This is a genomic window from Acidovorax sp. 56 (genome assembly GCF_002749705.1).
GTDB lineage: Bacteria > Pseudomonadota > Gammaproteobacteria > Burkholderiales > Burkholderiaceae_C > Acidovorax.
This window is the reverse complement of the sequence record NZ_PEEV01000001.1, coordinates 4,931,669-4,987,300: the sequence shown is the minus strand read 5'-3', so window position 1 is coordinate 4,987,300 and position 55,632 is coordinate 4,931,669. Positions and strand designations below refer to the sequence as shown.

Here is a 55,632-nt window from a genome sequence, read left to right as displayed (position 1 = left end):
GGCGGCGGTTGCGCAAACCTTGGCTCAGGGCACCGTGCAGGGCCACGGCCGAGAAGCCGTCTTGCTGCAGGTCGTTGGCCAAGCCGTCACATTCCACCTGGGTGCTCGCAAAAACGATGGCCTGGTTGATCGATGTGTCGCGCAGCCAGTGATCCAGCAGCTTGCGCTTGTGCTGTGCGTTGTCAGCCCAGTACAGCATCTGCTTGATGTTGGTGTGCTTCTCTTGCGGCGAATCAATGGTCACCTTTTGCACCGACGAACCACCGTCGTGCATCACGCGCATGGCCAGTTGCTGAATGCGCGGCGCGAAGGTGGCGCTGAACATCATGGTCTGCTTGCGCTGGGCTGTGAGCTGGTTCAACTCGGCCAGATCGTCCGAGAAGCCCAGGTCCAACATGCGGTCAGCCTCATCCACCACCAGAAACTGCACCTTGTCGAGCTTGATTTGCATCGAGCGCTGCAGGTCCAGCAGACGGCCAGGGGTGGCGACCACGAGGTCGGCGTTCTGCAGCTTGGCGATCTGCAACTGGTAGGGCATGCCACCCACCACGTTGGCCACGCGCAGGCCACGGCAGTGCTTGACCAAGTCGATGGCATCGTGTGCCACCTGCTGGGCCAGTTCACGCGTGGGGCACAGGATCAGGGCGCCAGGGGTGGCGGCCTTGAAATTGCGCGAGCTGGTGGGGTCCTTGCGCTTGGCGCGCTTAGGAGCAGGCTCGCCGCGCTCAGCAGCTTCGGCCACGGCGCGCTCGAAAGCAGCGCGCTCTTCGGCTTCGGCAGCGGCTTGCTGGTTGATCAGCGTGTGCAGCACAGGCAGCAGGAAAGCTGCGGTCTTGCCGCTACCGGTCTGGCTGGAGACCATCAGGTCGATGAACTTGGAGGCATCGCTGCCCATGGCCAGAGGGATGGCCTTGCGCTGCACGCTGGTGGGCTGGGTGTAGCCCAGGTCAGCCACGGCTTGCACGAGCTCAGGCGCCAGGCCCAGTTCGACGAAGCCATTGGGCTCGGCAGTGACGGCATCCACAGACGCATCGGCCACGGCAGCAACAGCCGAAATTTCAGCGGCAAAAGAAGATTCAGCAGGCGCGAATTCGCCCTGCACTTGCAAAGTGTCGGTCATATTTTTCTCACACGAAGCCTGCCGCTGGCAGGCGCCAGCGGTGGTTCCGTCAATGGTTAAAAAACATCAACCATCAAACGAAACCTGCCTTGGCTATACCCGAGGCGGGTGGGCAAAGATCGCAAAGCTCGCGTTGCAATTTGCAACGGGCTTGCAAGCCCAGTGTGTGAGGGGAGATGCACAATCTGCGTCAGAAAACTGCGCAGCCGTCGATTATTGCATGGTTGAGGGTTTTCCCGCAATAGGGGAAAGGCAAATTACCTGCAATCGCCCCAGGAGTCCAAGCGAATCGCGGGGCCTCGCCATTCGCCCGGCAGGCTTGCCATCACACCGAAAGCAAATGGGTGCGGTAGTGGGCCAGCTCTTCGATCGATTCATGCACGTCCGCCAGTGCCGTATGCTTTTGCGCTTTCTTGAAGCTGCTGTAGGCCTCGGGCTTCCAGCGCTTGGCCAGTTCCTTGAGGGTGCTCACATCCACATTGCGGTAGTGAAAAAATCGCTCCAGCTTGGGCATGTAGCGAACGAGAAAACGGCGGTCTTGCCCAATGCTGTTGCCACACATCGGGGCCACGCCCTTGGGCACGTATTTGCTCAAAAACGCAAGAATCTCCTGCTCCGCCTGGGCCTCCGTCACCTGGGACGCCTTGACTTTGTCGGTCAGGCCACTGCGGCCATGCGTGCCACGGTTCCAAGCATCCATCTTGCCCAGTTGCTCATCAGACTGGTGAATCACAATCACCGGGCCTTCAATGCGCGGCTCCAAATTGGGACCAGTGACCACCACGGCAATTTCCAGCAATCGGTCGTTTTCAGGGTCCAGGCCGGTCATCTCACAGTCCAGCCAGACCAGATTTTGGTCTGATTTGGAGAGCGCGGCGGGGATAGGGGTGTTAGCTTCTGACATAGGGCGCATTGTCGCCGATGGCCTAAACTCGCCGCACATGGCAGCCCTTGACACCCCCTCCCCCTCCCTGCTTCTGACCCTGCTGTTTGCCCTGGCCATCAGTGCCGGCATGCTCCTCAAGCTGTGGCTTGCGTCCAGGCAAATCCGCCACGTGGCACGACACCGCAGCGCCGTGCCACAGGCCTTCGCCGCACGCATTGGCCTGGCGGCCCACCAGAAAGCCGCTGACTACACGTTGTCCAAAACACGCCTGGAGTTGCTGGAGCTGGCCTTGGGCACGGCCGTGCTGTTGGGATGGACCTTGCTGGGCGGACTGAGCCTGCTCAACCAAGCCCTGCTGCAGTGGCTGGGGAGCGGCATGTTGCAACAACTGGCGCTGCTGGCGGCCTTTGTGCTCATCAGCGGGCTCATCGATCTGCCGCTATCGCTGTACAAAACCTTCGTGCAAGAAAAGCGGTTTGGGTTCAACCACATGACCCCCAAACTTTGGCTGATCGACCTGTGCAAATCCACACTGCTGGGCGCCGCCATTGGCCTGCCGATTGCCGCAGCCATTTTGTGGCTGATGGGCCAGGCAGGCGCCTACTGGTGGGCTTGGGCCTGGGGGGTGTGGATAGGTTTCAATCTGCTGCTCATGGTGATTTTCCCCACCTTCATTGCGCCGCTGTTCAACCAGTTCAAGCCCCTGGAAGACGACGCCCTGAAGCAGCGCGTATCTGAGCTGATGCGGCGCTGCGGCTTTGCAGCCAAGGGCCTTTTTGTCATGGATGGCAGCCGCCGCAGTGCCCACGCCAATGCGTACTTCACGGGCTTTGGCGCGGCCAAGCGGGTGGTGTTTTACGACACCCTGCTGCGACAGCTCACCCCCGGTGAAGTGGAGGCCGTACTCGCGCACGAGCTGGGCCACTTCAAGCACCGCCACATCGTGCAGCGCATCGTGAGCCTGTTCGCCTTCAGCCTGGTGGGTTTTGCGCTGTTGGGCTGGCTGTCCACCCAAGCCTGGTTCTACACCGGGCTGGGGGTGCTGCCATCCATGGGGCTGCAGGCCGATGGCACAGCGGCGCCCAACGACGCGTTGGCACTGCTGTTGTTCATGCTGGCAACACCGGTGTTCACCCAGTTCATCTCTCCCCTGTTTTCACAGCTCTCGCGCAAGCACGAGTTCCAGGCCGATGCCTATGCCGCATCGCAAACACAGGCGGCAGACCTGTCATCGGCTTTGCTCAAGCTGTATGAGGACAATGCGTCCACACTGACGCCCGACCCCATCTACGTGAAGTTCTACTACTCCCACCCACCCGCTTCCGAGCGGCTGGCCCGACTCCCTCTCACCACCACACCATGACCTCCATGCTGAAGAAAAAAGACTGGTCAACGCAGACCCGTCGGGCGCTGAAAGCTCCTGAAGTTGTAGCAAAACTGGCCCAACTCGAAGGCTGGAGCCTGAGTGGCGATGGCGCCGATGTGGCCATCGAAAAGACCTACCGCTTTGCCAACTATTACGAAACCATCGCGTTCGTGAACGCGGTTGCCTTTATCGCCAACGCGCAAGACCACCACCCCGACCTGTCGGTGCACTACAACCGCTGCGTGGTGCGTCTCAACACCCATGATGTGCAGGGCATTTCGATCACCGATATCGAATGCGCAGCGCAGTTTGACGGCCTGCTGGTGCTGGCATGACCCGCACCGGCTTGAACCATGGCTGAGCGCAGCGCCCTGATGCAAGGCACCGTGGTAGCCAGCCATGGTCGCCACTGTGTGGTGGAAACACCCGACGGCCAGCGCCGCATTTGCCACCCTCGGGGCAAGAAAAGCCAAGCAGTGGTGGGCGACCACGTGCTGTGGCAGGCCGCCCCAGCCGGGCAGGGAGACGAAGGGACCATCGAGAAAGTACAGGAGCGGCGCAACCTGTTCTATCGCCAAGATGAGATCCGCACCAAGTCTTTCGCCGCCAACATCGACCAGGTGCTGATCCTGATCGCTGCAGAGCCCGTGTTTTCAGAAAGCCAGTTGGCCCGCGCACTGATCACCGCAGAAGCCACCCACATCACACCGCTGATTGCACTGAACAAAAGCGATCTGGTGGAGCCCTTTGCACGCGCCTGGGCGCGGCTGCAGCCCTATCGCCACATGGGTGCAGAGGGCAAGCACTACGGGGTGCTCCCTCTGTCGCTGACGCAATCCAGCGACGTGGACCGCAATGCCCTCATGGAACACCTGAAGGGCAAGACCACCTTGGTGCTCGGCCCCTCTGGCTCCGGCAAAAGCACCTTGATCAACCTGCTGGTGCCCGGCGCCACGGTGCTGACGGGGGAAATCTCCCAGGCGCTGAACTCTGGCAAGCACACCACCACCAGCACCCACTGGTACTGGGTGGATGCAGAGCGCACCACCGCACTGATCGATTCACCAGGGTTTCAAGAGTTTGGGTTGCACCACATCGCACCCATGCAACTCGCCAGTTGCATGCCCGATATTGCAGCCCATGCCACAGACTGCCGGTTCTACAACTGCACCCATTTGCACGAACCGGGTTGCGGTGTTTTGGACGCGTTGAAAAAGCCCACTGAGCAAGGCGGAATCAGCGCAACACGCTACAAAATATATAGCGATTTATTTGCAGAGCTGAGCCAGCCACGGTACTGATACCCAGAGCACAACGCCCGCCCTGGTCTGGGCAAGCGCTGGCAGCGACCTTCAGCCCAGCAGGCGGGCCAAGGTCAACAGGGCCAGCAGCAGCATCCACACCACCACCGAGCGCCACACCAAGCCCACGACGCTGCGCAGATGGCCCACTTCGGGCGCAACGCCCGGGGTGGAGTCGCTGTCGCCCAGGTCGGCATCCATCTCCAGCCCCTGCTGTGCAGCCATCGCATCCACGCGGGCCTTCAAAGCCTCGCCGCCCAGGCGGACATTGATGGCCCCCGCCGTGGCAGCCAGCACCACCCCATCGTTGTCGTTGGGGAAGCGCTGGGCATGGAAGCGCCAGCCCTCAATCGCCTCCTCAAAACTGCCGACCACCGCGAAGCTCAGCGCCGTCAGCCGCGATGGCAACCAGTCCATGGCCCACCAGGCTTTGGCCGAAGCCTGTTGCAGCGCCTCGCTGGCCGACTGGCCGGCCGCATGGTGGCGCGGGTGCCAGTACCGAGAGACAAACTCCGCCATGCGGTACAACACCGCGCCAGTAGGGCCAAGCCCCACAGCCGCCAGAATCGAGAACCAGGCCAGAACGCCAAACACGTGCCGGTGGGCCGCAATGACCGAATACTCGATCACATGGCGCACGATCTCGCTGCGCGGCAGCATGCCGACATCCACCTGCTGCCAATGCGCCAAACGCTCCCGAGCAGCGTCTTCCTGCCCTTCCTCCAAGGCATCACGAATGCCCGTGAAGTGGTGGCTGAACTGGCGAAACCCCAGCGTGATGTAGAGCACCGCCACGCTCCAGAGCACGGCGAAAGGCCAGCCCAGCCCCCACAGCAGCGCCCAATGGATGGCCAGGGTAATCAGCGCAGGTAAAACCACGGCCAGGCTCCAGGCCACCCAGCCGTGGTGGGTCTTGCCCGCATCGAAGTTGCGACTCACAGACAGTGCCCACGCGCGCAGCCCGGCGTGGATGGGATTGCTTCTGGACAGGGGGCGTGCCTGCTCGATCAGCAGAGCGAACAGGATGGCAAAGAAACTCATGGGACCAATGATAACGGGCCGCCAGCCACGCCATCCACCATGGTCAGGCACTCAAGAATCGGTACAGATTGCGCAGCATGCCCGCTGTCGCGCCCCAGATGAAGCGGTGCTGCTCCCCATCGTCATACGGCATGGAGAACCACTGCCGATGAATACCGCCAGCCTCAAAGACATGGTGGCGGTGGTGGGCCGGGTTCATCAAAAACGCCAAGGGCACCTCAAACACATCGGCCACTTCGTGGGGATTGGGCTGCAACTCAAAATCTGGCGCCACCAGCGCCACCACCGGCGAGATGATGAAAGAGGAGCCCGTGACGTAGGTGGGCAGCACGCCAAGCACTTCGGCATAGGCAGCGGCCAACCCAACCTCCTCATGCGCCTCCCTCAGGGCCGTGTGAGAGGGGCTGGCGTCTTCAGGATCGGTCCGCCCTCCCGGAAATGCCACCTGCCCGGAATGCGTGGACAGGTGCGCTGTGCGCTCCGTCAGCAACACCATGGGCTGCTCACGCTGCACGATGCCCACCAACACAGCCGCCTGCGCTGGCGCGCGATTGGCATAGGGCTTCTCCAGCACCACTTCGGGCGCCCAAACGGGCGGGTTTGCAAAGCGCTGGCGCAAGGCGGTTGCCGTCAACGCGGCCGCTTTGACAGAGGGCAAATGGGCATCCACCTGGGTGACAGGCACTTTGCGCGGATCAAAGCCAGGGATCGCACTCAGCGCAACAGCAGCAGGGGGTTCAGAGCGATGGGGTGGGTTCACAGCAAGCAAAAGCCAAGACAGAGAGGGCGCAGGAAAGCGGATGCGGCGCAACCCCAGTCGGCGCGAAAAAATCCGGGGGCCGCGCCGCCGCACATTGATTCGGAGTCAGAAATGAAAAAACCGCTACAGGCCAAGGCACTGTAGCGGTTTGCAGCATCCGAGAATGCCTGGCGCCTTATGCGGCGACAGCTGCAGCCTTGCGCGAAGGCAGCTTTTCCTTGATACGTGCCGACTTACCGCTGCGGTCACGCAGGTAGTACAGCTTGGCACGGCGCACGTCACCACGGCGCTTGACTTCGATGCTGGCGATCAGCGGGCTGTAGGTTTGGAACGTACGTTCCACGCCTTCGCCGCTGGAGATCTTGCGCACGGTGAAGCCGCTGTTCAGGCCGCGATTGCGCTTGGCAATCACCACGCCTTCGTAAGCCTGCACGCGCTTGCGGGTACCTTCCACCACGTTCACGCTCACGATGACGGTGTCACCAGGTGCGAATTCGGGGATGGTCTTGTTCAAGCGGGCGATTTCTTCCGCTTCCAGGGTCTGGATCAGGTTCATGTTGATATCCAACGATCTTGTCCGCGCCAAAAATGGCTGCGTCGGGATTGACGTTCAGGGTTTTGCCAAGGTTTGCATCTTGCACAAAACGGCCGGCCAGAGGATCGAAAAGCCCTCCATTATAGCCAGTCAGCGCAATTTGGCCAATACCGCTTCGTCTGCAGGCTTGAGCGAGCCCGCGGCGCGTGCCGCGTCAATCAGGTCCGGGCGATGCTGGGCGGTGGTCAGCAGCCGCTGGTCACGACGCCAGCGCTCGATCTGGACGTGGTGGCCTGACATCAAAGGCGCCGGCACCGCCCTGCCCGCCCACTCCTCGGGGCGGGTGTAGTGCGGGCAATCCAGCAAACCATCCAACGCAGGATTGAAGCTGTCGAGCTGGTGGCTGCCTTCGTCATTGAGCACACCGGGCTGCAGTCGGGTGACGGCATCCAGCAGGGCCAGGGCAGCAATCTCCCCCCCAGACAACACGAAATCGCCCAGGCTCAGCTGCACCCCCACATGGGCATCGATGAAGCGCTGGTCAATGCCTTCATAGCGACCGCACAGCAAAACAGCCCCGGCGCTGGCAGACCAGCCCTCTACTTCGGCATGGTTGAGCCTGCGCCCAATGGGAGAAAACAGCACCAAGGGCACCTGGGCTTCTGGCGCCTCGTTGCGCTGTACGCGAATGTCTGCCAGGCAGCGCTCCAAGGGCTCGGCCATCATCACCATGCCGGGGCCACCGCCAAAGGGGCGGTCGTCCACCCGGCGGTAATTGCCCTGCGCGTAGTCACGCGGGTTCCACAAGCGCACATCCACTTGGCCAGTGCTGTAGGCACGGCGCGTCACACCAGCCGCAAGGAAAGGCGCAAACAGCTCCGGGAACAGGGTGATGACATCAAAGCGCATGAAAGACCACCTCAGAGAGACAAGGCAAAGCGGTCGCTTCAGTAGTCCGGCTGCCAGTCCACGGTGATGCGCTTCTCGGGCAGCTCCACCTTGTCCACAAAGGCCGATACAAAGGGAATCATGCGCTCCTGCGCCTTGCCGTCTTGCTCATAAGCCAGCACCAGCACGGTTTGCGGGCCCGTGGAGAGTAGCTCACGCACTTCACCCAGGGCAATACCCTCGCGGTTGATGACCTGCAGGCCAATCAAATCCACCCAGTAATACTCATCACTGCCGGTAGACGGAAAACTGGAACGCGGCACAAACACGCGCGCGCCGCGCAATGCCTCTGCGGCGTCGCGGTCATCCACACCTTCCGCCCAGGCCACCACCGTGTCGGAATGGTCCTTGGCCTGGCGGATTTTGAGCAGTAACGTGCCAGAGAATGTTTTGGCTCCGCGCTCAGAGGGCTGCAGAAACCAGCGTTTGGCCGAAAACAGGGCCTCAGGGCTGGTGCTGTGGGGCAAAACCTTGAACCAGCCCTTGACCCCCCAGGCGTCGGCAATGCGCGCAACCTCGACGGCATCTTCGGGCAGGTCAATCGGTTCGAGCGTGAGGGAGGTGGCCATGTTGGGATCAGACAAAAAGAAAAGGGCGGGATCCGCCGGGAAAACCCACGGAGCCCGCCCTCTTCAGGGGACTTTAAGCAGCCTTCTTGGCGGCTTGCTTGATCAGACGGTCCACGGTAGGCGAGGACTGGGCGCCCACGCTCTGCCAGTACGTCAGGCGGTCTTGCACGATGCGCAGGCCTTCTTCGGTTTCCTTGGCTGTAGGGTTGTAGAAGCCAATGCGCTCGATGAAGCGACCATCGCGACGAACGCGCTTGTCAGCCACAACGATGTTGAAGAAAGGACGGCCCTTGGAGCCGCCGCGGGAGAGTCGAATGACGACCATGATTTATCCTTCGGGTGGTGAGCCAGCGTCAAAATGCGCAGGCCACGGAAATTTCGCAACGTTTGAGACACGCGACATGACCACCCGGCCAGCGACACGCTGCAAAGCCTGCAATTATATCCACAACCCTCTCCGTATGCCCACCATCCGCCCCAGCACTGACGCCGATATCGCCGCCATCACCGCCATTTACACCCACCACGTCCTGCACGGGACAGGCACCTTCGAGATCGATCCCCCCTCCGAATCCGACATGGCGACGCGCCGAGCCGACGTGCTGGCGCGCCAACTGCCCTGGATCGTGGCGGAAAAGAACGGCGAAGTTCTGGGCTTTGCCTACGCCAACTGGTTCAAGCCCCGCCCGGCGTACCGCTTTTCGGCCGAAGACTCGATTTACGTGGCCGAAACCGCTCGCGGCATGGGCGTAGGCCGCAAATTGCTGGCAGAGCTGGCCGTGCAGGCAGAGGCGGCCGGTGTGCGCAAACTGCTGGCAGTGATTGGCGACTCGGCCAACGCGGGCTCCATCGGCGTGCACCGCTCACTGGGTTTCACGGACGTGGGCATCATGCGATCGGTGGGCTGGAAGTTTGGCGCCTGGCGCGACATCGTGCTCATGGAAAAGGTGCTGGGCGCTGGCGACACGACTTCACCCGAGTGAAGTCCGCATGAAAAACAAAACCCTGGCCGCCTGGCTGGCCTTCCTGGGTGGGCCGCTGGGCCTGCACCGTTTTTACTTGCGCGGTCTGTCGGATACGCTGGGCTGGATGCTGCCCATCCCCACGGCGCTGGGGCTGTACGGTATTCAGCGGGTGCAGCAGTTTGGCCAGGACGACCAGTACAGCTGGGTGCTGATCCCGCTGCTCGGATTCACCATTGCGGGCTGCGCGCTGCAGGCCATTTGGTATGGCTTGCAAACACCCGAGAAGTGGAACGCCCGCTACAACCCCGCCGCCCCCGCAGAGGCCGCCCCCGGCCAAACCCGCTGGCTCACCATTGGCGCCATTGTGGTTTCGCTGCTGGTGGGCACCACAGTGCTGATGGCCAGTTTGGCATTCAGCTTTCAGCGCTACTTTGAATACCAGATCGAGGAAGCGCGAAAGATATCGCAGTAACCCCAGCGGCGGCCCAGACGCTGGAGCCCCAAACAAAACGCCCTGTTTGGCCATCAGCCAAACAGGGCGCTAGCGCTTTATTTATAAGCGCAAGAAGCTATTATTTCAATAGCAATCAGAACAACTGCAAGCTAATCCAGTACGCAATGGCCGCCACGAACGCGCTGGCCGGTATCGTCAAAATCCAGGCCCAGATGATGTTGCCCGCCACGCCCCAGCGCACAGCACTGGCACGCTGGGTGGAGCCAACACCCACGATGGCACCGGTGATGGTGTGCGTGGTGGACACTGGGATGCCAAGCGTGGTGGCCAGGAACAGCGTGAGCGCCCCGCCCGTCTCGGCGCAAAAGCCGCCCACCGGCTTGAGCTTGGTGATCTTCTGGCCCATGGTTTTGACGATGCGCCAGCCGCCAAACATCGTGCCCAGGCCAATGGCCACGTAGCAGCTCACGATGGTCCAGGTCGGTGGCGCCGCATCGGTGGCCGAAGCGTAGCCGGTAGAGATGAGCAGCAGCCAGATGATGCCGATGGTCTTTTGCGCGTCGTTACCCCCATGCCCCAGGCTGTAGGCGCCAGCAGACACGAGCTGCAGACGGCGGAACCATTTGTCCACCTTGCTCGGGCGCACCCGGCGGAATATCCAGGCCACTGCCACCATCATCAGCGAGCCCAGCAAGAAGCCCAGCAATGGCGAGATGAAGATGAACGCCACCGCCTTCAGAATGCCCGCTGCCACCAGCGCACCGGCCCCCGCCTTGGCAATCACCGAGCCCACAATGCCCCCGATGAGCGCATGCGAAGAGCTGCTGGGAATGCCGTAGTACCAGGTGATCACATTCCAGGTGATGGCACCCACCAGGGCACCAAACACCACGTGCACATCCACGATGCCAGGCTGCACGATGCCCTTGCCCACCGTGGCCGCCACGGTCAGGTTGTGGAAGACAAAAATCGCCACGCAATTGAAAAAGGCGGCAAAAAGCACTGCCTGCGCAGGCTTGAGCACCCCGGTAGACACCACGGTCGCAATCGAGTTGGCCGCATCATGAAACCCGTTCATGAAGTCGAACAAAATCGCCAGCGCGACGAGCAGCATCACAACCCACAGGGCTGTTTGTACGGTTTCCATGTTGGTCCGCCCGGTGGATCAGGAGTTCTCGAGGACGATGCCCTCGATGCAGTTGGCGACGTCCTCACACTTGTCGGTGATGGTTTCCAGCAGCTCGTAGATGGCCTTGAGCTTGATGACTTCACGCACATCGGGCTCCTCGCGGAACAGCTTGCTCATGGCGCTGCGCATCACGCGGTCGGCGTCGGATTCGAGCCGGTCGATCTCTTCGCAGGTCTTGAGAGCGGCCTCGGCCACAGCGGGGTCGGCAATCTTGTCGAGCAGCTTCACGGCATCGCGCAGGCGCTCGCAGCACTTGAGGCTCAGGTCCGTGAGGCGGGTGATTTCTTCGGTCATGTGGCGCACGTCGTACAGCGCCATGGTTTCTGCCGAGTCCTGGATCAGGTCGGCCACGTCGTCCATCGTGTTGATCAGCGTGTGGATCTGCTCGCGGTCAATGGGGGTGATAAAGGTCTTGTGGATGGCCTTGTTCACGTCGTGCGTAACACGGTCGGCCGCGCGCTCGGCGTTGTCCACATCCTGGTTGTATTTGTCCCGCAGATGGGGGTCGTTGTAGTTGGCCACCAGTTGCGAAAAGGCGCGAGCCGCTTCCACGATGCGATCAGCATGCTGGTTGAACATTTCAAAAAAATTGCCTTCGCGTGGCAACAGCTTGGCAAACAGCATGGAAGCTCCTGGTGGGAATTCAAAGATACAAAAGAACGAACGCCACGGGGTACCGTGACGGTTTTGTGACGGCGGATTTTAACCGTGCGTGTCTGCCCATCGGTGGCGGCAACCACTCACTTCCAAGCGATGGCAGGCGAAAACACACCCCGCGCCGGCCGCACGACAAGCACCAACCCCAACCAGGCAGGCCTTTGAGCGACGTTAGAGCGTGTTATGAACTTTGCTGCGTGAGCACGGAGCCAAGGGTAGAGTTTGCAGATGCCCCGCAAGCCTTACCCGACAGACGTTAGCGATGAAGAATGGAGCTTCGCTGCGCCCTACCTGACCTTGATGAATCAGCACGCGCCCCAGCGCGAGCATGATCTGCGCGAAGTCTTCAACTCGCTGCGCTGGCTGGTGCGCGCAGGAGCGCCCTGGCGGATGCTGCCCAACGATCTGCCGCCGTGGGAGGCGGTCTACCAGCAAAGCAGGCGTTGGCTTGACGCGGGCTGCTTCGAGGCGATGGTGTCGGATCTGCGCTCCATCATCCGCGTGGCACAGGGTCGCCAGGGCCAGCCCAGCGCAGTAGTGATGGATGGGCGCACGCTGCAATCGAGTTGCGAGAGCGGTCCACGTGCAGGCTACGACGGCTACAAACGCAAGCGCGGCAGCAAGGTGCACATGGCCGTGGACACGCTGGGCCACTTGCTGGCAGTGCATGTCACGCCTGCACACGAACAGGAACGTGCGCAGGTGCAGCGCCTGTGCGAAGACGTACAGCAGGCCACGGGCCACACGGTACAACTGGCCTGGGCAGACCAAGGCTACACGGGTGAAGCGGCATCCAAAGCGGCGCAGGACAACGGCATCGACCTGCACATCGTGAAGCTGCCCGAGGCAAAGAAAGGCTTTGTACTGTTGCCGCGTCGCTGGGTGGTGGAGAGAAGCTTCGGCTGGCTGGCGAGGTTCCGCAGGCTCTCCCGGGACTACGAGCGACTACCGGAAGTACTCGGCGGACTGCATTTCCTGGTGTTTGCGGTGCTCATGCTGCCCGCTGCCGCACGGGTGCTGGCTGCAGCGGGAAGTTCATAACACGCTCTAAGCGCCTTTGTGCGCCGTTGCAGCCTGCAGCTCAGGCACTGCGAAAGATGAAATACACCGCCCCCACCAGGCACAGGCCAGCCCACAGGTAGTCCAGCTTGAGGGGCTGATCGAGGTAGAACACCGCAAACGGCACAAACACCGCCAAGGTGATGACCTCTTGCATGATCTTGAGCTGCCCCACATTGAACTGGGTGAAGCCAATGCGGTTGGCTGGCACCTGCAGCAGGTACTCAAACAGCGCAATGCCCCAGCTGACCAGTGCGGCGATGTACCACGGCGACGTGGCCAGATTCTTGAGGTGCCCGTACCAGGCAAAGGTCATGAAGACATTGCTGGCCAGCAGCAGCAAGACGGTCTGTAGCGAAATCGGCAGAGATTGCAGGGCAGTCATGGCGAAGGCGCACAGGCTAGCCCGGCGCAAAGGTGAATGCAGATCCGTAAATTATGAACAAAATTCTACCCTCGCGCTTGACGGATAAGCGCAAGCAGCTATCAAAAACATAGCAAACCAGAACACAGCGCCAAGAATGGAGCAGGCAACAAAAAAGGCACGGTGTTGCCACCGTGCCTTCCATCTGTCTCGGCCACCCCGCGCACAGCGCCAGGGGCCATGGCTTCACTCGCCCAGGTAGGCTGCGCGCACCTTGGGGTCGTTCAGCAGTTCCTGGCCAGGGCCGGTCATGGTGATCAAGCCCGACTCCATCACGTAGCCACGGTCAGCCAAGGCCAGCGCACGGCTGGCGTTTTGCTCGACCAGCACGATGGTCACGCCCAGGGCGTACACATCGCGCACCACTTCAAAGATCTTGTCGACCATGATGGGCGACAGGCCCATGGAGGGCTCGTCCAGCAGCAACACCTTGGGCTGGCTCATCAGCGCACGGCCCATGGCCAGCATTTGCTGCTCGCCGCCCGACATGGTGCCGGCCAGCTGGTCCTTGCGCTCGCGCAGGCGCGGGAAGATGGTGAACATCTTCTCGATGTCGGCCAGGATGCCCGCTTTGTCGCGGCGGATGTAGGCACCCATCTGCAGGTTTTCGGTGATGGTCATGCGCGCAAACACGCCACGGCCTTCCGGCACCATCACCAGGCCCTTTTTCACCAGGTCCCACGCGCCCTTGCCCTTGATGCTTTCGCCCAGGTACTCGATGTCGCCATCGTTGATCGGCAGCGTGCCGGTGATGGCCTTCATGGTGGTGGTCTTGCCCGCACCGTTGGAGCCGATCAGCGACACCAGCTCGCCTTCACGCACTTCAAAGTCCACGCCCTTGACGGCCTGGATACCGCCGTAGGCCACTTTCAGGCCCTTGACCTGCAGCAGTACCTTGTTGGATTTTTCGGCCATTCTCAATGTCCTCCGGTGCCCAGATAGGCCTCAATCACTTTTTCGTTCTTCTGCACGGTGGCAGGCGTGCCTTCGGCGATCTGCTTGCCGTAGTCCAGCACCGTCACGCGGTCGCACAGGCCCATCACCAGCTTCACATCGTGCTCGATGAGCAAGATGGTGCGGTTGTCCTTGCGGATCTGATCGATCAGCTCGCGCAGTTGCACCTTCTCGGTGGCGTTCATGCCAGCGGCGGGTTCGTCCAGTGCGATCAGCTGGGGGTCGGTCGCCAGGGCGCGGGCGATCTCCAGGCGGCGCTGGTCACCGTAGCTCAGGGTGCGGGCCTTGTAGTCGGCAAACTTGCCGATGCCCACATAGTCCAGCAGCTCTTGCGCGCGCTTGGCAATCGCGGCTTCCTCGTCCTTGAAGGCCTTGGTCCGCAGCACGGCGCCCAGCAGGCCCGATTTGGTACGGATGTGGCGGCCCACCATCACATTTTCCAGCGCCGTCATTTCCGCAAACAGGCGGATGTTCTGGAACGTGCGGGCAATGCCTGCCTTGGCCACTTCGTGTACGGCGGTGGGCTCATAGGGCTTGCCTGCCAGCTCAAAGGTGCCGCTGTCGGGGGTGTAGAGACCGGTGATCACGTTGAAAAACGTGGTCTTGCCAGCGCCGTTGGGGCCGATCAGGCCGTAGACCTGACCGCGTTCAATCGTGATGCCCACATCAGAGAGGGCTTGCAGGCCGCCGAAGCGCTTGGAAATGCCTGCAACCTTGAGCACCACATCGTTGGATTTTTCTGCCATGTTCTAACTTTCTGCGATGGGTTCAAGTCTTCTGGGTCAGGCTCTTGCCGTGCTCGGGCGCAGGCCACAAACCGCGGGGGCGCAGCAGCATGATGATGATCATGGCCAAGGCAATCAGCAGTTGGCGCAGGATGGCCGAGTCCAGGCGGCCGTCGGTCATGGCCTGCAGCGGGCCGGCCACATAGCGCAGCACTTCAGGCAATGCGGCCAGCAAGATGGCGCCCAGAATGACGCCAGGAATGTGGCCAATGCCGCCCAGCACCACCATGGCGATGATCATCACGGATTCCATCAGGCTGAACGACTCGGGCGAGACGAAGCCCTGGAACGCACCGAACATGGCGCCCGACACGCCGCCAAACGAGGCGCCCATGCCAAAGGCCAGCAGCTTGAGGTTGCGGGTGTTGATGCCCATGGCCTTGGCGGCAATTTCGTCTTCGCGGATGGCCATCCAGGCGCGGCCCACGCGCGAGTCCTGCAAGCGATAGCAAATCACCACGCTGATGACCACGAGGATCATGAACAGGTAGTAATACAGCGTGACGGAGTTGATATCAAAGCCGAACAACTCCAGGCGCTTGCCCAGGTCCAGGCCAAAGATCTTGACCGAGTCGATCTGGCCAATGCCCTTGGGGCCGTTGGTCAGGTTGACGGGGTGGTCCAGGTTGTTCAGGAAGATGCGGATGATTTCGCCAAAGCCCAGCGTCACGATGGCCAGGTAGTCACCGCGCAGCTTGAGCGTAGGCGCACCCAGCAAAGCCCCAAACAGGGCCGCCAGCAAAGCCGCCAGCGGAATCACCAGCCACAGCGAGGTGTGCAAGCCGTTGGGGAACATCGCGGCAAAGGCCGCAAAGTTGTCCGCCAGATGCGGCGAGGCCATCAGGCCAAACAGGTAGGCACCCACGGCGTAAAACGCCACGTAGCCCAAGTCGAGCAGGCCTGCGTAGCCCACCACGATGTTCAGGCCCAGGGCCAGCATCACGTACAGCAAGGCCAGATCGGCGATACGCACCCAGGCGTTGCCAAAGAATTGCAGGATCAGCGGCAGGACGAGCAGCGCAATGCCGCCCAGGATCCAGTTGATTTTGGTGTTCTTCATGGTGTGAGGCTCCTCAGGCGCGATCCGCCACACGCTCACCCAGCAGGCCCGAGGGGCGCAGCGTCAGGATGATGATGAGCACAATGAACGCAAAGATGTCTGTGTAGTGGCTGCCCAGCACGCCGCCCGTCAAGGTGCCGATGTAGCCCGAGCCGATGGCTTCGATCAAGCCCAGCAAAATACCGCCCACCACCGCACCGGCCAAATTGCCGATACCGCCAAACACCGCAGCCGTGAAAGCCTTCAAACCGGGCAAAAAGCCCATGGTGTGCTGCGCAGTGCCGTAGTTGGAGGCATACATGATGCCGGCGATGGCCGCCAAGATGGCGCCAATGATGAAGGTGGCAGAAATCACCATGTCAGGCTTCACACCCATCAAAGAGGCCACGCGGGGGTTCTCCGCCGTGGCGCGCATGGCGCGGCCCAGGTTGGTGTGGTTGACCAGATAGACCAGCGAAGCCAGTGCCACGGCCGTCACGCCCAGAATCAGAATCTGCGTGGGGGTGATGAAAGCACCGCCCACTTCGAAAGGAGTGCTGGACAGCAGGGTGGGATAGGGCTTGTAGTTGGGCTTCCAGATGATCATTGCCAGCGTTTGCAGCAAGATGGACATCCCGATCGCCGTGATCAGCGGAGCCAGCCGGGGGCTGCTGCGCAGGGGGCGGTAGGCCACTTTTTCAATGACGAAATTGAGGCTGGCGGCAACGATACAGGCGATCAGCGTGGCCAAAAGCAAAACGAGCCACCCAGGCGCGCCGGGCATGGCCTCTTGCATCAGGCCGATACAGCTCCAACTGGTGAGTGCACCGATCATCAATACCTCGCCGTGGGCGAAATTGATCAGTTGAATAATGCCGTACACCATCGTGTAGCCCAAGGCTATCAAGGCGTACATGCTGCCCAATACCAGACCGTTGATGATCTGCTGCAGCAAAATGTCCATAAAAAAAGTCCTTCGTTTGTGACGTGCCCATCTTGCAGGCACCGAAATCGGTGCAGCCTTTTGGGCCCGACTGCCATCTAGCAAAAAACCCGCCAGAAATGCTGCTGCGCGGGTTTGTGGTCGGGATTGTAGCCAGTAGTCGATTCGCTCCCACGCCAGTATTGGCGGGGTTTTCCCGTGGATTTGCGCTCCATCAGGTGCAAACGCCACGCATAAGGAATTTTGATAGACCTACTGCAAATGATGTGCAAACTTATTACCGACCTCATGCAAGGTCGGCATAAAGAGGCAAATTGTTGACCCCGGTCAGAGTTTTCAGCCGTTTTCGGCACTGCCCGGCGCATCCGAAGCAGTGGCCGAGGCCGTCGCATTGCGCTCGCGCAAATCGCGCAGTTTTTGCGCAATTTTGATCTCCAGCCCCCGCTCCACGGGCTCATAAAAGCCAGGCTCAGGCATGTCGTCGGGCAAATACCGCTCGCCCGCAGCAAAGCCGTCCACCTCGTCATGGGCGTAGCGGTAGCCCTTGCCGTAGTCCAGCTGCTTCATCAGCTGCGTGGGCGCATTGCGCAAGTGCATGGGCACAGGCCGGGTGCCGTCCTGCTTCACCCAGGCTTTGGCGGCGTTGTAGGCCTTGTAGACCGCGTTGGACTTGGGGGCCACGGCCAGATAGACCACACACTCTGCCAGGGCCAGCTCGCCCTCGGGCGAGCCCAGGCGCTCGTACACCTCGGCGGCATCCAGCGCCAGCCGCAGGGCACGCGGGTCGGCCAGGCCGATGTCCTCACTGGCCATGCGCACCAGGCGGCGGGCCATGTAGCGCGGGTCGGCACCGCCGTCGAGCATGCGCACCAGCCAGTACAGCGCCGCATCGGGGTCAGAGCCGCGCACCGATTTGTGCAGCGCGCTGATGGTGTCGTAGAACTGCTCGCCGCCCTTGTCGTAGCGGCGCATGCGCTCGCCCAGCACCTTGAGCAGCCAGACATCGGTGATCTCTGGCAGCTTCTCCTGCGTGGCCGCCATGGCCAGGGTTTCGAGCGTGTTGAGCAGCTTGCGGGCATCGCCGTCGGCATAGGCCACCAGGCGGTCTATTGCTATGCTTTCCATAGCTGGTACCGCTTGATGGGATTGCGCCAGGGCCACAATTTGCTTTAAGTCGTCAGCCGACAACGGCTGCAGCACATACACCGCCGCCCGCGACAGCAGCGCGGAGTTCACCTCGAACGAGGGGTTCTCGGTGGTCGCACCGATGAAGGTGAACAGGCCGCTTTCCACATGCGGCAAAAAGGCGTCCTGCTGGCTCTTGTTGAAGCGGTGCACCTCGTCCACAAACACCAGGGTGCGCTGCTGCATCAGCCCGTCGCGGGCCGCCTGGGCGCGCTCCACCGCCTCGCGAATGTCCTTCACCCCCCCCAACACTGCGCTGATGCTGATGAACTGCGCGTCAAACGCATCGGCCATCAGCCGGGCAATGGTGGTTTTGCCCACGCCCGGCGGGCCCCACAGAATGCAGCTGTGCGGGCGGCCCGACTCGAACGCCAGCCGCAGCGGCATGCCCGGCCCCAGCACATGCTGCTGGCCCACCACCTCGGCCAGGGTGCGCGGGCGCAAAATTTCGGCCAGAGGCTGGTGCAAGCCCAACGGGCTTGGGGTGGAGTCAGAGGGTTTTCGGCTCATGGGGTATGGCACCTAGTGCCCTGAGTTGGAAGTTCGTTGATGAATTAAAGAGGTCGAAATCGTCGTCAGGCAAGGCGCAAACCGCAGCGATAGCCGTAGCTATCGCGAGGATTTGCAACGCAGCATGGCGGCGATTCTCGGCATCTTTATGAAACGAATCTCCAACTCAGGACACTAGGCACAACGCGGTTTGGTCAGGAGGCTTTGCCACAGGCACACGGCATCAAGGGTAAAAATGGCCTGCAGCGCTTTATCAATAAGCGCCAGCAGCTATGCAAACCATAGCATTTTCAGCCTCCCCTCAGCTGACCGCCGTGGCTTGGTGCCTTGCGGGGGCTTATTGCTTGACCACGTCCGCACCTGCAGGCGGCTTGAACTGGAAGGTGCCCGCTGGCAGCGCGGGGTTGACCTGCATGCCCTTGAACCGAATGGCCGAGCGCTGACCAAAGCTGTCCACAATATCGAGCGCCGTCAGTTGCTCGCCCGCAAAACCCACGCGCACGCTTTGCAGCTGCCCGTCCTTGGCTTTGGGCGTGGCCTGCACCCATTGCAGGCCGTCCTGGTCAGGGGCCGACTCCAGGGTGAAATCAGCGCGCAAGGCCGACAAGTCTGCCGCCGAGGCAATCAGCGCGGCGGGCGTGGAGCCCAGAGCCTGCGCCTGCGAGCGCTGGGTGACCTGGTTCAGGTCCACATCCAGCAGCCACAGGGTTTGCCCATCGGCCACGATGGTTTGCTCAAACGGCTTTTGGTACACAAACTTGAAACGCCCCGGGCGCTGGAACTCAAACGTGCCGCTGGAGGTTTTGCTGCGGGCGGCCTGCCCGTCCTTGGGCGGCGCGGTGACCACCTGCGTGAAGTCCGCACGCCCGGTGTGCGTGCCCTTCATGAAGCCTTCCAGGCTTTTAAGCCCGTCAGCGCTTGCCAGACCAGCGCTGGCAGCTATCAAAATAGTAGTGACGATTTTTTTCAAAACGAATTCCTCAAACGCGACAGCGGCAGACACCTTAGGCCCCAAACCGGTTTACCCAAGTCAGCCAACACCGCAAAAATGCCGCACAGCGGCCCGCATAGATGTCTAAGACTCGCGCGCGGGCACCAGCACTTCGCGCTGGCCGCTGGTGGTCAGGCCACTGACCAGCCCAGCTTTCTCCATGTCTTCCAGCAAGCGCGCCGACCGGTTGTAGCCAATGCGCAGCTTGCGCTGGACGTAAGAGATGCTGGCCTTGCGGTCCTTGAGCACCACTTCCACGGCTTGGTCGTACATGGGGTCTTTTTCACCGCCTTCACCCCCACCGTCAGCAGACAGATCGCCGTCACCTTCGACAGTTCCGCCCTCCAGCACGCCTTCGATGTAGTCGGGCTCGCCCTGGGTCTTGAGGTAGCTGACCACGCGGTGCACCTCTTCATCGCTGACAAAAGCGCCATGCACCCGAATCGGCAGGCCCGTGCCGCTGGCCATGTAGAGCATGTCGCCCATGCCCAGCAGCGCCTCCGCGCCCATCTGGTCCAAAATGGTGCGGCTGTCGATTTTGGAGCCCACCGAGAACGCGATGCGGGTCGGAATATTGGCCTTGATCAGGCCCGTGATCACATCCACGCTGGGGCGCTGGGTGGCCAAGATCAGGTGAATCCCCGCAGCCCGCGCCTTTTGAGCGAGGCGGGCAATCAACTCTTCGATCTTCTTGCCCACCACCATCATCAAATCGGCCAGCTCATCGATGATGACCACGATGTGCGGCAGGCGCTGCAGCGGCTCGGGCTCTTCAGGCGTGAGGCTGAAGGGGTTGTAGATGAACTCCTCGCGAGCCTTGGCTTCGTCGATCTTGGCGTTGTAGCCCGACAGGTTGCGCACACCCAGCTTGCTCATGAGCTTGTAACGGCGCTCCATCTCAGCCACGCACCAGTTCAGGCCGTGCGCGGCCTGCTTCATGTCCGTCACGACCGGCGCCAGCAGGTGCGGGATGCCTTCGTAGACCGACATTTCCAGCATCTTGGGGTCGATCATCAACAGGCGCACGTCGCGCGCCTCGGCCTTGTAGAGCAGCGAAAGGATCATGGCGTTGATCCCCACCGACTTGCCCGAGCCCGTGGTACCGGCCACCAGCACGTGGGGCATCTTGGCCAGGTCGGCCACCACCGGGTTGCCCACGATGTCCTTGCCCAGGCCCATGGTGAGCATGCTCTTGGCCTCATGGTAAATCTGCGAGCCCAAAATCTCGGACAGGCGGATGGACTGGCGCTTGGCGTTGGGCAGCTCCAGCGCCATGAAATTCTTGCCCGGGATGGTCTCCACCACGCGGATCGATACGAGGCTGAGCGAGCGAGCCAAGTCCTTGGCCAGGCCCACGATCTGCGAGCCCTTCACGCCCGTGGCGGGCTCGATCTCGTAGCGGGTGATCACCGGGCCGGGCATGGCTGCCACCACGCGCACTTCCACGCCAAAGTCCTTGAGCTTTTTCTCGATGAGGCGGCTGGTCATCTCCAGCGTCTCGGGCGCCACGGTTTCCTGGCGCTGCAGCGGGCCGTCGAGCAAGTCCACCAGCGGCAGCTTGCTGTCGGGCATCTCGGTGAACAGGGGCTTTTGCCGTTCTTTGACGACACGTGCGCTCTGCGGGGCATCCACCAGCACAGGCTCGATGATCTGCACAGGCTCGGGGTGGTGCTCCTCGCTCTCGGTGCGCTCTTCGCGTACCACCACCGCACGCTCACGGGCGGCCTTGCGGCCCACGGCCACGTCCTTGGCCACTTCGCGGCTCGCCAGGCTCGACTGCACCAGCGCGTCCATGCGCGCACCCAGCCACTCGGCCACATGCCCCCAGGAGAACCGGAACACCATGGAGGCCCCCAGCACCAGCAGGACGATGCAAGCCAGCCCAGAGCCCATGAAACCCAGCCACTTCATGCCCCCAAGCCCCACGGTGTAGCCCAGCACACCGCCCCCGTGCCCCCCAGGCAGGTAGGGCTCAAACCGGTACAGACGCGACCACTCCAAGGCCGCGCTGGCACTGACGAGCAGCACCAGCCCTACCCAGAACACCACGCGGCGCACGGCTGGCGAAGGCGAGCCCTCGGGCATTTCGCCCCCCCGCATCCAGCGGGCGAGTGATGAAAACCAGGCACAAACGGCCGCCGCCACGCACCACCACACCGAAAAACCAAACGCGAAGTAGCTGCCATCGGCCAGCCACGCCCCCAGGCGCCCCGCCCAGTTGGACACCATGCGCGACGCCCCCACGCCCGAGGAGGACCAGGACGGGTCTTGTGAAGAGTAGCTGACCAGCGCCAGCAACCAGAAAATCAGGGCCAGCAGGCCCACCAGCAAACTGACCTCATGACCGAACCGGGCGGCGCCCGTTCGGGGGGGCGACTTGGCCGCCGCAGATGCATTCAGGGTATTGAGGGAATAAGTCATAAACGTGCCGGGCAAGCTTACCCCATGGGCAGCTGGGGTCGAGGCCCGCGCCAGCGGGCCCGGCCCCTCAACTCAGGGCGTTGAGACGCTCCTTGAGCAAGGTCGACCCGTTGGGTTGGGTCTGGATGAAGGCGCGCTCTTCCAGGTCCTTCATCACACGGCTCACCATCTCGCGCGAAGCCCCCACCATCTTGGCCAAATCCTGGCGAGAGATCTTCTCGCGGATCACCCACTGCCCCTGCGCATCCTCCACCGCAAAATCCAGCAGCGCATGGGCCACGCGGCCATACACATCCAGTAACGCTAGTGACTCAATTTTTCGATCGGCATGGCGCAAGCGCTTGACCAGACCGCGCATCACGACCAAAGACATGGACGCGTTCTCTGACAGGCAGCGGGCAAAGTCTGCGCGGCCCAGCAGCAGCACGTCGGTTTGCACCTCGGCGCGCACCGTGGCCGAGTGGGGTTCGTTGTCGATGATGCTCATCTCGCCGATGTAGTCCCCCGGGCCCAGCGTGGCCAGAATCACCTCGCGGCCCCGGCTGTCTGCCGACACCACGCGCGCGCGCCCTGTGAGCAAGATGGACAGGGCATTGGACTTTTGCCCCTGCTCCACCAGCGCCTCGCCTCGCTTGAATCGGCGCTTGGTCACAGCTCCGCTGATGACCTCGGCTTGGGCCACCGTCAACAGCGAAAACAAAGGTACCCGGCGCAGCAGGTCCAGATTGGACAACATCGTCGACATGGAAAGACTTCTCCTCAACAAAGGACGCGGCTCCACTGGCGCCGCAACAGGTCATGGCTTACACAAAACAACGCGGCCCAGGCCCACAGGCACTGCAGGGGGCTACCGCCAGATTTGCGTAAGTTCTACAGGTTTTTGATGGGTTCTTACAATCGCCGTGATTGAAAACGGGCTGCCCTTGAAAGCCTCCGCCCAGCGGATACTTGGCAACCCTACCCCATTCTCCAACAGCGCCACTCTACCGGTCGGCGCGCAAAACACAGGCTTGTACCATGTCCACCACCCAACACGCGAAAGTTCTGATCCTTGGCTCTGGCCCTGCAGGCTACACCGCTGCCGTCTATGCGGCACGTGCCAACCTGAACCCCGTGCTCATCACCGGCATGGCCCAAGGCGGGCAGCTGATGACGACCACCGAAGTGGACAACTGGCCCGCCGATGTGCACGGCGTGCAAGGCCCCGACCTGATGCAGCGCTTTCTGGAGCACGCGGAGCGCTTCAAGACCCAGATCATTTTCGACCACATCAACAAGGTCGATTTCAGCAAGCGCCCCTTCACACTGACAGGCGACAGCGGCACCTACACCTGTGACGCGCTGATCCTGGCCACCGGTGCATCGGCCAAGTACCTGGGCCTGCCGTCTGAAGAAGCCTTCATGGGCCGGGGCGTCTCGGGCTGTGCCACCTGCGACGGTTTCTTCTACCGCGAGCAAGACGTTTGCGTGGTGGGTGGCGGCAACACGGCCGTGGAAGAGGCGCTGTACCTGTCGAACATCGCCCGCAAGGTCACCCTGGTGCACCGCCGCGACAAATTCAAGGCCGAGCCCATCCTGGTGGACAAGCTCAATGAGAAAGTGGCGGCCGGCAAGATCGAGCTGAAGGTGTTCCACACCTTGGACGAAGTGCTCGGCGACAACACCGGCGTGACCGGCATCCGCATCAAGAGCACGCAAGACGGCAGCACCCAGGACATCGAACTCAAGGGCTGCTTCATCGCCATTGGCCATGCCCCCAACACAGAAATCTTCCAGGGCCAGCTGGAAATGGACAACGGCTACATCGTCACGCAAGGCGGCCTCAAGGGCTTTGCCACGCAGACCAGCGTGCCCGGCGTGTTTGCCGCAGGCGACGTGCAAGACCACGTGTATCGCCAGGCCATCACCAGCGCTGGCACGGGTTGCATGGCCGCACTGGACGCGCAGCGCTTCCTGGAACAAGGGGCTTGATCAAAAAGAAGGCCGCAGGCTATAATCTGCGGCTTTGCTGAATCCTGCCCGCCAACTCGGTGGATCTTCAGATTCTGCAATCGGGTTACCGCCACCCTTTCTGGCGAGGTGAGGCCGCTAGCGAGCCCCGCGCACTGTGCCGGGGCGCCCGCAAATGGCCGTTAATAAGTTATCGGAGTGTCCTCATGGCACGCGTCTGCGACGTAACGGGCAAGAAGCCCATGGTCGGGAACAACGTTTCCCACGCCAACAACAAAACCAAGCGCCGGTTCCTGCCGAACCTGCAATACCGCCGTTTCTGGGTTGAGAGCGAAAACCGCTGGGTTCGCCTGCGCGTTTCGAGCGCTGCCCTGCGTTTGATCGACAAGAACGGTATCGACTCGGTGCTCGCAGACCTGCGTGCACGTGGTCAGGCTTAAGGAGAAGCACCATGGCAAGCAAAGGCGGACGCGACAAGATCAAGCTGGAATCCACTGCGGGTACTGGCCACTTCTACACCACGACCAAGAACAAGAAGACCATGCCCGAGAAAATGCTGATTATGAAATTTGATCCCAAAGCTCGCAAGCATGTGGAATACAAGGAAATGAAGCTGAAGTAATTCAGCGGCATTTCGCCAAATTCCCAAAAACCGCCCAACAGCAATGTTCGGCGGTTTTTTTACGTCGATGGCTTGTGGGCCCGTGATAACCCACAGCCCAACCGCTCACCCACACATTCAGGCAGCTCTGGGCACAGGCAGCGCGTCTACGCCCCTGCCCTGCCCCAGTTGCTGTGCCATCAACTCGCCCAGCGTGCGGTAGCCCTCTTCCACCTGTGGTGTGAAAGGCATGCCGCAGCTCAATCGCAAAAAATGCTCATACCGCCCGGTATTGGAGAACATGGGCCCCGGCGCAATGCGGATGCCGCACTGCAGAGCCTGGTCGTACAGGCGCGTAGACGAAATGCCGACGGGCAGCTCCAGCCACAGGCTGAGCCCGCCCGGCGGCAAACTCAGCCGCGTGCCCTGCGGAAAATAGCGCGCCACGGCCCGTGCGGACTGCTCACGCTGCAAGCGCAGCTGCGCACGCAGGCGGCGCAAATGGCGCTCGTAGCCGGGCGAATTCACGCTGCGCGCCGCCAGCAGTTGCGACCAAGTCTGCATGTTGCGCGTGCTGGCAAACTTGAGCATTTGTACCCGGGCCTGCCACCGGCCCGCACTCATCCAGCCCTGGCGCAGCCCGGGGGCAAAGCTCTTGCTGAGCGACGCGCAGTAAATCACCTGGCCCGCATCCCCAGGCCGGTCCCACGCCTTGACGGGACGCAGTGGGTGCGAGGTTTCAACAAACTCCCGGTAGATGTCGTCCTCCACCAACGCCAGCCCATACTCCACGCACAGCGCCACCAGGCGCTGCTTGTGGGCATCGGGCATCACGCTGCCTTGGGGCATTTGCAGGTGCGGCACCACCACCACCCCCTTGAGGCGCGGCTCGTTGCGCGCGGCCAGTTCCAGCGCCTCCAGCGACATGCCGGTGTGCGGGCTGCTGGGAATCTCCAGCGCCCGCAGCCCGCGCACCTCAATGGCCTGCAAGATGCCAAAGAAGGTAGGCGACTCGACTGCGATCACATCGCCGGGCTCAGCCACGGCATCCAAGGCCAGGTTCACCCCCTCTGAATTGCCCAGGGTCGCACTGATGTCACTGGGCGCCACGCTCAGCCCAAACCCCAGGGCGTGGCGGGCCATGGCCTGTTGAAACTCCGGGTGGGTGGTCGGCGCGGAAGGGCCATAGACCAGGATGTCAGGCTGCTCGCGCAGCAGGCTGTGCGCCAACCGGTTCAGCGCCGAAGCGTCAAACAAACTCGGGGCCGGCATGGCGCTGCCCAGGTCCAGGGGCAACGGCCCGGCCAACCGGGCTTTTTCCAAAAACAGGGAGATGCGCTCATTGATGCCCGCAAACACGCGGGGGTCGCTGGGCAACGGCTCGCACACCTCAGGCTCACGCGCACGGGGCAGGCTGGCGCTGCCCGGCGCTCGCACAAAGTAGCCCACGCGCTCGCGCGCCTCGACACAGCCTTGGGCCTCCAGGTGGCGCAACCCCTGCAGCGCCGTGGTCAAGCTGACCTGGTGGCGCTGACACAGCTCACGCACCGAGGGCATGCGCATGCCCGGCTGCAAGCTGCCAGAGGCGATCGCCTGCTCGTACAAGGCCGCCAACTGGCGGTAACGCGGGGTATCTGAGCGGTTTTCGGAGCGGGTCATGGCGAACGTGAGAGCCGGTTCAAAGAGAAAGAACTGAACGGGTCCGCCCATCATGCCCACAAGCCAGAAGACACAACAGATACAGAACCACAGCAACAGCACCATAACAGCGCCTTGCTTATCGCAACTGTTCTGCTCCATGAAAGCCGGTAGTGTGTCTACCAGCGCTGCACCGTTTTTCTTACGCTGAAGGCCCTCATCCAGCCATCGAGAGAACCCCATGCAGCCACCCCAAAGACGCGCCGATTTCAGCGCATCGTCACCCTCTTGCATCCTGCCGCTGCGCGCTGGGCAACACCAGCTGACTTGTCTGCCACCCGGCGCCACCTTGCAGGTGCTGCAAGGATCGGTAGAAGTCGCTACGGGGCCCCTGGTATACGGCCAAGTGCTGTCTACCCGGCGGCAAGTTCTGCAAGCAGGTGAGATGCTGCCATCCAACGCGGTGGACATGCCCACCTGGGTGCACCTGCGCAACGCAGGCACCACTCCTGCAAGGGTGCTGTGGACAGAGCCCCCTGCAACCCCAGGCGTGGCCGCATGGCTGCAACAGGTTGGGCAGCGCATTCAACACTGGGGCAACGCACGGCCCCGGCGCACCGCTGGATCAAGCCTGGGCAGAACGCAGGCGTAGCGAAAAGTCGCGCAGCGCGGCGATGCCGCTTTCCTCTGCACGGCGGCACCAGGCCTGCAAATCAGCCGTGAGCTGCTCGCGCGACTGGGTGGTGTTAAGCCACAGCTGGCGCAGCTCCTCCCGCATGGTGACCATCTTGTCGAGCGCCGGGTAGGCTGCGCGCACCTGGGCCAGTTGCGGCAAGGCCAGGGCGGGCACCTTCTCGGCATCACGGTGCAGCCAGCGCTTGGCGGCCTTGAGCACCGACACATCCCCATGGCGCGCCTTGAGCGCGACCATTTCCTCCTTGCAGGCCTGGCGCACGCCACGCGCATAGCCAGCCATCACTTCGTAGCGGTTGGCAATCAAGGCTTCCAGCGTCTTCTCATCGGCCACGGGTTTGATGGCGCCCAGCTGCAGCTTGGGTGGCACCTTCTTCACGGTGGCCCAACCCACCTTTTGCATGAGGCTGATGTACAGCCAGCCAATGTCGAACTCGAACGGCTTGACCGAGAACTTGGCCGCCGTGGGGTAGGTGTGGTGGTTGTTGTGCAGCTCTTCCCCGCCAATCAGGATGCCCCAGGGCGAGAGGTTGGTGCTGGCGTCTTGCGCCTCAAAGTTGCGGTAGCCCCAGAAGTGCCCCACACCATTGACGACACCTGCCGCCCAGAACGGAATCCAGACCATCTGCACCGCCCACACCGCAGCACCTGCAGCACCAAACAAGGCCAGGTTCAGAATCAGCATGAGGCCCACGCCCTGCCAGCCAAAGCGGCTGTACACGTTGCGCTCCACCCAGTCGTTGGGTGTGCCGTGGCCAAACTTCTGCAGGGTCTCGGGGTTATTGGCCTCAGCGCGGTACAGCTCGGCACCGCGCCACATCACGGTGTCCAGCCCCCGCGTCTGCGGGCTGTGCGGGTCGTCCGGCGTTTCGCACTTGGCGTGGTGCTTGCGGTGGATGGCCACCCATTCCTTGGTCTGCATGCCCGTGCCCACCCACAGCCAGAAGCGGAAAAAGTGCGAGGGGATAGCATGCAGGTCCAGCGCCCGATGGGCCTGAGCACGGTGCAAGAAGATGGTCACCGCCGCAATCGTGATGTGGGTGGTGAGCAAGGTGTAGAGCACGATTTGCCACCAGGCCAAGTCCCACAGGCCGTGGCCCAGCCAGTCGATGGCGGCGTTCAGTACAGCCCAGTCGGGTAACAACATATCTTTTCCAGCCTTTTCACACGCAGACGCGGCCCCGCCGACAGGCGAAGGGCCGATTTCATTTTAGAACCGCGTTACTTTTTGTGGTTCAGGGTTCACCACAGGTTGACGCCCGGGCCGCGCAAAGCGGGCAGCCCGAGGTGGCGCCAAGCTCAGTCTTTGCGCGTCCACACAGCGGCAAAGAACCCGTCGGTCTGGTGGCGGTGGGGCCACAGGCGCAGATAGGCGCTGCCCGTTTCGCCACCGCTGCACAGGCTGGCAGCCTGCGCCACCTTGAGCTGGGCCAGGGTTTCACCCACATCCAGCGGGATGAAATCGGGGTGCGCCGCGCTGAAGGCCTCGGCAATGGCTTCGTTCTCTTGCGGCAGGATGCTGCAGGTGGCGTACACCAAGCGGCCACCGGGCTTGAGCAGGCGGGCGGCGCTGTCCAGGATGGCGGTTTGCTTTGCCACCAACTCTTGCACGGCCTTGGCAGACTGGCGCCACTTGAGGTCAGGGTTGCGGCGCAAGGTGCCCAGGCCCGAGCAGGGAGCATCCACCAGCACCCGGTCGATCTTGCCGGCCAGGCGCTTCACGCGCTCGTCACGCTCGTGCGCGATGGCTGCGGGGTGGACGTTGGACAGGCCACTGCGGGCCATGCGGGGCTTGAGGGCATCAAGCCGGTGGGCCGACACATCAAACGCGTACAACCGGCCGGTACTGCGCATGGTGGCGCCAATCGCCAGGGTCTTGCCACCGGCACCGGCGCAGAAGTCCACCACCATCTCGCCACGCTTGGCGTCCAGCAGCAGCGCCAGCAGCTGCGAGCCTTCGTCCTGCACCTCAATGGCACCCCGGGTGAAGGCGTCCAGCTTGGTCAACGCGGGCTTGCCCTCGATGCGCAAGCCCCAGGGGGAGTAAGGTGTTGCTACAGATTTAATAGCTGCTTGCGCAAGTTCCTTCTGCAAATCGGCCCGTTTTTCTTTCAAAACGTTGACGCGCAAGTCCAGCGGCGCGTTCTGGGCCATGCTTTCGGCCAGGGGCCAAAAATCGTTGCCCAACTGGTCTTTGAGGGGCTGCACCAGCCACTCAGGCAGGTTGTGGCGGTGGCGCTCCATCAGGTCGTCAGGGCTGACGGTGTCGCACTGCTCCAGCCAGTTCTTTTCCTGGTCGGTGAGCGCGCTTTTCAGAAAATCGCGCGGGCCGTGAAAGCCCAGGATGGCCAGCCGGCGCTCTTTGGAACCCGAGCCCGAGGGGGCCAGGTGGTCGAACAAGAGCTTTTTGCGCAGCACGTTGTAAACCGTTTCGGCCAGCGTGGCGCGCTCGCGCGGGCCCAGCCCGCGGTTGTCACGAAAGTAGCGGGACACCACGGCGTCAGCCGGGTGTTCAAAAGTGAGGGTGAGCCGAACCAATTCGGCACAGGCGTCGAGAAGGACTTTGGGATGCATCCCCCGATTGTCCCACTATGGGCGTGGCTTGCCCCTGCGCAATGACCTCTGCGGGCAAGCTGCACAGCGCCGCCCGCGCCCTCAGCGCGAAAACACCGGGTCAAACGCCGAGCGCTTGATCTCCTTGAGCGTGGGTGACTCGCCCGCCCACAGCACCAGCAAGGGGCCGGGCAAGCTCAGGGTGCGCTCCAGCCAGCGGCACAGGTCGTAGCGGTCTTCGTCGTCCATGCCGGGCAGCTCCACAAACAGCAGATAGGCCCGGCGCTGTGGGTGCTCGCGCAGGTTCTTGCGCACCAGCCAGGCGCAGGCCACGGGCGCGCAGCGGGCCAGTTCGGCCTGGAATTCGCCCAGCTCGAACTCGCTGAGATCGTTGCGGGCAATGTGGCTGAAGTACGAGGCGTTGCTCAACTCCTCCCAGGCACGTTCTTCAGACTCCTGGGCACGCTCCAGTCGCTTGCGCCACTGCTTGAAGGCGGCGGCGTCATGGTCGTAGCCGATGCGGGGGGTTTCCAGCTCGGCCAACGCCGTGCGGGCAGCCCACCAGCGGTCGTTACTGCCCGCGTCCCACAGGCGATGCAGGCAGGCCAGCTTGGCGGCGCGGTCGCCATCGGGCAGGCACTGGGCCAGGCCACGCAGGGCGCCGGGGTGCTCGGCGCTGCGCTCCAGTGCCAGTTCGTACAAGGGGCGCACTTCGGCGCGAGGGTCCAGGTGCTTGCGCAGGCGGGCCAGCTCCACCAAATCGGCGGCGCTGGCCTGGGCCATACCGGCCTGCAAGGCCTCGGCCCTGGCGCGCACGCGCTGCAACCAGGCGTGGTGCTGCTTCCAGTCCGATGCGTTGGCGGCGCACCATTGTTTGTCGAAGTGGGCAATCCAGCGCTTGGCTTCGTCCTTGCCCAGCAGGGCCAGGGCGCTGCCGCGCGACCAGTCGGGCAAGGTGCCCGCCACGTCCAGGGCCTCCAGTCGGTCGCGCAAGCCTGGGTGGGTGTCGTCCAGGTTGCTGATGCGCTTGAGCGCCTGGCGCAGCGCATCGTTGGCGAAGGCCGCCTCGGGCGCGTCGGCCATCAGGCGGCGCAGCCCACGGAAAGGCCCCACGGGCAGCGGGTTGGCCGCAGCGGTGCACCAGTGGTCGCGCCAAAACTCGGTCTGCAGCCAATGGCCCCGGATTTCCACCTCGATCAGCGCAGCCGCCATGGTCTCGCGGCCCGACAGGCGCCCGGCCACGTTGTCGGCTTCGTATTCATCCTGGCGCGCCAGGGCAAAGGTTTTGGCGGCAAAGCGCGGGAAGTACCAGCGCAAGAAGGCCTGTGTGGCCGCTCCGGCCAGGCCCTCGTCGTCACCCAGGCTTTTGTTGAGCTGCATCCATGACCAGCGGGTGCGGTAAATCCAGGCGCCAAACTGGCCGTGGTCGCCACGCAGGTGGCCATATTCGTGGCCCAGCACCGCCAAAAAGCGGGTGCGGTCCAGCGCCATCAGCAGAGGCAGCCCGATGACCAGGTAGTTGACCCCACCGCCAAACAGGCCGTAGCGCGGTATCTGCTGGATGCTGGCGTTGAAGTCGTCGCTCAGCAGCACATGGTGGATGGGTGGGCCCTTGATCTTGCGGCGGATGCGCTCCAGCGCATCGAACAGCTCCGGCGCATCGGTGGCCGTGATTTCCTCACCCTCGGGCGGGGTGATGCGCAGCCACAGCGCACGCAGGCTGAACCACAACAGGCTGCCCGCCGCCAGCAGCAGCAACACCAGCCCCAGGCGAAAGCGTCCAAACAACAGTTGCTGAACCACCCAGGCCACCAAGACCAAGGCCAGGGCAAAGCAGCCCAGAACCCAGGCGTAGCCCAAGGCGGCAAAAGCGGCTACGCTGCGCCGGTAAGCGCCGCTGTTTTCAGCGCTGTCTTGCTCGCTGGTGCGCACCAGGTGCACAAAGTCTGCCCATTCCACAGGTCAACCCCTCCCATTTTGTTTTTTGGATGTACCGTGCGGCGCGGCCATGACGGCCCAGCAGCCCGGTACAACCCGCCATAGTAACCATGAACGAAAAACTCCCTGCACTCACCCCCACGCCCGTCGGCCTGTACCGCCACTACAAGGGCCTGATGTACGAGGTGGTGGGCACCGCCCGCCACAGCGAGACGCTAGAGCCCATGACGGTGTACCGCGCGCTGTATGGGGAACACGGGCTGTGGGTGCGCCCGGCCGCCATGTTTGCCGAGCAGGTGGAGATTGACGGGGTGCTGCGCCAGCGGTTTGAGAAATGCCAAGACCCGGCCAAGGGCGAAGAGGTTGCGGACTAGATTGCTATTAAATATATAGCTGCTAGCGCTTATCCAATAAGCGCTAGCAGCTATTTTTACTTCAAACCACGCCAAAACACAGGCGACCAGCGCAGCCCCTGCCCTACCCGCCGGGGGCCGCACCGGGTGAACGCGGCAGCAGCACCTCGGCCAGCAAGCCGCCCTCTGGCGCATTGCTCAAGCGCAGTTGCCCGCCGTGGCGGCGTGCAATGTCTTGCGCAATGGTGAGGCCCAGCCCCACCCCGCCGCTGTCGCGGTTGCGTGAGGCCTCGACCCGGTAAAACGGAGCCATCACGCGGGCCAGCTCGGCCTCGGGCAGGCCGGGGCCATGGTCGCGCACGGTGATGCGCAGTTGCTCGGGTCCGTCATGCAATGCCAACTCCGCAGCGCCACCGTAGCGCACGGCATTGCCCACCAGGTTGTCCAGACACCGGCGCAGCGCACCGGCCTGCACGGGCAAAGGGGCGGCATGGCCCTGCACCGTCACGTCGTGGCCCATGTCCTGGTGGTCATCGGCCAGGCTGTGCACCAGCGCCGCCACATCCACCAGCGCCACGGGCTCGGCATGGGCCACGCCGCGCAGGTAGTCGAGCGTGGCGGTGATCATGGCGTCCATCTCGGCAATATCGCGGCCAAAGCGCTGCTGGTCTTGCGGGTCGGCCAGGTTTTCGGCGCGCAGGCGCAGGCGGGTGAGCGGCGTGCGCAGGTCGTGCGATACGGCAGCCACAAAGCCGTCGCGGTCGGCCAGTTGCTGGCGCAGGCGCTCTTGCATCTGGTTGAAGACGCGGCTGGCGTCGCGGCACTCGGCAGGCCCGTCTTCGGGCAGCGGGGGGCGGTCCAGGTTGCGGCCCAGCTCTTGCGCGGCGCTGGCCAGGCGGTGGATGGGCTGGGCCAGCCAGCGGGCGGCCCACCAGGCCGCAGCGATCAGCACGGCCAGGCGCACACAAATATCCAGCAGCAATCCCAATTGCAGCGACAAGGGTGCATCGAGCACCTGCCTCAAGCTGGGGGGGCCGGGGCGCGGGCCTGGCCCGCCACGGCCGCTCGGCTCAGCGGCTGGGGGCATTGGCGGGGCGGGCGCAGGCACCGCCCCTGCCGCTGCCGGGGCACTGCGGTCAGCCCAGGCACGCGGTGGGCCTTCACCCCCTGGCCCACCGTGGTGCGGCGGCGCGGGCCGCAACTCCCACATCAAAGACAGCGCCAGCACATGGCTGGCCAACACGGCCACGATGAGCAGAACCGCCAGGCGCCCAAACAGCGTGGAGGGCAACCACCAGGCCACCGCAGAGCGCGCCCACGCGCGGCCGCCGGGCAGTGTCAGCGCAGCCATCCCACCTGCCCTTGCAGGGTGTGCACATGAAAGAGGTAGCCCGCGCCCCGCACGGTGCGGATCATGGAGGGCGAGCGCGGGTCGTCCGCCAGCTTGGTGCGCAGGCGCGAGACCAGCAGATCGATGCTGCGCTCAAACGCATCCATGGCGCGGCCCCGGGCCTGCTCCATGAGCTGGTCGCGGCTGAAGATGCGCCGTGGCATGCGCAAGAAGGTGCACAGCAGGCGGAATTCGGCGTTGGACAGCGGCACCACCACGCCCTGCGGCGAGCGCAGGTGGCGCTCCACGCAGTGCAACTCCCAGCCGTCAAAGCGCACTACTTCGTCGGGCCCTTGGCTGGCCAGCTGGCCCTCGTGGGCCAGCCGGCGCATCACGGTCTGGATGCGGGCCACCAGCTCGCGCGGCTCAAACGGCTTGGCCATGTAGTCGTCAGCCCCCATCTCCAGGCCCAGCACGCGGTCGTAGGGGTCTGCCCGGGCAGTGAGCATGATGATGGGCACGCGTGAGCGCTGGCGCAGCTCGCGCGCCAGGGTGATGCCGTCGGTGCCGGGCAGCATCACGTCCAGCACCACCAGATCGACCGAGTGGGCGGCCAGCTGCGCCCGCATGGCCGCTGCATCGCCCGCCGCCAGCGTGGTGTAGCCAAAGCGGGCCAGGTACTCGGTCAGCAGGGTGGTGATCTCGACATCGTCGTCCACCACCAAAATGGTTTGCATGGGCAGGGGCAGGGCTAAAAGACCCGCCAAGTTTAGGCACCCCCCAGCCACGGGCTTGCGCAGAACTGGCGGGGTTTTACCCCCCAATTCAGCGCATGAAACCGCGCTTTGTATCGACCTTGGTACAAACCGGACAAACACCATTGACACGCCCCACCAACAATGGATTCAGGCTGTATCGACCTGCCAGCGCCCTCACCGGCCACCACAGGTTCTGCGGCCCCGAGGACCTTCTGCGCTGCCCCACGGGGTGTGGGCAGAGGGAGAGGGCCCAGAAGGCAACGATGAATCGATCCCCCGCGCGTGTTGGCCCCAACGCGCGCCACAGACAGGCCCAGCGTTGCCACCACCCTTGGAACGAAAGGAACGACGATGACGACCATCAGTAGCGTCAGCAGTGCCTGGTCCAGTGCCAGTGCCCAGCGGGCCAGCCGCCCCGGGCCCTCGCCGGAGCGGCTGCTGTCAAAAATAGATGCCGACGGCAGTGGCGGCGTGGACAGCACCGAGCTGCAAGGCTTGCTGGACAAGGTGGCCAAGAAGACCGGCACCACCAGCGACACCAGTGCCGCAGACCTGCTCACCCAGTACGACGCCAACGGCGACGGCAACCTCAATGCCGACGAGCTGGGCAAGACGATGGAAAGCATCATGCCCGCCCGGTCCACCATGGACTTTGCCCAGTCGCGCAACATCGCTGATGGCACCGACAGCACATCGGCAGCCACCGGCGAAGCGGGCGACGACCTGTTTGGCAAGGTGGACAGCGATGGCGACGGTGCCGTGAGCAAGACCGAGCTGCAGGCGTTGCTGGAAGCCATGTCGGGCGGCACCGCCAGCCAGACGGGCGTGAGCAGCGACGATGCCTTTGCCGCGCTGGACACGGACAGCGACGGCAGCCTGACGCAGGCGGAGTTTGATGCCGGGCGGCCCTCGGGCGACGGGGCGCAGGCCAGTGGCATGCCACCTGGCGGTGCTGGTGGCGCCAGTGGCCCGCGCGGAGCTGGTGGCCCGGGAGGCCCAGGTGGAGCGGGTGGCGCAGGCAGCACCAGCGAAACCACCACCTACGACCCGCTGGACACCAACGAAGATGGTGTGGTGTCGCTCACCGAACGCCTGGCCGGGGCCACATCGACGACCGAGCAAGATGCCGTCACGGCCTTGTTCAGCGCGATAGACACCGACGGCGACAAGACCATCAGCGAGAGCGAATCCAAAACCTTCATCGATCAGTTGAGCAGCCAGTTTGCGTCGGCCGCTGCAGCCAGTAGCAGCCTGACCAGCAGCACAAGCAGCAGCAGCGACTCGCAATCCTCGGCCAGCAAGGACAGCAGCCAGCGCGGCGACCTGGCGCGGCTGGCCGACCTGGCCCGGCGCCGCTATGAGCAAGCTGCCAATGACTTTGGCAACCGCAACAGCACCGAGGCCTTGAGCGCCGTGGCCTGAGGCCGTCGCAAGCCACTCCCGCCCAAGTTGACGCCACCGCAGCCCTGACGCAGGGGGCGGTTGGCCCACCCAGGTTCTGGCCGTGCGGTGCGAGTGCCGCCCGTCAGTTGACGAGCCGCGCGCGTCGGAGCCTTCCTATCAAAACAGCCGCTAGCGCACTATCCAAAAGCGCTAGCAGCTATCATTTTAATAGCAAATCAAGCCGCAGACAGCTTCTGCACCAGTGCTCGCACGGCGCGGGGGTAGATCACATGTTCCTGCGTCAGCACCCGGGCCGCCAGCGTCTCGGCGGTGTCGCCCGGCAGCACCGGCACCACCGCCTGGTCCAGGATGGGGCCCACGTCCAGCTCGGCCGTCACCTGGTGCACCGTCACCCCTGCAAACCTGCAGCCTGCATCGATGGCGCGCTGGTGGGTGTGCAAGCCCGTGAAGGCGGGCAACAGCGAAGGATGGATATTGACCAGACGCCCCGCGTAATGCGCGACAAAGCCGGGCGTCAAAATCCGCATAAAGCCCGCCAGCACCACCAGCGCGGGCTGGTGCGTATCGATCACAGCGGCCAGCTCGGCATCAAACGCCTCGCGGCTGGCAAAGCCCTTGTGGTCCAGCACGGCAGTGGCAATGCCCTGCTCGCGGGCAAACACCAAACCCTGGGCGTCGGCCTTGTTGCTCACCACCGCTGCCACGCGCGCACCATAGCGCTGCGCCCACTGTTCTTGTTGTGCGGTTTTGACGATGGCCGCCATGTTGGAGCCACCGCCGGAGATCAAAATCACAATGTTCTTCATTTGCCCCTGATTATCCCTGCCATGCACACACCCACTGCCTACAGCCCCGCCGCCCGCCCCCTCACCCCCAACGAGGCCCGCGTGCTCGCCACCTTGATGGAGAAGGCCCGCACGGTGCCGGACAGCTACCCCATGTCACTCAACGGCCTGGTCACCGGCTGCAACCAAAAATCCAGCCGCGACCCGGTGATGCAACTCACCGACGCCCAGGCGCAAGAGGCACTGGATGCGCTGAAGCTGCTCACACTGGTGTTTGAGACCAGCGGCAACCGCACCACGCGCTGGGAGCACAACTTTCAGCGCGGCGTGGGCGTGCCCGACCAGTCGGCCGCGTTGCTCGGCCTGCTGATGCTGCGCGGCCCCCAGACGGCAGGCGAACTGCGCATCAACGCCGAGCGCTGGCACCGGTTTGCCGACATCTCCTCGGTGGAAGCGTTTTTGGACGAATTGCAAAACCGCAGCGAAGAAAAAGGCGGCCCGCTGGTCGTGCTGCTGCCCCGCGCCCCTGGCGCCCGCGAACCGCGCTGGGCGCACCTGCTGTGCGGGCCGGTGGACACCAGCCAGCAGCCCTACAGCGGCCACCCTATGCCCCCACTGGACACCCCTGCCCCCGCACTGCAAGCCCGCGTGCAGGCTCTGGAAGCGGAAGTGGCAGGCCTGCAGGCCACCGTGCGCCGGCTGTGCGACGAACTTGGCCTGCGCGACTTAGCCCCATAACACCGCCCATGTCGCCACCCGGACAGGAATAAAACGAACGCCCATGCTAAAAACAAAACTTCTCAGGAGACAAGCCGCATGGATCTCGCATTCACCCCCGAAGAACAGGCCTTCCGCGATGAAGTTCGCGCATGGGTTCACGCCAACCTACCCCAGGAAATTTCCCACAAGGTGCACAACGCCCTGCGCCTGACCCGTGCAGACATGCAGGGTTGGGCCAAGATCCTGGGCAAAAAAGGCTGGCTCGGTTTTGGCTGGCCCAAAGAGTTTGGCGGCCCGGGCTGGACGGCCGTGCAAAAACACCTGTTTGAAGAAGAATGTGCGCTGGCCGGTGCGCCCCGCATCATCCCCTTCGGCCCCGTGATGGTGGCCCCGGTGATCATGGCGTTTGGCAATGCCGAGCAGCAAAAGCGCTTTTTGCCCGGCATCGCCAGCGGCGAAGTGTGGTGGAGCCAGGGCTATAGCGAACCTGGCTCGGGCTCGGACCTGGCCAGCGTCAAGACCCGCGCCGAGCGTGTGGGCGACAAATACATCGTCAACGGCCAGAAGACCTGGACCACGCTGGGCCAGCACGGCGACTGGATGTTCAACCTGGTGCGCACCAGCACCGAGGGCAAGCCCCAGACCGGCATCTCCTTCCTGCTGCTGGACATGAAGTCCAAGGGCGTTACCGTGCGCCCCATCAAGCTGCTGGACGGCGAGTGCGAAGTGAACGAAGTGTTCTTCGACAACGTCGAAGTGCCCGCCGAGAACCTGATCGGCGAGGAGAACAAGGGCTGGACCTACGCCAAGCACCTGCTGAGCCACGAGCGCACCAACATCGCCGACGTGAACCGCAGCAAGCGCGAGCTGGAGCGCCTCAAGCGCATCGCCAAGACCGAAGGCGTGTGGGACGACCTGCGCTTCCGCGACCAGATCGCCCTGCTCGAAGTCGACATCGTTGCACTGGAAATGCTGGTGCTGCGCGTACTGTCGGCCGAGAAGTCCGGCAAGAACTCGCTCGACATCGCGGGCCTGCTCAAGATCAAGGGCAGCGAGATCCAGCAGCGCTACGCCGAGCTCATGATGCTGGCCGCAGGCCCCTTTGCCATGCCCTTCATCGAAGAGGCCATGGAAGCCGGCTGGCAGGGCAACTTCCCCGGCGGCGTCACCGCCAACGCGCCGCTGGCATCCACCTACTTCAACCTGCGCAAGACCACCATCTATGGTGGCTCCAACGAAGTGCAGCGCAACATCGTGGCTCAGACCGTCCTCGGCTGATCCCAAGTTCCAGGAGACAAGAACATGGATTTCGATTTTTCTGACGACCAGGAACAACTGCGCGACGCCGTGCGCAAGTGGGTGGACAAGGGCTACACCTTTGAGCGCCGTCGCGCTGCCGTGGCCGCCGGCGGTTTTGACCGCACCGCCTGGAACGAACTGGCCGAGCTGGGCCTCACGGCCCTCACCGTGCCCGAAGCGCACGACGGCATGGGCCAGGGCGCCATCGACGCGATGGTAGTGGCCGAAGAACTGGGCCGTGGCATCGTGCTGGAGCCCATCGCCCAGGCCTTCATCGCCAGCAGCGTGCTGTCGCACTACGCTCCCGCCGACGTGCAAGGAGCCTGGCTGCCCCGCGTGGCCAGTGGCGAAGCCCTGGTGGTGCTGGCCCAACAGGAGCGCAAGGCGCGCTACCGCCTGGATGTTTGTGAAGCAAAAGCAGCAAAAGCGCAATCAGGATATGCGGTAACAGCTATCAAAAGCGTAGTGCCTGCGGGTGACAAGGCGGACGCCTTCATCGTGCCTGCGCAGTTGGACGGAAAGATCGCCCTCTTCCTGGTCGAACGCACTGCGAGCGGCGTGACCACGCAGGGTTACGTCACGCAAGACGGCAGCCGCGCCGCCGAGGTGCACCTGGCCAACGCCCCCGCCACGCTCATCACCACCGACGGCCTGGCTGCGCTGGAACTGGCCGTGGACACCGGCATCGCCGCCGCCTGCGCCGAAGCCGTGGGTGTGATGGACAAGACCGTGGCCATCACCGTCGAATACATGAACCAGCGCAAGCAGTTCGGCGTGTTCATTTCCAGCTTCCAGGCGCTGCGGCACCGCGTGGCCGACATGAAGATGCAGCTGGAGCTGGCCCGCTCGATGAGCTACTACGCCAGCCTAAAGCTCGGCGCCCCTGCGGCCGAACGCCGCGCCGCCATGGCGCGCGCCAAAGTGCAACTGGGCCAGTCGATGCGCTTCGTGGGGCAGCAGTCGGTGCAACTGCACGGCGGGATCGGCGTGACGGATGAGTACATCGGCAGCCACTACTTCAAGAAGCTCACGCAGCTGGAGATGACGTTCGGCGACACGCTGCACCACCTGGGCGAGGTCTCGGCCCGCATGCAGGACACGGCGGGGGTGTTTGCCTGAGTTGCATTTTTGTGGCTTCAATCAAAAAGCCCGCAGGCCCAAAGCCTGCGGGCTTTTTGCATGGGCATTCACAGAGTGATTTCGGTGCCCATGGCGGGAGGAAATGCACGGAAGCCCCTCTCCAAAAAACGCAACGTCAATGGTTGTGGCCATCGTGCCCCTGGTGGGCTTTCAGGTCGTCAACCACGTTCACCGTGACGCCATTGGGCAGCACCATGTCGGCAGGACGTTGTCCAGGCTTGCACTCACCCAGCCAACGCGCAGTGAAGTGCGTCAGCCCCGGGTTGAAGCGCACTGGTTTGGAGTACTTCACTTCAAACTGCCCCTCGTAAGTCTTTTGGAAATCGCCCAGAAGGCGTATTTGGGCCTCTACCCTGTTGTCGTGCACCCAGCAGGTGGTGTTGACTTCCAGGCCATTGCGCGTTTTCTTCACTCGTGTCTGGTGGCAATGCTCTTGCCCCGGAACGATAGACATCAAACTCACCTGGTCGGTCGCCCGATCGGTACATTGCTGCACCTGCTGCTGGCGCATGACCGACTGGGTACCTGAGCGCAAGGTCACCTCCCAAAGCCCGGGCTTTCGCACTGGCAACGCATCGGCATAGGCCCCGGCTGCGCCCATCAGCAATACCAGTGCAAGCCCCAAAGCCCGATGACCAGACGGATTCGTGCTCTCGTCAGGCCGTAAAAATCGCACACCCATTGAGCAACTCCATAAATAGACAAACCCATGCTCTGCACAAGCAAAGCCTGGGTTGCAAGGTTCGTTCCAAACAAAACCGTTGTCAGCGCCTTGTCACGGCCTTGGCGCTGGGCTGTGCAACAGCACAAACCCAATCTCAGGGCCGCAAGCGCTCACACGGTTCAGCGCACGCCCAGTTGACGGCGGTGCATGAAGGCCATCAGGCCCAGCAATGCCGACATGAGAATGAGCCCCCACTCGGACAGGGTCGGAATGCTGTTGGCCGTGGCGGCCACAAAGGTCACGTCCACCGTGCAATTGGCGTTGACGGTGTTGGTCGTGAAGGTGTTACCCGACAACGTGCCGCCGCAAGCTGTACCACCCGTGGCAATCCTGGCAATGAAACCAGCAGCAGGAGCCAGCGTGTACACCGCGCGATTGCCCGCAACCACGCCCGTCACGCCAGTGGGGGACATGGAGCCATTGGCACCCGATGTCGCCGTCACGGTGATATCAGAAAAGTCAAACCGCACGGTGCAATCACCTGTCACGGGGCCCACTGTGTAGATATTGCCCACCAGATTGCCAGGACAAGTGCCCGACACGGCTGGGTAGTAGCCCGCGGAAGGGGTCAGGCTGTAAACCACGGTACCGCCCTGACCTACCACTTGGGGGGCAGTCGGCGTAGCCGTGCCATTGGCGCCAACAGACGATGTCACAGTGGCAGTGAGGGCAAAGGTTGCCAGGACAGACTGGTCGCTGGTCATGTTGCTGATCGTGCAAGGATTGCCGGTGCCAGTGCACGCGCCCGTCCAGCCCGTGAATATGCTGCCAGCGGGGGCCGAGGCCGTCAGGATCACCTGCCCACCGTTGGCCACCGACATGTCGCAAGAAGCGCCACAATTCAGGCCCGCAGGAACGCTGGAAACCGTGCCGGTGCCCGTGCCCGCTTTGGTCACAGTCAACTGGCGCAAAACCCCGATGGAGTTGGTGTCGCCTGCCGCATTGTTGGCCGACGAGTTCTCCGTCACGCCCGCAGGGGCGGCTACTGAAAACACCGTGGACGTTGTGCCTGATGCAGCGGCCGTCGCGTTGACGGTGTAAGTCACACTGGCGCCCACAGGCAAGTCGACCAATTCACCACTGAGTGCACCGCTGCCCGTGGCGTTACCGCATCCAAGCCAAAGACCACGCGATTGATCGCTTGGCGGAATCTGAGCACCGGCTGGAGGACAAGGTGGCGGTGAGAACCGCTGAACTCTCCATCGCGCAGAGTGCCCTGAGCGAAGCGCTGCAAAGCGAGCGCACCTTGCGCCATGAGCAGCGCCAGTTTTTCCACATGATCAGCCATGAGTTCCGCACCCCGTTGGCGGTCATCGACAGCGCGGCGGCAGAGCAACAGGCATTTCCCTCAACCGCGATGGAAGACCAGACTGAGCGGGCAGCGCAGATCCGGCGGGCCTGCAGGCGGCTGACTTCATTGGTCGACAGCTGCCTGATCAATGAACGCATGGACACGGCAGGTTTTACGCTGCACCCCTCCCCCGTACACATCACAGACCTCATGGAGCACGCGGCCCAACTGGTGCGCTGGTCTTCCAAACACCATCTGAGGCTGTTCACCCATGCCGCTCCCCACGAGTGGATTTGCGACGGCACACTGGTGCGCATTGCCCTGTCCAATCTGGTGGACAACGCTGTCAAGTTCGCCAAGGCTGGAGAAATCTTTATTGCAGCCAGGAAGAACGAAGCGGGGCTGTTGGAGTTTTCCGTGGCCGACGAAGGTTCGGGCATGTCACTGGAAGTCATGAACAAGATATTTGCCCAGTTTGAGCGCGGAGACCGCACAGACCAAAGCCGTGGATTTGGCCTGGGGTTGTGGGTAGCACGCCGCGTGGCACTGCTGCACGGAGGAGAGATTGATGTGGAATCGCGGCTGGGCCACGGCACCTGCTTTCGGCTGACGATTGCCGCACAGCGCCTTGCCAAGTGACGGCATGATGAATCCTGGATAATCTGGGTTTCACAGCCAATCCACAGGCGCAGCAAAGCCTGGCAGGCCGCTATCGGTCTGTTTGCAGCGATCCATGCACCCATGAGCGTTAACGCGACCGACCCCAATCTCAAGCACCTGCAAAAAGCCCGCGAGCAAATCGCCAAGGGCGATCTCAAGAATGCGGCACTGACCCTGAACAAGGCCAACAAGCAATGGCCCCAAGACCCTCGGGTCTTCATGCTGGGCGGCCTGATGGCAGAGAAATCCGGCAATATCAAGGGGGCATTTGAGGCCCTGCGCAAATCCGTTTCGCTCTCGCCAGACTGGGCACCAGGCCTGTTGGAACTGGCACTGCTGCATGCCCGCCAGAACCAGTTCAAGGATGCCGTGGAAACGGCGGAAAAAGTGGTGGCCCTGGAGCCCAAGAACCTGCAAGTACTGGCCGGTGTGGTGGACATCGCCCATCGTGCGGGCCACACCGACATGGCCATTCGCCACCTGCGCCGTGGTCTGGAGTTGGTGCCCAACGATGTGATGCTGCGCCGCCTGCTCGCACGCGATTTGACCGAGCAAAGCCAATTTGAAGAAGCGCTGGCCCTGTGGGCGGGCCTGATTGCCGAAAACCCCAGCGACCATGAATCCCTGGTGGGCCGCGTGCAGACGCTGCTGGCCTGCGGCAAGGCGGCAGACGCTCTGCCAGATACCCAAGCCCTGCTGGCGCTGGCGCCGCAAGACGAGGTGTACCAGTATTACGCCCAACTGGCCCAGGGCCAGGTGCCCAGCCAGCAACCTCCTGCACTGATGCGCCACCTGTTTGATGGCATGGCCGACGTGTACGACGGGCACATGGTGCGTGGCCTCAAGTACCAACTGCCCAAGCAAGTGGCAGAAAAGATTGTGGCGCGCTACCCCGACAAGCACCTGAACTTGCTGGACCTGGGCTGCGGCACCGGGCTGCTGGGGGTGTGCCTGGGCCCATTGAATGGCGGATACATGATCGGGGTGGACCTGTCCACCAAGATGGTGGAACAAGCGGCGCGTCACAAGGTGTACGACCGCTTCCACACCGTGAACCTGCACGATGCACTGCGCGATACCCCCGATGGTTTGTACCAAGTCATCACGGCGCTGGATGTCTTCATCTACGCGGGCGATCTGACCACGGCCATCCCGAACGCGCTGCGGGTGCTGGCCGCCGATGGCCAACTGATCTTCTCGTGCGAAGCCGCCGATGAAAACGGCCCCGATCTGGTGCTGCAGGCCAATGGCCGCTACACCCACAAGCGCAGCCATGTAGAGGCGCTGTGCCGTGCGGCGGGCTTTGACGAGGTGGGCGTGGAAGACACCACCCTGCGCACGGAAGGCGGCACGCCCGTGCAAGGTTTTGTCGTGACGGCACACAAGCCCGCGGCAGCCTGATGCCCTGACCCTGCGCTCCAGCAGGGATCTTCTCGAAACAAAAGGCCAACCGCATGCGGTTGGCCTTTTTGCTTTTTACGCAGCAACGGGCAAAGACAGGCCTGTGCGTGCCCCACTCAAGTCAGCAGGTAATCCACCGGCAGCAAAGGCGCGGGCAAGTCGCGCTCGCCCAGCGCTTCGCGCAGGTTGATTTCAATGGCCCGACACAGCGTGTCCAAAGGCAAGTCGTTGCTCTCCAGGCCAAAGGGCTCTTCGATCTCATCGCCCAGTGCATCCAGCCCAAAGAAGGTGTAAGCCACGATGGCCACCACAAACGGCGTCATGAAGCCTGTGGTGTCCACCAAGCCAAAGGGCAGCAAGAAGCAATACAGATAAGCCGTGCGGTGCAGCAGCAACGTGTACGAGAAAGGGACCGGGGTATTGCGAATGCGTTCGCAAGAGGCTGCCGAAGCCGTCATGGCCGACAGGGTGGCGTCAATGCCTGCGGCAAGGCAGGGGTCGATGCGCCGCTCACGCAGGCACAGCGCCAAGTCCTGCCCCATGCCCTGCATGATGGCATCAGGGCGCTGCGACGACTGCGCCACACGCGGCCAGTCTTCGGCAGGCAACCAGCGCTGCAGCAGCGCGTCATCGCTTTGCGCACGCAAATGCAGACGCAACGCATGCACAAAGGCAATGGCGCGGTGCACCATGCGCACGCGCACATCGCCCGCGCGATCCAATGGGTCCACGGGCTGATTCAGTTCAATCAGGCTCAGGCACTGTCGGGACAGGTTGCGCGTGCGCAGCACCAGGTCCCCCCACAGCTTGCGCCCTTCCCAGTAGCGGTCGTAGGCCGTGGTGTTTCTGAAGCCCAAAAAGATGGCCAGCGGCAAACCCATCAGCGTGAAGGGAATCGGCGTCAGGGTGATCTTGAACGTGAAAAGGCTACCGTGGGCCAAGGTGACCACGGTGGCCAACAGGGTGTTGAACAGCAGCGTCCAGCGAATGCGCTGAAGGATCGAGCCCCGCAGCAGCAGAAACAACCGCAGCCCGGAAGGCCGATCGCGAACAATCATGGGATCAAATCAAGGGAAAACCCTTATTTTTTCACAAACCCATTACCCGACCAGACTGCAACACCGCCCAGGCGCTGTGCCGAGCGCGCTAAGCCGACAACCGCGACGACTTGGGCACATGCGCCATCAAAAACTCCATCTGGTCCACCAAGATACGGCGGTTACGCAGGATGAAATCCTCCCACAGGCTAGGCACGTAGGGGGTGTAAAGCAAAGGCATGTGGGCCTGCTCGGGGGTGCGTGGGCCTTTGCGGTGGTTGCAGGCGCGGCAGGCCGTGACCACATTCATCCAGTGGTCCTGCCCATGGTGGGCAAAGGGTACGATGTGCTCGCGGGTGAGTTCTTCCTCATGAAAATGCCCGCCGCAATAGGCACAGACATTCCGATCGCGCGCAAACAGCTTGCTGTTGGTCAGGCCTGGTTTGAGGTCAAACGGATTGATGCGTGGCACGCCCTTAGTGCCGATGATGCTGTTCACAGCAATCACCGACTGCTCGCCCGTTACAGCGTTGTGCCCACCTCGAAAACGCGCGATCTGCGCGCCGGACTCCCAGCGCACTTCACCCGCAGCGTAATGAATGACCGCTTGCTCCAGCGTAATCCACGATTGGGGCAGCCCTTGGGCTGACAGCTTCAAGACCTTCAAAACACGCCTCCTGGAACTCTGGGTACACAAGGATTCGGAACTCGGATGTCTCGGGATGGCCCTGGGTCGGCGCCATTCAGGCCCTCTTGCACGCCAGCCCCGCCCAGTTACGCTCGTGCGTGGGGCAAAGTGTCACAAGAAGAAGCCTCGGTCACAATATACTCCGTTTTCATGACAAATTGGCGTCTTGCGCTTGATCTGTGAGCGCTAGCTGCTATCAAAAAGATAACAAACCGATGAAGATTTTTCGCGGATTTCACCACCCCGGCATCGCCCGCGCGTGCGCGTTGACCATCGGTAATTTCGACGGCGTGCACCGTGGCCACCAGGCCATGCTGGCGCTGCTGAACAACGAAGCCGCCCACCGAGGGGTGGAGAGTTGCGTGCTGACCTTTGAGCCGCACCCCCGTGATTACTTTGCCGGTGCGCTGCACAAGCCCGAGCTGGCCCCGGCCCGCATCGGCACCCTGCGCGACAAGCTGACCGAGCTGGAGCGCTGTGGCGTGCAGCAGGTGGTGGTGCTGCCATTCAGCGCACGCCTGGCCGCGCAAACTCCACAGGCATTCATCGACGAGGTGCTGGTGCAAGGCCTGGGGGTGCGCTATGCGCTGGTGGGCGACGATTTTCGCTTTGGCGCCCAGCGCGCGGGCGACTACGCCATGCTGGATGCGGCAGGCCAGGCCCAGGGCTTTGACGTGGCCCGCATGAACAGCTACGAGGTTTCTTACCCCCACACTCCGCACTTCGTGTCGTCGTTGCCCCCCGAGGGGGCTGGGCCCGCCTTGGGGCGGCCCGGCGGCGGCCCCGGCCTGCGCGTTTCCAGCTCTGCCGTACGCCATGCCCTGGCGCAAGGCGACATGGAGGCCGCAGCCACCCTGCTGGGGCGGCCCTACACCATCTCAGGCCATGTGGTGCACGGCCGCAAGCTGGGCCGTGAGCTGGGTGCCAGCGCGCAGGGGGCACAGGACGGGTTTCGCACCCTGAACCTGCGCTTTGCCCATTGGAAGCCTGCCGCCAGCGGCATCTTTGCCGTGCTGGTACACGGCCTGGGAGCCTCGCCCTTGCCCGGAGTGGCCAACCTGGGCGTGCGCCCCTCACTGGACCCGAGCGACGTCAACGGCGGCCGGGTGCTGCTGGAAACCCATTGCCTGGACTGGCCCTCCACCCTGGGGCCCGAGGGGGCGTACGGTAAAATCATCCGGGTGGAACTTCTGCACAAACTGCACGACGAGCTCAAGTACGACGGTCTCGATGCCTTGACGAAGGGCATTGCGAAAGACTGCGCCGATGCGCGAGCGTACTTTGCCTCGGCCCAAGCCCCCTCGCACACCGAAACCCGTCGCCAGACCACGCGCGACCGAATTTAGAGGGCTGCCTGCGCGCAGCGCCTGCGGATTGCAGGCCCACCTCTGTCTTTGCTTCCCTCGTTTTTCGCGCCGGGTCTGCCCCGGATTGCACCGTTTTAAGGCTTCTTCATGTCCGATAACGCCAGCCCCACCCCGTCCAGCGGCACTACTGCAGTGGACTACCGCGCCACGCTGAATTTGCCCGACACCAGCTTCCCCATGCGCGGCGACCTGCCCAAGCGCGAACCAGGCTGGGTCAAGGAGTGGGAAGACCAGGGCATGTACAAGCGCCTGCGCGATGCCCGCCATGGCGCGCCCAAGTTCATCCTGCACGACGGCCCGCCCTACGCCAATGGCCAGATCCACATGGGCCATGCGGTCAACAAGATCCTCAAGGACATGATCACCAAGGCGCGCCAACTCGAAGGCTTTGACGCGCTGTACGTGCCCGGCTGGGATTGCCACGGTCTGCCCATCGAGAACGCCATCGAAAAGCTGCACGGCCGCAACCTGCCGCGTGACGAAATGCAGGCCAAGAGCCGCGCCTTCGCCACCGAGCAGATCGCGCAGCAGATGACAGACTTCAAGCGCCTGGGCGTTTTGGGCGAATGGGACAACCCCTACAAGACCATGAACTTCGCCAACGAAGCGGGCGAAATCCGTGCGTTCAAACGCGTGATGGAGCGTGGCTTTGTGTACCGTGGCCTCAAGCCCGTGTACTGGTGCTTTGACTGCGGCTCGTCGCTGGCCGAGTTCGAGATCGAGTACCAAGACAAGAAGAGCACCACGCTGGATGTGGCCTTCAAGTCACACGACCCAGCCCAGCTGGCCGCAGCCTTTGGCCTGCCCGCGCTAACCAAAGACGCGTTTGTGGTCATCTGGACCACCACCGCGTGGACCATCCCCGCCAACCAGGCCCTGAACCTGAACCCCGAAATCACCTACGCGCTGGTCGATGCGGGCGAACGCCTGCTGCTGGTGGCCGAGCCCCTGGTGGCCTCGTGCCTGGAGCGCTACGGCCTCACGGGCAGCGTGCTGGCCACCACCCTGGGCAAGAACCTGGGCGGCCTGGAGTTTGAGCACCCCTTGTACGACGTCGATGCAGGCTACCGCCGCCTGTCCCCCGTGTACCTGGCTGACTACGCCACGGCCGATGACGGCACGGGTATCGTGCACTCGTCGCCCGCCTACGGTCTGGAAGACTTTAACTCCTGCCGCGCGCACGGTATGGCGCTGGACGACATCCTGAACCCCGTGCAAGGCAACGGCACCTACGCGGCCGACTTCCCGCTATTCGGCGGCCTGCACATCTGGAAGGCCGTGCCCGTCATCATCGAAGCGCTGCGCAACGCGGGCCGCCTGATGACCACCAAGGACATCACCCACAGCTACCCACACTGCTGGCGCCACAAGACGCCGGTGATCTACCGCGCCGCCGCCCAGTGGTTCATCCGCATGGACGAAGGCGAAGGCGTGTTCACAAAAGCGGGCGAGAAGCCCGCCAAGACGCTGCGCCAGATTGCCCTGGACGCCATCGAGCACACCAGCTTCTACCCCGAGAACGGCAAGGCCCGCCTGCACGACATGATCGCCGGGCGGCCCGACTGGTGCATCTCGCGCCAGCGCAGCTGGGGCGTGCCCATCCCGTTCTTTCTGCACAAGGATTCGGGCGAGCTGCACCCGCGCACCATGGAAATCATGGACCAGGCGGCAGCCATCGTTGAAAAGGGCGGCATCGAGGCCTGGAGCCGCGTGACGACCGAAGAAATCCTGGGCGCTGAAGACGCCCCCCAGTACACCAAGAGCACCGACATCCTGGAAGTGTGGTTCGACTCCGGCTCCACCTTCAGCCACGTGCTGCGTGGCACGCACCCCAACGTGCACCACGACACCGGCCCCGAGGCCGACCTGTACCTGGAAGGCCACGACCAGCACCGGGGCTGGTTCCACAGCTCACTGCTGCTGGCCAGCGCGCTGGAAGGCCGTGCGCCCTACCGTGGCCTGCTCACGCACGGCTTCACCGTGGATGCCAAGGGCATCAAGATGAGCAAATCGCTCAAGAACGGCATCGATCCTCAGGAGATCAGCAACAAGCTGGGCTCGGAAATCATCCGCCTGTGGGTGGCCGCCAGCGACTACTCCGGCGACATCGCGGGCGACGAGAAGATCCTCGCCCGGGTGGTGGACGCGTATCGCCGCATCCGCAACACCCTGCGCTTCTTGCTGGCCAACGTGAGCGACTTTGATCCCACGAAGGACGCCGTGCCATTTGGCGACATGCTGGAGATCGACCGCTACGCCCTCACCCGCGCAGCCGAGTTCCAAGCCACCGTGCTGGCCCACTACAAGGTGTATGAATTCCACCCCGTGGTGGCCAAGCTGCAGCTGTACTGCTCGGAAGACCTGGGCGGCTTCTACCTGGACGTGCTCAAGGACCGCCTGTACACCACAGCACCCAAGAGCCTGGCCCGCCGCAGCGCCCAGACCGCGCTGTACCAGATCACCCACGCCATGCTGCGCTGGATGGCGCCATTCCTCTCCTTCACGGCCGAAGAGGCATGGAAGGTGTTTGGCAGCTCCGACTCCATCTTCCTGGAGACCTATGGCTCCATCGCCAGCGCCGACGAAGGCCTGCTGGCCAAGTGGACACGCATCCGCGAGATCCGCGACGTGGTGAACAAGGAGATCGAGACGCTGCGCGCCGCAGGCCAGGTGGGCTCGCCCCTGCAAGCCAACGTGACGCTCACGGCAGCCCCCGAGGACTACGCCTTGCTGAGCAGCCTGGGTGACGACCTGAAGTTTGTGTTCATCATCTCCGCTATCGAATTGGTAGCTGGTAGCGCTTTGCAGATCAGCGTTACAAGCAGCTCCAGTGCCAAATGCGAGCGCTGCTGGCACTACCGCGACGATGTAGGCCAAGACGCAGCCCACCCCACCATTTGCGGCCGCTGCACCAGCAACCTCCATGGCGCCGGTGAAAACCGGGTGTGCGCTTAAATGGCGGGCGCGCAAACCTTCGGCGGGCAGTCTGTGGCCCGCAGCATGGGCTGGTGGCTGCTGTGGGCCGTGGTCATTGTGGTGGCCGACCAGTGGACCAAGGACCTGATCCTGCGCAACTACCAATGGGGTGAAGCCACGCACATCACGGGCTTCTTCAACATCGTGCGCGCCCACAACACCGGTGCGGCGTTTTCCTTCCTGTCGAATGCAGGGGGATGGCAGCGTTGGCTGTTCACGGGCATTGGGGCCGTGGCCAGCATTTTCATTGTGTGGCAGCTGTACAAGCACCCCACCCAAAAGCTGTTTTGCTTTGCGCTGGCCAGCGTCATGGGTGGCGCCATCGGCAATGTGGTGGACCGCCTCATGCACGGCTACGTGGTGGATTTTCTGGACTTCCACGCCATGGGCACGCACTTCCCCGCGTTCAATGTGGCGGACTCCGCCATCACCGTGGGGGCTGTTTGCCTGATTCTGGATGAACTGCTGAGAGCGCGTCGCGAGCGCTGAGCCGGTGCAGCCACACTGTGGCGCCCTTCCCCACCCAACGGCCCGCCTTGTGCGGGCCGTTGGCGTTATGGCATGTGCCACATGCGTCATGCACGATGCCTCGCCAGCCTCATGGGCTTCTGCGCGGACGCTATCGATTCAGGAGTATGCTTGTGTGTCAATTTGATGAAAAACAAGGGTGAGCGCGTTTTTTGCATAACCCGTTATGCGATCGCTCAACGGCCCGGCCAGCACCTGCAGTGTTTCGGCCAAAGGTCGGCAAGAGCCACGCGACATGCTGCGGGTGGGTGCTGAACAAGCCCGCCGCACGCACCACAACAAGAACAACGACGGTATTTCATGAAGCATCTGTTGAACCTACTGGCCGCTGTGGCCCTGCTCATCTGGGGCACCCATCTGGTGCGCACCGGCATCCTGCGTGTGTTTGGCGCCAACCTGCGCCAGCTCATCGCCCGCAGCGTCAGCACGCGGTTCACGGCGGTGCTGTCCGGCATGGGGGTCACGGCGCTGGTGCAGTCCAGCACAGCCACGGCGCTCATCGTGTCATCGTTCGTGGGCCAGGGGCTGGTGGGGCTGCCTGCGGCGCTGGCCGTGATGCTGGGGGCCGACGTGGGCACTAGCGTGATGGCGGTGGTGTTTGCCATGGACCTGTCCTGGCTGTCGCCCCTCTTCATCTTTGTGGGGGTGGTGCTGTTCATCTCGCGCAAAGACACGGCCGTGGGCCGCGTGGGGCGAGTGCTCATTGGCCTGGGCCTGATGCTGCTGGCGCTGCGGCTGATCACCGAATCCACCACCGTCCTCACCCAGTCACCCACCGTGCGCACCCTGCTGGGCGCACTCACCAGCGATTTGCTGCTGGAGATTTTCACGGGCTCGGTGCTGGCCGTGCTGTCTTACTCCAGCCTGGCCACTGTGCTGCTCACGGCCACGCTGGCGGGCTCTGGCGGTATTCCGGTGGACGTGGCCCTGGGCCTGGTGGTGGGGGCTAACCTGGGCAGTGGCCTGCTGGCCGTGCTCACCACACTCAAGGCCAATGTGCAGACCCGGCAGGTTCCGATGGGCAACCTGATGTTCAAAGTCATCGGCGTGGTCATCATGACCCCGCTGATTGGCCTGTGGCTGCGCCACGCACGCCCCTATGTTCCCGACACCGCGAGCCTGGTGGTGCTGTTCCACCTCGCGTTCAACCTGGTGGTGGGTCTGGTGTGCATCGGGCTCACCCGCCCCGTTTCCAAGCTGGTTCAGCGCATTCTGCCCACGGCCGATGCGCAAGCCCCGTCGGCAGGCAGCCGCCCGCAGCACCTGGACCCTTCCGCGCTCGCCACCCCCTCACTGGCCATCTCCTGCGCCGCCCGCGAGGCGCTGCACCAGGCCGACGTGGTCGAGTCCATGCTGTTGGGCCTGCACCAGGTGATTCGCACCGACGACCAGAAGCTGGCAGAAGACCTGCGCAAGCTCGACGACCAGGTCGATGGCCTGTACTCGGCCATCAAGTACTACATGACCAAGATCTCTCGCGAGGCGCTGGACGAGCGCGAGGGACGGCGCTGGGCCGACATCATCAGCTTCACCATCAACATGGAGCAGATTGGCGACATCATCGAGCGCGTGCTGATCGACATTGAGGACAAGAAGATCAAAAAGGGCCGCCAGTTCTCCGAGGCTGGCATGGAAGAAATCAACGAGCTGCACACCCGCCTGGTGGCCAACCTGCGCCTGGCCATGAGCGTGTTCCTCAACGGCAACGTGCGCGATGCACAAAAGCTGCTGGAAGAAAAAGCACGCTTTCGTGACCTGGAGCGTGCCTACTCGGCCACCCACCTGGCGCGCCTGTCAGACAACACGGTGCAGAGCATCGAGACCAGCTCCCTGCACATTGACCTGATCAGCGAACTCAAGCGCATCAACTCGCTGCTGTGCTCCATTGCCTACCCCATCCTGGAGTCCGCTGGCGCGCTAGCCCCCAGCCGCCTCAAGCCCACGCCCGATCAAGTCTGACGATGCGACAACGTCAACTGCATCGGGTAGCAGTCAGCGGGCATTCGGTCAGGCCACACTGGCCGCGCTGGTGCAGGGGTAGCGCAGGGGCTGGGTGATCTCGGCCGCCAGCGCAGGTGGGTAGATCAGCTCACGCACAAAGTTCGCGTCCTCACGCACCATCTGCGCGGCCTCTGGCAGGCCAAAGTAGTCCAGGTAAAACGGCATCTGCTGGATGAGCATCTCAAACCCCGGCTGCGCATGCAGCCCACGCGAGCGGGCGGCGCGCACCAGCGGGGTGGGCTGGTTGCGCAGCAAGATGTCAAACAGCGCGGCATGCGGCTCCATGCGGCCCACATCGCAGGGCAGCGGGTCATCGTTGCCCAGCCCCACGGCCGATGCGTTGACCACCAGGTCGTAGCCAGCGGGGTCACTGCTGTCCACCGCGACCACATTGGCGTCAAAAAATCCATCCAGCTCCGTGGCCAGCCCAATCGCCTTGCCGGGCACAGGGTCGTAGAAGGCGATGAACTCGGCGCCCTGGGTGGTGCCGCCTTGCGCCAGAGACACCCCAATGGCTGCAGCACTCACCCCTGCGCCCAAAATCAGCACACGCTTGCCCCTATAGGGAATGTTGAACCAATCGAGGGCACCCAGAATACCTTCGCCGTCAAACAAATCACCTTCGAGCTGGCCTTCGCTGGTGCGGCGCACGATGTTGACCGAGCGCGCCACCCGCGCCACCAGCCCGCAGCTGTCCAGCAAATGCACCACCTGCGGCTTGTGGGGCGGCGCGATGATCACGCCCTTCACGTTGCGCGCCAAAAACGTCGCCTTGAGCCACACGGCAAAGTCCCGTTCACGCACCTGCACCGGCAACATCACCGCGTCCAGGCCGCAGCGCTCAAACACCTTGTTGAACATGCGCGGTGCCCGCACATTGGTGATGGGGTCCCCCGGGATCAGATAGATGTCGGTGCCGCCAGAAATCTTTGCCATAGAGGTCTCGCTGAAAAAAGCAGGGCCCGGGCGCTGCGGGCCGGGCGGGTGTCATCGCAAGCCTGCGACTTTAATCCCAAATGGGCACGGCCCCGCCCCGTGCCTCATTCGCCTGCAGGCACTTGCCCATCGCGCCGCGCATAGCGCTGCGCCAGCACCGCGCACACCATCAGCTGCATCTGGTGGAACACCATGAGCGGCAGCACGATGGCGCCCACCGCGTGCGATGCAAACAGCACCTTGGCCATGGGCACGCCGCTGGCCAGGCTCTTTTTAGAGCCGCAGAACACGATGGTGATTTCGTCCTCTTTGGAGAACCCCATGCGCCGCGCGGCCCAGGTGGTGGTGGCCAAGGCCAAGGCCAGCAGCACGGCGCACACCACCAACAGGCCCAACAGGGCTGGCAGCGGCAACTGCTGCCACAGCCCTTCCACCACCGCCGCGCTGAAAGCGGTGTACACCACCAGCAAGATAGAACCCTGGTCCACAAACTTGAGCACGGCAGCCCGGCGCTTGACGAAACCACCGATCCAAGGGCGCAACAAGTGGCCCGCCACAAAAGGCACCAACAGCTGCAGCATGATGCGGCCGATGTTGGCCAATGCATCGGGCTGCGCAGAGCCTGCCGTGTGCTGCGCCTCAGGCAACAGCAGGCCCACCAGCACCGGGGTGATCACAATGCCCAGCAGCGTGGACGCCGATGCACTGCAAATGGCCGCAGGCATGTTGCCGCGCGCCATGGCAGTGAAGGCAATGGCCGACTGCACCGTGGCGGGCAACACGCACAGGTACAGGATGCCGGTGTAAAGCCCCGGAGTGACCAAGCCCTGCAGCACAGGCCGCAGCGCCCAGCCCAGCAACGGAAACAGCACAAACGTGGCCCCCACCACCACGAGGTGCAGCCGCCAATGCGACAGCCCCGCCACGATGGCATCGCGCGAAAGCTTGGCCCCGTGCAAGAAGAACAGCAGCGCCACAGCGGCCACCGTCAGCCCCTCCAGCGCCTGGGCGGCCACGCCCGATGCAGGCAGCACGCTGGCCACCGTCACGGTGCCCAGCAAGGCGAGTGTGAAATTGTCAGGAAGAAAGCGGGAACGGGCCATGGGTCAAAACACACGCAAAGTCATGAATAGGGAGCACTGGCAAACCAGGGCCAAGGAGTTGCATTGGACCCCAGCCCCATTCCAAAGAGAAATGGATTTCTCTGATGGATTTATGATTTGAGCGCATGAATATCACCCTGCGCCAATTGCACGTATTCCAGTCGGTGGCGGGCACCCGCAACTTCAGCCGCACCGGCGATGCCGTGGGGCTGACCCAACCGGCCGTGAGCCGCTGCATCACCGAACTAGAGGCCCAGCTGGGCCTGAAGCTGCTCAACCGCACCACGCGGGAGGTGACACTGACCGACGCAGGCCAGCGCCTGGCGGCACGCCTGCCCCGCGTGCTGGAGGAGCTGGAAACCACCCTGCTGGATGTGCGCGAGCTAGCGACTGAACGGCGTGGCCGCGTGCGCGTGGCCAGCAGCCCCACGCTGTCGGCCAACCTGATGCCCGACTGCATTGCCCAGGCCCACAGCGCCCTGCCAGGGCTGGAGCTGGTGCTGCTGGACCGCATTCAAACCGCCGTGCTGGCCAGCGTGCTCTCAGGCGAAGTCGATTTCGGCGTGGTGATTGACCCCGGCGAACGCGAGACCCTGGCCTGCGAGACCATACTGACCGAGCCCTTTTGCCTGGCCTGCCCACCCGGCCACCGGCTGGCCCGCAAACGCCAGGTGCGCTGGGCGGACCTGCAGGGCGAGGCCCTGGTGCTTCTGGACCACGAATCGGGCAGCCGCCGCCTGATCGACCGCGCCCTGGCCGAGCACGCCGTGCAATGCACAGTGGCGCAAGAGGTGGGCCACCCCACCACCATCTTTCGCATGCTGGATGCGGGGCTGGGCATCTCGGTCATCCCCACCCTGGCCATCCCACCCGAGGGGCTGCCCCAGTTGGCCATACGCCCCCTGCTCCCCCGCATCAACCGCGAGATCATGCTGGTGCACCGGCGCAACCGGGCGCTGTCGCCGGTGGCGCAGGCGGCGTGGGACTTAGTGAGGGATGTGGCGGCGCAGCGGGCCAGTTCGGCGCGCAGCGCGCGAACGTAGAAGCGGTGGATGATCCCGCAGGACGGCCGCGCTACCAGCCGTAAAAGCCAGCCAACACCAGCGCCGCCTCCGAGGTAAAAGCCCCCTGCGCCATGCGCTCGTGCACCTGCGCCGGGGCGAGCAGCTCAAACCGCTCCACCTCTCCGTCCTGGTTGTTGGGCTCCAGCGCGTGCGGCACCTGGGCGTGGAACCAGTCGATGCGCTCGACCATGAAGCCCACGCCACCGCCCTCGCGGCTGGGGCGGCTGAAGTCGACATGGCCGCCGTGGGTGACGGCCTCTAGCTGGGCCACGTCCAGCCCCGCTTCTTCCCAGGTTTCGCGGGCCAAGGCCTGGGGCAATGAATCGGCGGCAGACACCATGCCGCCCATCAGCGTGTCCCACATGCCGGGGTTGTTGGGCTTGGTGAGCGAGCGCTTTTGCACCCACATGCGGCCGTCGGGCGCCAGGCCCACCAGGTGCACGGCGCGCGTGGTGATGCCCAGCACCCGCACGGCGCCCCGCTCGACCGTGCCCACCACCTCGCCTTGCGGGTTGGTCACGGCCAGTTGCTCGTTGCGCCACGGGCCGCAGCGGCCTGCGGCATGCAGGACGGCAGCCACCGCATTGAGCGC

56 protein-coding genes (2 of these 56 only partly in view) are annotated in these 55,632 nt (G+C 63.3%); 23 read left to right on the top strand and 33 right to left on the bottom strand.

Annotated features, from left to right (window positions below; genetic code table 11):
- A protein-coding gene (locus CLU88_RS22250; RefSeq protein WP_099658471.1) for a DEAD/DEAH box helicase crosses the window boundary here: on the bottom strand, positions 1-1,120 show its 5' portion. 734 nt of this gene lie to the left of the window's left edge; only the first 1,120 of its 1,854 coding nucleotides appear in the window; the start codon lies at positions 1,118-1,120; its stop codon lies beyond the left edge, outside the window.
- Between the two features lie 325 nt (positions 1,121-1,445).
- Positions 1,446-2,024 (bottom strand): oligoribonuclease, encoded by a 579-nt coding sequence (orn, locus tag CLU88_RS22245; RefSeq protein ID WP_099658470.1) that lies wholly within the window; start codon positions 2,022-2,024, stop codon positions 1,446-1,448.
- 37 nt (positions 2,025-2,061) lie between these two features.
- On the opposite strand from orn, the gene CLU88_RS22240 reads away from it, so the two are divergent.
- From CLU88_RS22240 to rsgA, 3 genes are read left to right on the top strand one after another with little or no spacing between them, the layout of a single operon-like run.
- Entirely contained in the window at positions 2,062-3,369 is a 1,308-nt protein-coding gene (locus CLU88_RS22240) for a M48 family metallopeptidase (protein ID WP_099658469.1), read from the top strand.
- Positions 3,366-3,707: a 4a-hydroxytetrahydrobiopterin dehydratase gene (locus CLU88_RS22235; RefSeq protein WP_099658468.1), complete on the top strand. Its 342-nt coding sequence runs from the start codon at positions 3,366-3,368 to the stop codon at positions 3,705-3,707. The genes CLU88_RS22240 and CLU88_RS22235 overlap by 4 nt, the downstream gene beginning before the upstream one ends.
- An 18-nt stretch (positions 3,708-3,725) precedes the next feature.
- Complete coding sequence (rsgA, locus tag CLU88_RS22230) at positions 3,726-4,673, top strand: ribosome small subunit-dependent GTPase A (protein ID WP_099658467.1); 948 nt, start codon at positions 3,726-3,728, stop codon at positions 4,671-4,673.
- 51 nt (positions 4,674-4,724) lie between these two features.
- On the opposite strand, the gene CLU88_RS22225 is transcribed toward rsgA, so the two are convergent.
- The 6 genes from CLU88_RS22225 to rpsP form a co-directional block, all read right to left on the bottom strand.
- Positions 4,725-5,714: a CobD/CbiB family protein gene (locus CLU88_RS22225; RefSeq protein ID WP_099658466.1), complete on the bottom strand. Its 990-nt coding sequence runs from the start codon at positions 5,712-5,714 to the stop codon at positions 4,725-4,727.
- A gap of 43 nt (positions 5,715-5,757) precedes the next feature.
- On the bottom strand, positions 5,758-6,474 hold the full coding sequence (locus CLU88_RS22220; RefSeq protein ID WP_369827680.1) for a CoA pyrophosphatase: 717 nt from the start codon (positions 6,472-6,474) through the stop codon (positions 5,758-5,760).
- A 175-nt stretch (positions 6,475-6,649) separates the two neighbouring features.
- Positions 6,650-7,030 carry a 50S ribosomal protein L19 gene (rplS, locus tag CLU88_RS22215; RefSeq protein ID WP_099659077.1) on the bottom strand — a complete coding sequence of 127 codons (381 nt, stop codon included), beginning with the start codon at positions 7,028-7,030 and terminating at the stop codon, positions 6,650-6,652.
- 129 nt (positions 7,031-7,159) lie between these two features.
- The gene (gene trmD, locus CLU88_RS22210) at positions 7,160-7,918 is read right to left on the bottom strand and encodes a tRNA (guanosine(37)-N1)-methyltransferase TrmD (protein WP_099658465.1); all 759 of its coding nucleotides are present in this window, start codon (positions 7,916-7,918) and stop codon (positions 7,160-7,162) included.
- A 38-nt stretch (positions 7,919-7,956) separates the two neighbouring features.
- Positions 7,957-8,526 (bottom strand): ribosome maturation factor RimM, encoded by a 570-nt coding sequence (rimM, locus tag CLU88_RS22205; protein ID WP_099658464.1) that lies wholly within the window; start codon positions 8,524-8,526, stop codon positions 7,957-7,959.
- Positions 8,527-8,599: 73 nt separating this feature from the next.
- Positions 8,600-8,851 carry a 30S ribosomal protein S16 gene (rpsP, locus tag CLU88_RS22200; RefSeq protein WP_010463504.1) on the bottom strand — a complete coding sequence of 84 codons (252 nt, stop codon included), beginning with the start codon at positions 8,849-8,851 and terminating at the stop codon, positions 8,600-8,602.
- A gap of 136 nt (positions 8,852-8,987) precedes the next feature.
- Between rpsP and CLU88_RS22195 the strand changes: the two genes are divergently transcribed.
- Positions 8,988-9,509 (top strand): GNAT family N-acetyltransferase, encoded by a 522-nt coding sequence (locus CLU88_RS22195; RefSeq protein ID WP_099658463.1) that lies wholly within the window; start codon positions 8,988-8,990, stop codon positions 9,507-9,509.
- Positions 9,510-9,516: 7 nt separating this feature from the next.
- The gene (locus tag CLU88_RS22190) at positions 9,517-9,963 is read left to right on the top strand and encodes a hypothetical protein (protein ID WP_099658462.1); all 447 of its coding nucleotides are present in this window, start codon (positions 9,517-9,519) and stop codon (positions 9,961-9,963) included.
- 115 nt (positions 9,964-10,078) lie between these two features.
- Here the strand turns inward: CLU88_RS22190 and CLU88_RS22185 are convergent, their stop codons facing one another.
- Both CLU88_RS22185 and CLU88_RS22180 read right to left on the bottom strand, forming a co-directional pair.
- On the bottom strand, positions 10,079-11,092 hold the full coding sequence (locus CLU88_RS22185; protein WP_099658461.1) for an inorganic phosphate transporter: 1,014 nt from the start codon (positions 11,090-11,092) through the stop codon (positions 10,079-10,081).
- Positions 11,093-11,110: 18 nt separating this feature from the next.
- Complete coding sequence (locus tag CLU88_RS22180; protein ID WP_099658460.1) at positions 11,111-11,758, bottom strand: DUF47 domain-containing protein; 648 nt, start codon at positions 11,756-11,758, stop codon at positions 11,111-11,113.
- A 261-nt stretch (positions 11,759-12,019) separates the two neighbouring features.
- Here CLU88_RS22180 and CLU88_RS22175 point away from each other — a divergent pair, with 261 nt between their 5' ends.
- Entirely contained in the window at positions 12,020-12,832 is an 813-nt protein-coding gene (locus CLU88_RS22175; protein WP_099655131.1) for an IS5 family transposase, read from the top strand.
- A 40-nt stretch (positions 12,833-12,872) separates the two neighbouring features.
- Here CLU88_RS22175 and CLU88_RS22170 read toward each other — a convergent pair whose 3' ends face one another.
- From CLU88_RS22170 to CLU88_RS22130, 9 genes are all read right to left on the bottom strand, one after another.
- Positions 12,873-13,235, bottom strand: coding sequence for a DMT family protein (locus tag CLU88_RS22170; RefSeq protein ID WP_099658459.1), 363 nt, complete (start codon positions 13,233-13,235; stop codon positions 12,873-12,875).
- 225 nt (positions 13,236-13,460) lie between these two features.
- Complete coding sequence (locus CLU88_RS22165; RefSeq protein WP_099658458.1) at positions 13,461-14,189, bottom strand: ABC transporter ATP-binding protein; 729 nt, start codon at positions 14,187-14,189, stop codon at positions 13,461-13,463.
- Positions 14,190-14,191: 2 nt separating this feature from the next.
- A complete protein-coding gene (locus tag CLU88_RS22160) occupies positions 14,192-14,974 on the bottom strand; it encodes an ABC transporter ATP-binding protein (protein ID WP_099658457.1) in 783 nt (260 codons plus the stop codon).
- Positions 14,975-14,996: 22 nt separating this feature from the next.
- A complete protein-coding gene (locus CLU88_RS22155) occupies positions 14,997-16,073 on the bottom strand; it encodes an ABC transporter ATP-binding protein (protein ID WP_099658456.1) in 1,077 nt (358 codons plus the stop codon).
- Between the two features lie 13 nt (positions 16,074-16,086).
- Complete coding sequence (locus CLU88_RS22150; protein WP_099658455.1) at positions 16,087-17,016, bottom strand: branched-chain amino acid ABC transporter permease; 930 nt, start codon at positions 17,014-17,016, stop codon at positions 16,087-16,089.
- 315 nt (positions 17,017-17,331) lie between these two features.
- Positions 17,332-18,690 (bottom strand): replication-associated recombination protein A, encoded by a 1,359-nt coding sequence (locus CLU88_RS22145; RefSeq protein ID WP_099658454.1) that lies wholly within the window; start codon positions 18,688-18,690, stop codon positions 17,332-17,334.
- A 337-nt stretch (positions 18,691-19,027) separates the two neighbouring features.
- Positions 19,028-19,660 (bottom strand): outer membrane lipoprotein chaperone LolA, encoded by a 633-nt coding sequence (gene lolA / locus CLU88_RS22140; RefSeq protein ID WP_099658453.1) that lies wholly within the window; start codon positions 19,658-19,660, stop codon positions 19,028-19,030.
- Positions 19,661-19,765: 105 nt separating this feature from the next.
- Positions 19,766-22,102, bottom strand: coding sequence for a DNA translocase FtsK (locus tag CLU88_RS22135; protein ID WP_099658452.1), 2,337 nt, complete (start codon positions 22,100-22,102; stop codon positions 19,766-19,768).
- 67 nt (positions 22,103-22,169) lie between these two features.
- Positions 22,170-22,847, bottom strand: a complete 678-nt coding sequence (locus tag CLU88_RS22130) for a Crp/Fnr family transcriptional regulator (protein WP_099658451.1) — start codon at positions 22,845-22,847, stop codon at positions 22,170-22,172.
- Between the two features lie 272 nt (positions 22,848-23,119).
- Between CLU88_RS22130 and trxB the strand changes: the two genes are divergently transcribed.
- The 3 genes from trxB to rpmG all read left to right on the top strand — a co-directional run bounded on the left by trxB (position 23,120) and on the right by rpmG (position 24,674).
- Positions 23,120-24,073, top strand: a complete 954-nt coding sequence (trxB, locus tag CLU88_RS22125; protein ID WP_099658450.1) for a thioredoxin-disulfide reductase — start codon at positions 23,120-23,122, stop codon at positions 24,071-24,073.
- Between the two features lie 185 nt (positions 24,074-24,258).
- Positions 24,259-24,492, top strand: a complete 234-nt coding sequence (gene rpmB, locus CLU88_RS22120) for a 50S ribosomal protein L28 (RefSeq protein ID WP_005797187.1) — start codon at positions 24,259-24,261, stop codon at positions 24,490-24,492.
- Positions 24,493-24,503: 11 nt separating this feature from the next.
- Entirely contained in the window at positions 24,504-24,674 is a 171-nt protein-coding gene (gene rpmG / locus CLU88_RS22115) for a 50S ribosomal protein L33 (protein ID WP_008904999.1), read from the top strand.
- A gap of 117 nt (positions 24,675-24,791) precedes the next feature.
- Here the strand turns inward: rpmG and CLU88_RS22110 are convergent, their stop codons facing one another.
- Complete coding sequence (locus CLU88_RS22110; RefSeq protein WP_099658449.1) at positions 24,792-26,312, bottom strand: PLP-dependent aminotransferase family protein; 1,521 nt, start codon at positions 26,310-26,312, stop codon at positions 24,792-24,794.
- A 220-nt stretch (positions 26,313-26,532) separates the two neighbouring features.
- On the opposite strand from CLU88_RS22110, the gene CLU88_RS22920 reads away from it, so the two are divergent.
- Complete coding sequence (locus CLU88_RS22920; protein WP_143226069.1) at positions 26,533-26,943, top strand: hypothetical protein; 411 nt, start codon at positions 26,533-26,535, stop codon at positions 26,941-26,943.
- On the opposite strand, the gene CLU88_RS22105 is transcribed toward CLU88_RS22920, so the two are convergent.
- The 3 genes from CLU88_RS22105 to CLU88_RS22095 all read right to left on the bottom strand — a co-directional run bounded on the left by CLU88_RS22105 (position 26,917) and on the right by CLU88_RS22095 (position 31,496).
- Positions 26,917-28,131 carry a fatty acid desaturase gene (locus tag CLU88_RS22105; protein ID WP_099658448.1) on the bottom strand — a complete coding sequence of 405 codons (1,215 nt, stop codon included), beginning with the start codon at positions 28,129-28,131 and terminating at the stop codon, positions 26,917-26,919. The genes CLU88_RS22920 and CLU88_RS22105 overlap by 27 nt on opposite strands.
- Positions 28,132-28,283: 152 nt before the next feature.
- The gene (locus tag CLU88_RS22100; RefSeq protein WP_099658447.1) at positions 28,284-29,558 is read right to left on the bottom strand and encodes an RsmB/NOP family class I SAM-dependent RNA methyltransferase; all 1,275 of its coding nucleotides are present in this window, start codon (positions 29,556-29,558) and stop codon (positions 28,284-28,286) included.
- A gap of 81 nt (positions 29,559-29,639) precedes the next feature.
- Positions 29,640-31,496 carry a M48 family metallopeptidase gene (locus tag CLU88_RS22095; protein ID WP_099658446.1) on the bottom strand — a complete coding sequence of 619 codons (1,857 nt, stop codon included), beginning with the start codon at positions 31,494-31,496 and terminating at the stop codon, positions 29,640-29,642.
- 89 nt (positions 31,497-31,585) lie between these two features.
- On the opposite strand from CLU88_RS22095, the gene CLU88_RS22090 reads away from it, so the two are divergent.
- Positions 31,586-31,849 (top strand): DUF1653 domain-containing protein, encoded by a 264-nt coding sequence (locus tag CLU88_RS22090; RefSeq protein WP_099658445.1) that lies wholly within the window; start codon positions 31,586-31,588, stop codon positions 31,847-31,849.
- Between the two features lie 103 nt (positions 31,850-31,952).
- Here CLU88_RS22090 and CLU88_RS22085 read toward each other — a convergent pair whose 3' ends face one another.
- Positions 31,953-33,179 carry an ATP-binding protein gene (locus CLU88_RS22085; RefSeq protein WP_099658444.1) on the bottom strand — a complete coding sequence of 409 codons (1,227 nt, stop codon included), beginning with the start codon at positions 33,177-33,179 and terminating at the stop codon, positions 31,953-31,955.
- On the bottom strand, positions 33,167-33,895 hold the full coding sequence (locus CLU88_RS22080) for a response regulator (RefSeq protein WP_099658443.1): 729 nt from the start codon (positions 33,893-33,895) through the stop codon (positions 33,167-33,169). The genes CLU88_RS22085 and CLU88_RS22080 overlap by 13 nt, the downstream gene beginning before the upstream one ends.
- Before the next feature lie 372 nt (positions 33,896-34,267).
- On the opposite strand from CLU88_RS22080, the gene xopAW reads away from it, so the two are divergent.
- The gene (gene xopAW, locus CLU88_RS22075) at positions 34,268-35,338 is read left to right on the top strand and encodes a XopAW family type III secretion system calcium-binding effector (RefSeq protein WP_099658442.1); all 1,071 of its coding nucleotides are present in this window, start codon (positions 34,268-34,270) and stop codon (positions 35,336-35,338) included.
- A gap of 197 nt (positions 35,339-35,535) precedes the next feature.
- Here xopAW and purN read toward each other — a convergent pair whose 3' ends face one another.
- Positions 35,536-36,126 (bottom strand): phosphoribosylglycinamide formyltransferase, encoded by a 591-nt coding sequence (gene purN / locus CLU88_RS22070; RefSeq protein ID WP_099658441.1) that lies wholly within the window; start codon positions 36,124-36,126, stop codon positions 35,536-35,538.
- 21 nt (positions 36,127-36,147) lie between these two features.
- Between purN and CLU88_RS22065 the strand changes: the two genes are divergently transcribed.
- The 3 genes from CLU88_RS22065 to CLU88_RS22055 all read left to right on the top strand — a co-directional run bounded on the left by CLU88_RS22065 (position 36,148) and on the right by CLU88_RS22055 (position 39,243).
- A complete protein-coding gene (locus CLU88_RS22065; RefSeq protein ID WP_099659076.1) occupies positions 36,148-36,843 on the top strand; it encodes a YceH family protein in 696 nt (231 codons plus the stop codon).
- 78 nt (positions 36,844-36,921) lie between these two features.
- Positions 36,922-38,103, top strand: coding sequence for an acyl-CoA dehydrogenase family protein (locus tag CLU88_RS22060; protein ID WP_099658440.1), 1,182 nt, complete (start codon positions 36,922-36,924; stop codon positions 38,101-38,103).
- A gap of 24 nt (positions 38,104-38,127) precedes the next feature.
- Complete coding sequence (locus tag CLU88_RS22055) at positions 38,128-39,243, top strand: acyl-CoA dehydrogenase family protein (protein WP_099658439.1); 1,116 nt, start codon at positions 38,128-38,130, stop codon at positions 39,241-39,243.
- A gap of 136 nt (positions 39,244-39,379) precedes the next feature.
- Here CLU88_RS22055 and CLU88_RS22050 read toward each other — a convergent pair whose 3' ends face one another.
- Both CLU88_RS22050 and CLU88_RS22045 read right to left on the bottom strand, forming a co-directional pair.
- Entirely contained in the window at positions 39,380-39,865 is a 486-nt protein-coding gene (locus CLU88_RS22050) for a DUF3617 family protein (RefSeq protein WP_255410680.1), read from the bottom strand.
- Between the two features lie 242 nt (positions 39,866-40,107).
- Positions 40,108-41,061, bottom strand: a complete 954-nt coding sequence (locus CLU88_RS22045) for an IPTL-CTERM sorting domain-containing protein (RefSeq protein WP_143226068.1) — start codon at positions 41,059-41,061, stop codon at positions 40,108-40,110.
- Between the two features lie 11 nt (positions 41,062-41,072).
- Here CLU88_RS22045 and CLU88_RS22035 point away from each other — a divergent pair, with 11 nt between their 5' ends.
- The gene (locus tag CLU88_RS22035; protein WP_099658435.1) at positions 41,073-41,918 is read left to right on the top strand and encodes a sensor histidine kinase KdpD; all 846 of its coding nucleotides are present in this window, start codon (positions 41,073-41,075) and stop codon (positions 41,916-41,918) included.
- A gap of 102 nt (positions 41,919-42,020) precedes the next feature.
- Positions 42,021-43,340 carry a tetratricopeptide repeat protein gene (locus CLU88_RS22030; protein ID WP_099658434.1) on the top strand — a complete coding sequence of 440 codons (1,320 nt, stop codon included), beginning with the start codon at positions 42,021-42,023 and terminating at the stop codon, positions 43,338-43,340.
- Positions 43,341-43,456: 116 nt separating this feature from the next.
- On the opposite strand, the gene CLU88_RS22025 is transcribed toward CLU88_RS22030, so the two are convergent.
- Both CLU88_RS22025 and CLU88_RS22020 read right to left on the bottom strand, forming a co-directional pair.
- Positions 43,457-44,398: a bestrophin family protein gene (locus tag CLU88_RS22025; protein WP_099658433.1), complete on the bottom strand. Its 942-nt coding sequence runs from the start codon at positions 44,396-44,398 to the stop codon at positions 43,457-43,459.
- A gap of 88 nt (positions 44,399-44,486) precedes the next feature.
- Positions 44,487-45,044 carry an HNH endonuclease gene (locus CLU88_RS22020; RefSeq protein WP_099658432.1) on the bottom strand — a complete coding sequence of 186 codons (558 nt, stop codon included), beginning with the start codon at positions 45,042-45,044 and terminating at the stop codon, positions 44,487-44,489.
- 236 nt (positions 45,045-45,280) lie between these two features.
- On the opposite strand from CLU88_RS22020, the gene CLU88_RS22015 reads away from it, so the two are divergent.
- The 5 genes from CLU88_RS22015 (at position 45,281) to CLU88_RS22000 (ending at position 51,895) form a co-directional block, all read left to right on the top strand.
- The gene (locus CLU88_RS22015; protein ID WP_099658431.1) at positions 45,281-46,411 is read left to right on the top strand and encodes a bifunctional riboflavin kinase/FMN adenylyltransferase; all 1,131 of its coding nucleotides are present in this window, start codon (positions 45,281-45,283) and stop codon (positions 46,409-46,411) included.
- Between the two features lie 108 nt (positions 46,412-46,519).
- On the top strand, positions 46,520-49,387 hold the full coding sequence (gene ileS / locus CLU88_RS22010; protein ID WP_099658430.1) for an isoleucine--tRNA ligase: 2,868 nt from the start codon (positions 46,520-46,522) through the stop codon (positions 49,385-49,387).
- Positions 49,388-49,897, top strand: coding sequence for a signal peptidase II (lspA, locus tag CLU88_RS22005; RefSeq protein WP_099658429.1), 510 nt, complete (start codon positions 49,388-49,390; stop codon positions 49,895-49,897).
- A 205-nt stretch (positions 49,898-50,102) separates the two neighbouring features.
- Entirely contained in the window at positions 50,103-50,240 is a 138-nt protein-coding gene (locus CLU88_RS23030; protein ID WP_158235627.1) for a hypothetical protein, read from the top strand.
- On the top strand, positions 50,237-51,895 hold the full coding sequence (locus CLU88_RS22000; protein WP_099658428.1) for a Na/Pi cotransporter family protein: 1,659 nt from the start codon (positions 50,237-50,239) through the stop codon (positions 51,893-51,895). Before CLU88_RS23030 ends, CLU88_RS22000 begins: the two co-directional genes overlap by 4 nt.
- A gap of 48 nt (positions 51,896-51,943) precedes the next feature.
- Here the strand turns inward: CLU88_RS22000 and CLU88_RS21995 are convergent, their stop codons facing one another.
- Both CLU88_RS21995 and CLU88_RS21990 read right to left on the bottom strand, forming a co-directional pair.
- Entirely contained in the window at positions 51,944-52,873 is a 930-nt protein-coding gene (locus CLU88_RS21995) for a shikimate dehydrogenase (RefSeq protein WP_099658427.1), read from the bottom strand.
- A gap of 104 nt (positions 52,874-52,977) precedes the next feature.
- Entirely contained in the window at positions 52,978-53,976 is a 999-nt protein-coding gene (locus tag CLU88_RS21990) for a bile acid:sodium symporter family protein (protein ID WP_099658426.1), read from the bottom strand.
- Positions 53,977-54,101: 125 nt separating this feature from the next.
- Here CLU88_RS21990 and CLU88_RS21985 point away from each other — a divergent pair, with 125 nt between their 5' ends.
- Positions 54,102-55,019: a LysR family transcriptional regulator gene (locus tag CLU88_RS21985; protein ID WP_099658425.1), complete on the top strand. Its 918-nt coding sequence runs from the start codon at positions 54,102-54,104 to the stop codon at positions 55,017-55,019.
- Positions 55,020-55,050: 31 nt separating this feature from the next.
- Here CLU88_RS21985 and CLU88_RS21980 read toward each other — a convergent pair whose 3' ends face one another.
- Positions 55,051-55,632: the 3' portion of an NUDIX hydrolase family protein gene (locus CLU88_RS21980; protein WP_233205556.1), read on the bottom strand. Its footprint extends 267 nt past the window's final position; 582 of the gene's 849 nt are visible here — the last part of the coding sequence; its start codon lies beyond the right edge, outside the window; its stop codon occupies positions 55,051-55,053.

Coding starts and splice junctions, on each gene's coding strand:
- orn (WP_099658470.1), bottom strand. CDS start 2,024: ATGTCAGAAGCTAACACCCCTATCCCCGCCGCGCTCTCCAAATCAGAC.
- CLU88_RS22240 (WP_099658469.1), top strand. CDS start 2,062: ATGGCAGCCCTTGACACCCCCTCCCCCTCCCTGCTTCTGACCCTGCTG.
- CLU88_RS22235 (WP_099658468.1), top strand. CDS start 3,366: ATGACCTCCATGCTGAAGAAAAAAGACTGGTCAACGCAGACCCGTCGG.
- rsgA (WP_099658467.1), top strand. CDS start 3,726: ATGGCTGAGCGCAGCGCCCTGATGCAAGGCACCGTGGTAGCCAGCCAT.
- CLU88_RS22225 (WP_099658466.1), bottom strand. CDS start 5,714: ATGAGTTTCTTTGCCATCCTGTTCGCTCTGCTGATCGAGCAGGCACGC.
- rplS (WP_099659077.1), bottom strand. CDS start 7,030: ATGAACCTGATCCAGACCCTGGAAGCGGAAGAAATCGCCCGCTTGAAC.
- trmD (WP_099658465.1), bottom strand. CDS start 7,918: ATGCGCTTTGATGTCATCACCCTGTTCCCGGAGCTGTTTGCGCCTTTC.
- rimM (WP_099658464.1), bottom strand. CDS start 8,526: ATGGCCACCTCCCTCACGCTCGAACCGATTGACCTGCCCGAAGATGCC.
- rpsP (WP_010463504.1), bottom strand. CDS start 8,851: ATGGTCGTCATTCGACTCTCCCGCGGCGGCTCCAAGGGCCGTCCTTTC.
- CLU88_RS22195 (WP_099658463.1), top strand. CDS start 8,988: ATGCCCACCATCCGCCCCAGCACTGACGCCGATATCGCCGCCATCACC.
- CLU88_RS22190 (WP_099658462.1), top strand. CDS start 9,517: ATGAAAAACAAAACCCTGGCCGCCTGGCTGGCCTTCCTGGGTGGGCCG.
- CLU88_RS22185 (WP_099658461.1), bottom strand. CDS start 11,092: ATGGAAACCGTACAAACAGCCCTGTGGGTTGTGATGCTGCTCGTCGCG.
- CLU88_RS22180 (WP_099658460.1), bottom strand. CDS start 11,758: ATGCTGTTTGCCAAGCTGTTGCCACGCGAAGGCAATTTTTTTGAAATG.
- CLU88_RS22175 (WP_099655131.1), top strand. CDS start 12,020: ATGCCCCGCAAGCCTTACCCGACAGACGTTAGCGATGAAGAATGGAGC.
- CLU88_RS22170 (WP_099658459.1), bottom strand. CDS start 13,235: ATGACTGCCCTGCAATCTCTGCCGATTTCGCTACAGACCGTCTTGCTG.
- CLU88_RS22165 (WP_099658458.1), bottom strand. CDS start 14,189: ATGGCCGAAAAATCCAACAAGGTACTGCTGCAGGTCAAGGGCCTGAAA.
- CLU88_RS22160 (WP_099658457.1), bottom strand. CDS start 14,974: ATGGCAGAAAAATCCAACGATGTGGTGCTCAAGGTTGCAGGCATTTCC.
- CLU88_RS22155 (WP_099658456.1), bottom strand. CDS start 16,073: ATGAAGAACACCAAAATCAACTGGATCCTGGGCGGCATTGCGCTGCTC.
- CLU88_RS22150 (WP_099658455.1), bottom strand. CDS start 17,016: ATGGACATTTTGCTGCAGCAGATCATCAACGGTCTGGTATTGGGCAGC.
- CLU88_RS22145 (WP_099658454.1), bottom strand. CDS start 18,690: ATGAGCCGAAAACCCTCTGACTCCACCCCAAGCCCGTTGGGCTTGCAC.
- CLU88_RS22135 (WP_099658452.1), bottom strand. CDS start 22,102: ATGACTTATTCCCTCAATACCCTGAATGCATCTGCGGCGGCCAAGTCG.
- CLU88_RS22130 (WP_099658451.1), bottom strand. CDS start 22,847: ATGTCGACGATGTTGTCCAATCTGGACCTGCTGCGCCGGGTACCTTTG.
- trxB (WP_099658450.1), top strand. CDS start 23,120: ATGTCCACCACCCAACACGCGAAAGTTCTGATCCTTGGCTCTGGCCCT.
- rpmB (WP_005797187.1), top strand. CDS start 24,259: ATGGCACGCGTCTGCGACGTAACGGGCAAGAAGCCCATGGTCGGGAAC.
- rpmG (WP_008904999.1), top strand. CDS start 24,504: ATGGCAAGCAAAGGCGGACGCGACAAGATCAAGCTGGAATCCACTGCG.
- CLU88_RS22110 (WP_099658449.1), bottom strand. CDS start 26,312: ATGACCCGCTCCGAAAACCGCTCAGATACCCCGCGTTACCGCCAGTTG.
- CLU88_RS22920 (WP_143226069.1), top strand. CDS start 26,533: ATGCAGCCACCCCAAAGACGCGCCGATTTCAGCGCATCGTCACCCTCT.
- CLU88_RS22105 (WP_099658448.1), bottom strand. CDS start 28,131: ATGTTGTTACCCGACTGGGCTGTACTGAACGCCGCCATCGACTGGCTG.
- CLU88_RS22100 (WP_099658447.1), bottom strand. CDS start 29,558: ATGCATCCCAAAGTCCTTCTCGACGCCTGTGCCGAATTGGTTCGGCTC.
- CLU88_RS22090 (WP_099658445.1), top strand. CDS start 31,586: ATGAACGAAAAACTCCCTGCACTCACCCCCACGCCCGTCGGCCTGTAC.
- CLU88_RS22085 (WP_099658444.1), bottom strand. CDS start 33,179: ATGGCTGCGCTGACACTGCCCGGCGGCCGCGCGTGGGCGCGCTCTGCG.
- CLU88_RS22080 (WP_099658443.1), bottom strand. CDS start 33,895: ATGCAAACCATTTTGGTGGTGGACGACGATGTCGAGATCACCACCCTG.
- xopAW (WP_099658442.1), top strand. CDS start 34,268: ATGACGACCATCAGTAGCGTCAGCAGTGCCTGGTCCAGTGCCAGTGCC.
- purN (WP_099658441.1), bottom strand. CDS start 36,126: ATGAAGAACATTGTGATTTTGATCTCCGGCGGTGGCTCCAACATGGCG.
- CLU88_RS22065 (WP_099659076.1), top strand. CDS start 36,148: ATGCACACACCCACTGCCTACAGCCCCGCCGCCCGCCCCCTCACCCCC.
- CLU88_RS22060 (WP_099658440.1), top strand. CDS start 36,922: ATGGATCTCGCATTCACCCCCGAAGAACAGGCCTTCCGCGATGAAGTT.
- CLU88_RS22055 (WP_099658439.1), top strand. CDS start 38,128: ATGGATTTCGATTTTTCTGACGACCAGGAACAACTGCGCGACGCCGTG.
- CLU88_RS22050 (WP_255410680.1), bottom strand. CDS start 39,865: ATGGGCGCAGCCGGGGCCTATGCCGATGCGTTGCCAGTGCGAAAGCCC.
- CLU88_RS22030 (WP_099658434.1), top strand. CDS start 42,021: ATGAGCGTTAACGCGACCGACCCCAATCTCAAGCACCTGCAAAAAGCC.
- CLU88_RS22025 (WP_099658433.1), bottom strand. CDS start 44,398: ATGATTGTTCGCGATCGGCCTTCCGGGCTGCGGTTGTTTCTGCTGCTG.
- CLU88_RS22015 (WP_099658431.1), top strand. CDS start 45,281: ATGAAGATTTTTCGCGGATTTCACCACCCCGGCATCGCCCGCGCGTGC.
- ileS (WP_099658430.1), top strand. CDS start 46,520: ATGTCCGATAACGCCAGCCCCACCCCGTCCAGCGGCACTACTGCAGTG.
- lspA (WP_099658429.1), top strand. CDS start 49,388: ATGGCGGGCGCGCAAACCTTCGGCGGGCAGTCTGTGGCCCGCAGCATG.
- CLU88_RS23030 (WP_158235627.1), top strand. CDS start 50,103: ATGCGATCGCTCAACGGCCCGGCCAGCACCTGCAGTGTTTCGGCCAAA.
- CLU88_RS22000 (WP_099658428.1), top strand. CDS start 50,237: ATGAAGCATCTGTTGAACCTACTGGCCGCTGTGGCCCTGCTCATCTGG.
- CLU88_RS21995 (WP_099658427.1), bottom strand. CDS start 52,873: ATGGCAAAGATTTCTGGCGGCACCGACATCTATCTGATCCCGGGGGAC.
- CLU88_RS21990 (WP_099658426.1), bottom strand. CDS start 53,976: ATGGCCCGTTCCCGCTTTCTTCCTGACAATTTCACACTCGCCTTGCTG.
- CLU88_RS21985 (WP_099658425.1), top strand. CDS start 54,102: ATGAATATCACCCTGCGCCAATTGCACGTATTCCAGTCGGTGGCGGGC.